Source organism: Vicinamibacterales bacterium, assembly GCA_036496585.1.
In the GTDB taxonomy this organism is placed as follows: domain Bacteria; phylum Acidobacteriota; class Vicinamibacteria; order Vicinamibacterales; family 2-12-FULL-66-21; genus JAICSD01.
In genome coordinates this window covers 57038-114708 of the sequence record DASXLB010000004.1, presented here as the reverse complement: position 1 = coordinate 114708, position 57671 = coordinate 57038, and the positions used below count along the sequence as shown (strand labels likewise).

Annotated in this window: 40 protein-coding genes (2 of these 40 running past the window's edge); 22 read left to right on the top strand and 18 right to left on the bottom strand. The window is 69.3% G+C overall.

Annotation, left to right across the window (positions count from 1 at the left end; translation table 11 throughout):
* The 5 genes from VGI12_01025 to VGI12_01005 form a co-directional block, all read left to right on the top strand.
* Positions 1 to 2052, top strand: partial view of an ABC transporter permease gene (locus VGI12_01025; protein HEY2431224.1) — the 3' portion only. 609 nt of this gene lie to the left of the window's left edge; 2052 of the gene's 2661 nt are visible here — the last part of the coding sequence; its start codon lies off the left edge, out of view; the stop codon is at positions 2050 to 2052.
* A gap of 23 nt (positions 2053 to 2075) precedes the next feature.
* Positions 2076 to 4757 carry a protein kinase gene (locus VGI12_01020; GenBank protein HEY2431223.1) on the top strand — a complete coding sequence of 894 codons (2682 nt, stop codon included), beginning with the start codon at positions 2076 to 2078 and terminating at the stop codon, positions 4755 to 4757.
* Positions 4758 to 4764: 7 nt separating this feature from the next.
* Positions 4765 to 4983, top strand: a complete 219-nt coding sequence (locus VGI12_01015) for a hypothetical protein (GenBank protein ID HEY2431222.1) — start codon at positions 4765 to 4767, stop codon at positions 4981 to 4983.
* Between the two features lie 7 nt (positions 4984 to 4990).
* Positions 4991 to 6658 (top strand): LuxR C-terminal-related transcriptional regulator, encoded by a 1668-nt coding sequence (locus VGI12_01010; GenBank protein ID HEY2431221.1) that lies wholly within the window; start codon positions 4991 to 4993, stop codon positions 6656 to 6658.
* Positions 6659 to 6769: 111 nt separating this feature from the next.
* A complete protein-coding gene (locus VGI12_01005) occupies positions 6770 to 7258 on the top strand; it encodes a cupin domain-containing protein (GenBank protein ID HEY2431220.1) in 489 nt (162 codons plus the stop codon).
* A 158-nt stretch (positions 7259 to 7416) separates the two neighbouring features.
* Here VGI12_01005 and VGI12_01000 read toward each other — a convergent pair whose 3' ends face one another.
* A complete protein-coding gene (locus VGI12_01000; GenBank protein HEY2431219.1) occupies positions 7417 to 8580 on the bottom strand; it encodes a protein kinase in 1164 nt (387 codons plus the stop codon).
* Between the two features lie 86 nt (positions 8581 to 8666).
* Here VGI12_01000 and fdh point away from each other — a divergent pair, with 86 nt between their 5' ends.
* The 3 genes from fdh to nrfD are packed head-to-tail and all read left to right on the top strand — an operon-like array spanning position 8667 to position 13496.
* Positions 8667 to 11864, top strand: a complete 3198-nt coding sequence (gene fdh / locus VGI12_00995) for a formate dehydrogenase (protein HEY2431218.1) — start codon at positions 8667 to 8669, stop codon at positions 11862 to 11864.
* Positions 11839 to 12615 carry a 4Fe-4S dicluster domain-containing protein gene (locus VGI12_00990; protein HEY2431217.1) on the top strand — a complete coding sequence of 259 codons (777 nt, stop codon included), beginning with the start codon at positions 11839 to 11841 and terminating at the stop codon, positions 12613 to 12615. The genes fdh and VGI12_00990 overlap by 26 nt, the downstream gene beginning before the upstream one ends.
* On the top strand, positions 12612 to 13496 hold the full coding sequence (gene nrfD / locus VGI12_00985; GenBank protein ID HEY2431216.1) for an NrfD/PsrC family molybdoenzyme membrane anchor subunit: 885 nt from the start codon (positions 12612 to 12614) through the stop codon (positions 13494 to 13496). Before VGI12_00990 ends, nrfD begins: the two co-directional genes overlap by 4 nt.
* 23 nt (positions 13497 to 13519) lie before the next feature.
* On the opposite strand, the gene VGI12_00980 is transcribed toward nrfD, so the two are convergent.
* Together VGI12_00980 and VGI12_00975 are read right to left on the bottom strand one after the other, a co-directional pair.
* On the bottom strand, positions 13520 to 14518 hold the full coding sequence (locus VGI12_00980; GenBank protein HEY2431215.1) for a TIGR03067 domain-containing protein: 999 nt from the start codon (positions 14516 to 14518) through the stop codon (positions 13520 to 13522).
* 126 nt (positions 14519 to 14644) lie between these two features.
* Complete coding sequence (locus tag VGI12_00975) at positions 14645 to 15217, bottom strand: isoprenylcysteine carboxylmethyltransferase family protein (GenBank protein HEY2431214.1); 573 nt, start codon at positions 15215 to 15217, stop codon at positions 14645 to 14647.
* A 168-nt stretch (positions 15218 to 15385) separates the two neighbouring features.
* Here VGI12_00975 and VGI12_00970 point away from each other — a divergent pair, with 168 nt between their 5' ends.
* The 3 genes from VGI12_00970 (at position 15386) to VGI12_00960 (ending at position 17346) form a co-directional block, all read left to right on the top strand.
* Positions 15386 to 15814: a VOC family protein gene (locus tag VGI12_00970; GenBank protein ID HEY2431213.1), complete on the top strand. Its 429-nt coding sequence runs from the start codon at positions 15386 to 15388 to the stop codon at positions 15812 to 15814.
* 339 nt (positions 15815 to 16153) lie between these two features.
* Entirely contained in the window at positions 16154 to 16897 is a 744-nt protein-coding gene (locus VGI12_00965) for a site-specific DNA-methyltransferase (protein ID HEY2431212.1), read from the top strand.
* The gene (locus tag VGI12_00960; protein HEY2431211.1) at positions 16894 to 17346 is read left to right on the top strand and encodes a PD-(D/E)XK nuclease superfamily protein; all 453 of its coding nucleotides are present in this window, start codon (positions 16894 to 16896) and stop codon (positions 17344 to 17346) included. The genes VGI12_00965 and VGI12_00960 overlap by 4 nt, the downstream gene beginning before the upstream one ends.
* Positions 17347 to 17405: 59 nt before the next feature.
* Here the strand turns inward: VGI12_00960 and VGI12_00955 are convergent, their stop codons facing one another.
* The 3 genes from VGI12_00955 to VGI12_00945 all read right to left on the bottom strand — a co-directional run bounded on the left by VGI12_00955 (position 17406) and on the right by VGI12_00945 (position 21698).
* Positions 17406 to 18458: a hypothetical protein gene (locus VGI12_00955; protein HEY2431210.1), complete on the bottom strand. Its 1053-nt coding sequence runs from the start codon at positions 18456 to 18458 to the stop codon at positions 17406 to 17408.
* A 118-nt stretch (positions 18459 to 18576) separates the two neighbouring features.
* The gene (locus VGI12_00950; protein HEY2431209.1) at positions 18577 to 21027 is read right to left on the bottom strand and encodes a SpoIIE family protein phosphatase; all 2451 of its coding nucleotides are present in this window, start codon (positions 21025 to 21027) and stop codon (positions 18577 to 18579) included.
* Between the two features lie 203 nt (positions 21028 to 21230).
* Positions 21231 to 21698, bottom strand: coding sequence for a ferritin-like domain-containing protein (locus VGI12_00945; protein HEY2431208.1), 468 nt, complete (start codon positions 21696 to 21698; stop codon positions 21231 to 21233).
* A gap of 169 nt (positions 21699 to 21867) precedes the next feature.
* Here VGI12_00945 and VGI12_00940 point away from each other — a divergent pair, with 169 nt between their 5' ends.
* Positions 21868 to 25287: a hypothetical protein gene (locus tag VGI12_00940; GenBank protein HEY2431207.1), complete on the top strand. Its 3420-nt coding sequence runs from the start codon at positions 21868 to 21870 to the stop codon at positions 25285 to 25287.
* Positions 25288 to 25396: 109 nt separating this feature from the next.
* Here VGI12_00940 and VGI12_00935 read toward each other — a convergent pair whose 3' ends face one another.
* The 4 genes from VGI12_00935 to VGI12_00920 form a co-directional block, all read right to left on the bottom strand.
* Positions 25397 to 28210, bottom strand: coding sequence for a vitamin B12-dependent ribonucleotide reductase (locus VGI12_00935; protein ID HEY2431206.1), 2814 nt, complete (start codon positions 28208 to 28210; stop codon positions 25397 to 25399).
* Between the two features lie 288 nt (positions 28211 to 28498).
* Positions 28499 to 29098, bottom strand: a complete 600-nt coding sequence (locus tag VGI12_00930; protein HEY2431205.1) for a hypothetical protein — start codon at positions 29096 to 29098, stop codon at positions 28499 to 28501.
* A 23-nt stretch (positions 29099 to 29121) separates the two neighbouring features.
* Positions 29122 to 30930, bottom strand: a complete 1809-nt coding sequence (locus VGI12_00925; protein ID HEY2431204.1) for an ATP-binding protein — start codon at positions 30928 to 30930, stop codon at positions 29122 to 29124.
* 1 nt (position 30931) lies between these two features.
* On the bottom strand, positions 30932 to 32344 hold the full coding sequence (locus tag VGI12_00920; protein HEY2431203.1) for a sigma-54 dependent transcriptional regulator: 1413 nt from the start codon (positions 32342 to 32344) through the stop codon (positions 30932 to 30934).
* Between the two features lie 152 nt (positions 32345 to 32496).
* Between VGI12_00920 and VGI12_00915 the strand changes: the two genes are divergently transcribed.
* From VGI12_00915 to VGI12_00870, 10 genes are all read left to right on the top strand, one after another.
* Complete coding sequence (locus tag VGI12_00915) at positions 32497 to 33189, top strand: hypothetical protein (protein HEY2431202.1); 693 nt, start codon at positions 32497 to 32499, stop codon at positions 33187 to 33189.
* Between the two features lie 160 nt (positions 33190 to 33349).
* Entirely contained in the window at positions 33350 to 34039 is a 690-nt protein-coding gene (locus VGI12_00910; protein ID HEY2431201.1) for a type II CAAX endopeptidase family protein, read from the top strand.
* A gap of 51 nt (positions 34040 to 34090) precedes the next feature.
* Positions 34091 to 35497: a hypothetical protein gene (locus tag VGI12_00905; protein ID HEY2431200.1), complete on the top strand. Its 1407-nt coding sequence runs from the start codon at positions 34091 to 34093 to the stop codon at positions 35495 to 35497.
* The gene (locus tag VGI12_00900; protein ID HEY2431199.1) at positions 35475 to 36647 is read left to right on the top strand and encodes a glycosyltransferase family 4 protein; all 1173 of its coding nucleotides are present in this window, start codon (positions 35475 to 35477) and stop codon (positions 36645 to 36647) included. The genes VGI12_00905 and VGI12_00900 overlap by 23 nt, the downstream gene beginning before the upstream one ends.
* The gene (locus VGI12_00895) at positions 36644 to 37873 is read left to right on the top strand and encodes a methyltransferase domain-containing protein (GenBank protein HEY2431198.1); all 1230 of its coding nucleotides are present in this window, start codon (positions 36644 to 36646) and stop codon (positions 37871 to 37873) included. Before VGI12_00900 ends, VGI12_00895 begins: the two co-directional genes overlap by 4 nt.
* Positions 37870 to 39027 carry a glycosyltransferase family 4 protein gene (locus tag VGI12_00890; GenBank protein ID HEY2431197.1) on the top strand — a complete coding sequence of 386 codons (1158 nt, stop codon included), beginning with the start codon at positions 37870 to 37872 and terminating at the stop codon, positions 39025 to 39027. Before VGI12_00895 ends, VGI12_00890 begins: the two co-directional genes overlap by 4 nt.
* Positions 39024 to 40274 carry a glycosyltransferase family 4 protein gene (locus VGI12_00885; protein HEY2431196.1) on the top strand — a complete coding sequence of 417 codons (1251 nt, stop codon included), beginning with the start codon at positions 39024 to 39026 and terminating at the stop codon, positions 40272 to 40274. The genes VGI12_00890 and VGI12_00885 overlap by 4 nt, the downstream gene beginning before the upstream one ends.
* Complete coding sequence (locus VGI12_00880; GenBank protein ID HEY2431195.1) at positions 40271 to 41527, top strand: glycosyltransferase family 4 protein; 1257 nt, start codon at positions 40271 to 40273, stop codon at positions 41525 to 41527. Before VGI12_00885 ends, VGI12_00880 begins: the two co-directional genes overlap by 4 nt.
* The gene (locus tag VGI12_00875) at positions 41524 to 43047 is read left to right on the top strand and encodes a phospholipid carrier-dependent glycosyltransferase (protein HEY2431194.1); all 1524 of its coding nucleotides are present in this window, start codon (positions 41524 to 41526) and stop codon (positions 43045 to 43047) included. Before VGI12_00880 ends, VGI12_00875 begins: the two co-directional genes overlap by 4 nt.
* Positions 43044 to 45080, top strand: coding sequence for a glycosyltransferase family 39 protein (locus VGI12_00870; GenBank protein HEY2431193.1), 2037 nt, complete (start codon positions 43044 to 43046; stop codon positions 45078 to 45080). The genes VGI12_00875 and VGI12_00870 overlap by 4 nt, the downstream gene beginning before the upstream one ends.
* On the opposite strand, the gene VGI12_00865 is transcribed toward VGI12_00870, so the two are convergent.
* The 8 genes from VGI12_00865 to VGI12_00830 all read right to left on the bottom strand — a co-directional run.
* A complete protein-coding gene (locus VGI12_00865; GenBank protein ID HEY2431192.1) occupies positions 45031 to 45558 on the bottom strand; it encodes a hypothetical protein in 528 nt (175 codons plus the stop codon). The two genes, VGI12_00870 and VGI12_00865, sit on opposite strands and share 50 nt — an antisense overlap.
* Positions 45558 to 48449: a POTRA domain-containing protein gene (locus tag VGI12_00860; protein ID HEY2431191.1), complete on the bottom strand. Its 2892-nt coding sequence runs from the start codon at positions 48447 to 48449 to the stop codon at positions 45558 to 45560. Before VGI12_00860 ends, VGI12_00865 begins: the two co-directional genes overlap by 1 nt.
* Before the next feature lie 144 nt (positions 48450 to 48593).
* Positions 48594 to 52688, bottom strand: coding sequence for a translocation/assembly module TamB domain-containing protein (locus VGI12_00855; protein HEY2431190.1), 4095 nt, complete (start codon positions 52686 to 52688; stop codon positions 48594 to 48596).
* A gap of 82 nt (positions 52689 to 52770) precedes the next feature.
* A complete protein-coding gene (locus VGI12_00850) occupies positions 52771 to 53286 on the bottom strand; it encodes a biotin/lipoyl-containing protein (protein HEY2431189.1) in 516 nt (171 codons plus the stop codon).
* Positions 53287 to 53298: 12 nt separating this feature from the next.
* The gene (locus tag VGI12_00845) at positions 53299 to 54813 is read right to left on the bottom strand and encodes an acetyl-CoA carboxylase biotin carboxylase subunit (GenBank protein HEY2431188.1); all 1515 of its coding nucleotides are present in this window, start codon (positions 54811 to 54813) and stop codon (positions 53299 to 53301) included.
* Between the two features lie 59 nt (positions 54814 to 54872).
* Positions 54873 to 56420, bottom strand: a complete 1548-nt coding sequence (locus tag VGI12_00840) for a carboxyl transferase domain-containing protein (protein ID HEY2431187.1) — start codon at positions 56418 to 56420, stop codon at positions 54873 to 54875.
* Positions 56421 to 56488: 68 nt separating this feature from the next.
* Positions 56489 to 57148 carry a fructose-6-phosphate aldolase gene (gene fsa, locus VGI12_00835; protein ID HEY2431186.1) on the bottom strand — a complete coding sequence of 220 codons (660 nt, stop codon included), beginning with the start codon at positions 57146 to 57148 and terminating at the stop codon, positions 56489 to 56491.
* Between the two features lie 16 nt (positions 57149 to 57164).
* Positions 57165 to 57671, bottom strand: the 3' end of a protein-coding gene (locus VGI12_00830) for a hypothetical protein (GenBank protein ID HEY2431185.1). The gene runs 768 nt beyond the window's last position; only the last 507 of its 1275 coding nucleotides appear in the window; its start codon lies off the right edge, out of view — the gene reads right to left on this strand; it ends in the stop codon at positions 57165 to 57167.

Genomic DNA, 57671 nt, shown 5'->3' with positions numbered 1-57671 from the left:
GCCGCCCTCGGCGTCGCGCCGGCCTTCGGCCACGACTTCACCCCCGACGACGACCGCCCGGGGGCCGCAAGGGTGGCGATCGTCGCCGATTCGCTCTGGCGGCGCCGATTCGCCGCCGATCCGGCGATCGTCGGCAGCACCGTGCGTCTCGACGACACGCCCTACGTCGTCGCCGGCGTGATGCCGGCGGCGTTCGAGGACGTGCTGGCACCCGCGGCCGAAATCTGGACGCCCCTGCAGTACGACCCGGCGCTGCCGAGCGACGGCCGCGAATGGGGACACCACCTCCGGACGATCGTGCGGCTCGCGGACCGGCAGAGCCTGGCATCGGCCACACTCGACGCCGCCGCGGCGGGACGGGCGATGATCGCGGCGCATCGTCCCGAAACCTACGCCCCTGACACGCAGGTGTCGATCGCCTCGCTGCATGGCACGCTCGTCGCCGGTGTCCGGCCGGTGCTGGTGGCGATGACGGGTGCTGTCCTGCTGGTCTTGATCATCGCCTGCGTCAACGTCACCAACCTGCTCCTCGCCAGGGGAGCGCACCGCCGCGGCGAGTTCGCGCTGCGGGCGGCGCTCGGCGCCGGACGGGCACGACTGGTCCTACACGTGCTGACCGAAAGCGTGCTGCTGGCCGTCCTCTCGGCGGTCGCGGGCGTCGTGTTCGCCGTGTTCGCCGTCCGGGCGCTGGTCACGATCGCGCCGGCCGCGCTGCCACGCGTCGCCGCGATCGCGGTCGACGGCCAGGTCCTCGCCTTTGCGCTCGCGCTGGCAACCATCGCCGGCCTCGCTTTCGGAACGCTGCCGGCGCTCGAAGCCGCCGGCCGCGATCCGCATCGCGACATCCAGGATGCGTCACACCGCAGCGCGGGCGGTCACGGCCGCGTCCGCCGCCTGCTGGTCGTCGCCGAAGTGGCGCTGGCCCTGGTGCTGCTGGTCGGCGCCGGTCTGCTGATGCGCAGCATCGGCGGCCTGCTGTCGATGCCGCTCGGCTTCGAGACCTCCGATCGGCTGTCGCTGCAGCTGCAGCTTGCGGGGCGCCGCTTCAACGAACCGGCGGCGGCGGCGCGCTTTCACCTGCAGGCGCTCGACGCGGTGCGGCGCGTCCCGGGTGTCACCGCCGCGGCGGCGACCTCGCAGCTGCCACTCAGCGGCGACCGCGACGAGTACGGCGCGCGGTTCGACGAAGAGGGCGGACGACCGGCCGACCGCTTCGCGGTCTACCGCTACGCGGTGAGCCCCGGCTACTTCGACACGACCGGCATCCCGATCCTGCGCGGCCGGGGCATAGACGAGCACGATCGCCGCGACGCGCCCGCGGTCGTCGTGATCAGCGCGGCGCTCGCGGCGGCGCGCTTCGGCGGCGACGATCCGATCGGCCGACGGCTGCACGTCGGATCGGCAGGCCCGTTCACGATTGTCGGCGTCGCCGGCAACGTCCGGCAGGCGTCGCTCGCGGCGACCGATGCCGACGCGGTCTACCTGAGCGTCGATCAAACGTGGTACCCCGAGACAACCATGTCCTACGTCGTCCGCGCGATCGGCAACCCGGCGGCGCTCGCCCGTGGCGTGGAGCAGGCCATCTGGACGCTCGACAAGGATCAGCCGATCGTCCGCGTCGCGACACTGTCGGCGCTGGTCGAGGCGTCCGAGGCGCAGCGCCGCTTCGCGCTACGCGTGTTCGGGGGCTTTGCCGCGATCGCGCTCGGGCTCGCGGCGATCGGCATCTACGGCATCCTGGCCGGCGGGGTCAGCGAGCGCAGGCGCGAGATCGGACTGCGCGCGGCGCTCGGCGCGACGCGTCCGCAAATCATCGGGCTCGTGGTCGGGCAGGGCCTCGCGCTGGCGGCGGCAGGCGCGGCGGTCGGCCTGGCGGTCGCGGCATTTGTCAGTCGCGGCCTGTCGACGCTGCTCTTCGGCGTGTCGCGCCTCGATCCGGTCACCTATGGCGCGGTCGTCGCATTGCTGGCGCTCGTCGCGGCGGCGGCCTGCGCGATTCCCGCCTGGCGTGCCGTCCGCATCGATCCCTCGATCGCGCTGCGCGCCGACTAGCACGATAAGATAGCGGCCATTCAATGGCCGATCACACGGGCTATCTGACCGGCATGACGCTGGGGCGCTTCCGTGTCGGGCCGCTGCTCGGGCGCGGCGGCATGGGCGAGGTCTACCGCGCCGAAGACAGCGAGCTCGGCCGCAGCGTCGCGCTGAAGGTCCTGCTCCAGTCGCTGCTCGGCGACGAGGAGCGGCTGTCGCGGTTCATCCAGGAGGCGCGCACCGCCTCGGCGCTCAACCACCCTCATATCGTCGCCGTCTACGACATCGGCCGGCAGGCGCCGACCGGGGCGACCGCCGGCGCGCGCCCGGTGCAGTACGTGGCGATGGAGCTCGTCTCGGGCTCGTCGCTGCGCGACGCCATCGACGGACGCCGGCTCGATCTCAAGCGGACGCTCGACTACCTGGCACAGGCAGCCGATGCGCTGGCCGCGGCGCACGCGGCCGGCATCGTGCACCGGGATCTGAAACCCGAGAACCTGATGATCGCCGAGGGCGGTTACACGAAGGTGCTCGACTTCGGCCTCGCCAAACTGCAGGCGCAGCCGGCCACGCTCGAGGCCGGGACGGCGACGATGGCGGCGGGCACCTCGCCCGGCATGGTCATGGGCACGGTCGGCTACATGTCGCCGGAACAGGCGGAAGGGCGTCCGGTCGATCAGCGTTCCGACATCTTTTCGTTCGGCTGCATTCTCTACGAGACGGCGACGGGGACGCGCGCCTTCTCGGGCACCTCGGCGGTCGACACCCTGCACCGCATCATCCACGAGCAGCCGGAACCGGTCACCGCGCGGATGCCTGGCGCGCCGTCGGAACTGCAGCGGATCATCCGCAAGTGCCTTGCCAAGGATCCTGACGATCGCTACCAGTCGATGAAAGAGGTCGCGATCGACCTGCGCGATCTACGCAGGCAGCTCGACTCGGGCGCGATCGCCGCGCCGGCCGCAGTCGCGCCGGCACACCGATCCATGGCCGCGCCACTGGCCGTCGCGGTGGCGGCGCTGATCATCGCGGGCGGCTCGGCCGCCTACTGGCTGGGCCATCGCGCCGGGCCGGCGCCGGGCGCTCAGGTACAGATGACGCGCGTCACCCAGAGCGGCAACGTCATCGACGCGGCCGTGTCGCCCGACGGCAAGTACTTCGCCTACGTCGAGGCGGTGGAAGGCCGGCAGGGCCTGTGGTACCGGCAGATGAACGGCAGCCGCGCACTCGAGCTCGTGCCGGGCGCCCGCGTCGGGTTCTGGGGGATTGCCTTTTCCAGGGACGGCACGTCGATCTACTACGCACTCAAGTCCAACGAGGCGACGACGGGCGGGCTCTATGTGATCCCGGCCCTCGGCGGCACGCCGCGGCTGCTGCTGAGCGGCATCGACAGCGCCATCAGTCTTTCGCCGGACGGCTCGCATCTGGTCTACCTTCGCAGCGACTATCCGGCGACGGGCTCGAGTGCGGTGATGGTCGCCGCCGCAGACGGCAGCGGCGCGCGAGAGCTGGCGAGCGTCAGGGCGCCGGAGCTGTTCGCGCCGGGATTCTTCGCGGCCCCTTCGTGGTCGCCGGATGGTGCGCGTGTGGCCGCAACGGTGCGCAACGGCAAGACACGCGACGCGCGGCTGGTCACGATCGATGCCGGCTCCGGCGCCGTCACCGACATGCCCGGGCGCTATCGCGACGCCACGTTCACGGAGTGGCTGCCGGACGGCAGCGGCATCGTGTTCATCGCGCAGCGGCTGAACGCCGCGCCCGGCCTGGGCGGACAGGTGATCATTCAGCCGTATCCGTCCGGCGCAATCCAGTGGATCACCCACGACTATTCCGACTACCGCGTCGCGCACGTCACGGCCGACGGCGGATCGATCCTCGCGGTCGGCTTCGACGCGACGGTCGCCATCTGGATCGCGCCGCTCGCCGATCCCGCCGCCGCGCGCAAGCTGCCGAGTGTCATCGCCGACGGCCGCTACGGCATCGCCTGGAGCGCCGACGGGCGCCGCCTCTATTTCGGCGGCGCCGCGCGCGACCACCGCGAAATCTGGTCGATGGCGCCTGACGGTTCGGATCGCCAGCAGTTGCCGGTCGACGGCCAGTCCATCCAGCCAGCCGCCTCCCCCGACGGCACGTTCATCGCGTTCGTCGGCGACCGCGGCGGCGAGGCGGGGATCTGGCGTGCGAAGCCGGCGGGCAATGATGCGCGCCTGCTCACCCAGGTGTCGGATCCGAGTTACCTCACGATGTCGCCGGACGGACGATGGGTGTATTTCACCTCCTCCATGAGCGGCGTGTCGTCGACCTGGCGCGTGGCGGCGACGGGCGGCGCGCCGGCGCTGATTTCGCCGGGGTTGGAACGCGCCGCGGTGTCGCCGGACGGACGGTTGCTCGCCGGGCTCTACGTCGCGTCGCCGACCGCGCCGCTGGCGCTCGGCATCCTTCCCGCGGACGGCGGACCGCCGACGCAGACCTTTCCGGGCTTCGCGCAGGCGACGGCCTCCGGTTCGATCGGCTGGGCAGCCGACGGGCAGAGCGTCCTCTATACCAACGTCGAGCGCCTGAACGTCTGGCGCCAGCGGCTCGCCGGCGGCGCGCCCGAGAAGGTGACCAACTACTCGGACCTGATGATTTTCCGCTTTGTGCTGTCGCGCGACGGACGTCAGCTCGCGCTGGTCCGCGGCACGCAGACGCGCGACGCCGTGCTCATCAGCAACTTCCGCTGAACACGCCATGTCATTCGATCCGGGCATCCTCTTCTTTTCGCTCATCACCAGCGGCGTCGGGTTCGTGCTGTTCATGTACGGCAAAAAAGAGGGACGCACCCCACAGCTGGTATCCGGGATCGTGCTGATGGTGTATCCCTACTTCGTCCCGGATCTGCTCTGGAACGTTGTCGTCTTCGTGGTGGTGTGCGCCGTCACGTGGCTCGCGGTCAAGCAGGGGTGGTGACGGGCGCATGACGATCCTTCAGCCGCGCAACTGCCTCAGCGCCGGCGAGGCGCTGGCGCGCGGCGCGTGGGAAGAGGCGCGCGCGGCATTCCTCGCCGAGCTGGCGCGAGAGGAAACGCCGGAAGCGCACGAAGGCGTCGGGCTCACCGCCTGGTGGCTCGACCTCGGCGCCTCGGTGTTCGAGTCGCGCGAGCGGGCTTATCGGCTCTACCTCGATCGCGGGGACAAGCGATCGGCCGCGCGTGTCGCCGTCTGGCTGGCCTGGGATTACTGGGCGTTCCGCGGCGAAAACGCGGTCGCCAGCGGCTGGCTGCAGCGCGCGCGGCTGCTGCTCGACGAGCATCCCGACACGCCGGAGCGGGCGTGGCTCGAGGTCCGCGAGGGCTCGTTGTGCCTGTTCGAAGACTTCGATCCGGATCGCGCCTACAGGCTGGCCAGCGAGGGCGTGCGAGTCGCGCGGGCCGCCGGGAGCGTCGACCTCGAGATGCTGGGGGGCGCCGTGCAGGGGCTGGCGCTGGTGATGTCGGGCGCGGTCGCGGAGGGACTGCGCCGTCTCGACGGAGTCAACGCCGCCGTCGTCGCCGGCGAGATGGAGGATTTCGTCGCCATCGGTCTGGCGTCGTGCTACATGATCGCCGGCTGCGAACACGTGCGCGATTACGACCGCGCGGTGCAGTGGTGCGGACGGCTGCGGGTGTTCTGCGCGAAATGGCAGTTGCATCCGCTGTCGGCGGTCTGCCGCACGCAGTACGCGTCGGTGTGTCTCTGGCGCGGCACCTGGCTCGAGGCCGAACAGGAGCTGCGCGCGGCGGCCGGTGAGCTCGAAGCCTGCCGGCCGGCGATGGCCTCTGATGCCGTCGTCCGGCTGGCCGAGCTGCGCCGGCGGCAGGGACGGCTCGTCGAGGCGGCGCGCCTGTTCGAGGCGGCCGGCTCGCATCCGCTGGCGCTCATCGGCACGGCCGAGATCGCGCTCGATCGCGGCGACGCGCGGGCCGCCGCCGATCTGGCCGAGCGCTACCTGCGGCGCCTGCCGCCGCAGAACCGCACCGACCGCTCCACCGGCCTCGAATTGATCGTCCGCGCGCTATCGATCGCGGGCGATCTCGACGGGGCGCGAACGGCGCTCGCCGAGCTCTCGTCGATCGCGGCGCTGATGATGACGCGGCCGCTGCGCGCGTTCGCCAGCCGCGCCGCCGGCTGGGCGGCGATGGCTGCGGGCCGCACCGACGAAGCGCGACGCCATCTCGAGGACGCCGTCGATCAATTTCGCCAGAGCGGCGCGCCGTTCGAGCTGGCGCTGGCGCGGCTCGGGCTTGCCCGCGCGCTCGCGCAGAGCCGCCGACCCGGCGAAGCCGCGGCGGAAGCCGAGCGCGCCATCGACCTGCTGACCGAGCTGAAGGCCGAATTCCACATCGGGCTGGCGCGCGCCTTTCTCGACGAACTGCCAGGCCGCGGCTCGCGGCCCGCGCCTCGCGCCTCACACGGCGGCCTCACTGTGCGCGAGATCGACGTGCTGCGCCTCGTCGCCGAGGGACTCAGCAACCAGGCGATTGCGGAGCGGCTCTTCGTCAGCGAGCACACCGTCCATCGCCACGTCGCCAACATCCTGAACAAGTTGAGCGTCTCGTCGCGTGCCGCCGCCGTCGCCCAGGCGGCGCGCCGCGGCGTGTTATAGCGGTCCTGACCCGATCGGGCCATTTGCCGCCGGGGGGCAAAATGACCCGCCCGTGGGACGCCTCCCGCACGCGACGACGCCTATCCTGCTGCCCGAGGAGCAGACACACCTATGAGGAAGTCAATGTCGTGGATCACGGCGGCCGCCATCCTGAGCGGAGGGGCCGCGATCGGGGCGCGCGAAATGCAGCATCCGGCGGTCGCGCAGCTGAAAGACGCACAGTGGGGACCAGCACCCGCGATGCTGCCGCCGGGCGCGCAGATCGCCGTCCTGTCAGGCGACCCGGGCAAGGCGGGACCCTACACCGTCCGTCTGAAGTTCCCGGCCAACTACGTCATCCCGGCGCACTCGCATCCCACGGACGAAAACGTGGCCGTCCTCTCCGGTACGTTCATGCTCGGCATGGGCGACAAGCTGGACAAGAAAGCGGCCGGCAACGCCACGCTGACTGTGGGCGGCTACGCGCTGGCGCCGAGCGGCATGAATCACTACGCCTACACGGGGGCGCAGGCAGCGACGATCCTGCTCTACGGCGTCGGCCCGGTCGAGTTCAAGTACGTGAACCCGTCGGACGACCCGCGCACCAAGAAGACGCAGTAGTCAGGCGCGAGAGGCGCGGCGCGGGTGCCGGGTACAAACCGGCGTCCGCGTCCGCGTCCGCGTCGGTTTCGGTTTCGGTTTCGGTTTCGGCGTCGGCGTCGGCGTCGGCGTCGGCGTCGGAGTCGAGTCTCCGGACTGCGGCAGAAGGCTATCTGGCGCTACCGACGTCCGGCCAGCCGCCAGAACTGCGTCTCGGTCAGCACCGTGATCCGCTGCCCCTTCTCGCGAAGGCGACGGATCTCCATCAGCTTCAGGCCCCCCTCGCGCCCCGCCGCCTGCAGCGGGTTCGGCCGTCCGCGTACGATTACCGTCGTCTGTGATGACGGTCCCGAGTGGACGAGCGCCCCGGCGCGCGCCGCCGCGGCCGCCACGTCCTTGCGCGTCTTGGTGAAAATGCCGGTGAAGGTGACGTGCGCCCCCTTCAGCGAGCGGACGATGCCGGGCCGGAGCGGGGCGGGACGCGTCCGCAGCGCGTCGATCATCTCGTCGGCGCTCTCGTAGCGCTTCCGGCGTTCGCCGATGCAGCGGTGCACGATCTCTTTCAGGTGATCCGTACACCGCAGGCCGCGGACGTCGCCGGTGCGCAGGCGCCGGCTCGCGTCGCCGGCGATCAGCATGCCGAGCAGTTGCCCCACCTGATACACGTCGTCACGCGCCTGCCACTTCGGCGCGGCGCGATCGCGGATCTCGCTCGGCGCCGTCATCCAGTTCATCGTGCGGGCCGTGATGCCGCGCGGGTCGCTCTGCTGCCGGACGATGCCGAAGTCGCCGAGCTTGAGGCGCGGTCCGGCGCAGACGAACACGTTCACCGGCGTCAGGTCGCGGTGCAGCGTCTGGCCGCGGTGCAGCTTGCCGAGTACCGCGAGGATCCCGGCGATCTCACGGCGGACGGCCGTCTCCGACCAGCCGCGGCCGCCGCGGCGCAGGAAGGCGTCGAGGTCGCCGTGCTCGGCGTACTCGAGGACGAGAAAATACCGCGCGCCGCCGTCGGCGCCGAGCAGCGGAAACGCCTCGTGCAGACGGATGGCGCGCTCGTGGCCCTCGAGCACTTGTCCGAAGTAGGCTTCGCGCACCCAGCCGTCGAGCCGCGTGCTCACCTTGAGGCAGACGAGCGCCGGCACGTCGCGCCAGCGGCCGATCCGCCGCGCCAGGTATGCCTGGCCGAATCCTCCCGCGCCGATCAGCCGCTCGACGCGGTACTGCAGGCCCGTTTCCGGGCTCTGCACGATCTCACCGGAGGCAAGAAGGTGATCCGCACGGCCCGGCTGGCATTGAATCCGGCTCGCCGTCCGGGTCGCACGCATCCACGGATTGCCGGTCATCTGGCAGAAATTCTACGGCACATCTGCCGCGGCATTCCTGGCACGGGAATGGGATACATTACGCCGGTCTCGATGGCCGGAAGAACATGACCAACGGCGTGAAGCGGCGGTGGCCGCTGCTCCAGCAGGCGGCGTCAGGGTTCGACGCGGACGGCTCCGAGTCGATGACCGAGCGCACCACGCAGCTGCGGCCGCGCCACGAGGGCGCCGACGTCGCGCGCTCGGTCTGCCCGTACTGCGGCGTCGGCTGCGGCCAGCTCGTGTATCACCGCGGCAACGCGCTCGTCTCGATCGAAGGCGATCCCGATTCGCCGATCTCTGCCGGGCATCTCTGCCCGAAAGGGGCGGCGAGCTACGAGCTGCTGACGCACCCCCACCGTCTCACCAAGATCAAGTACCGTCCGCCGCACGCCACCGCCTGGCAGGAGCTCGATCTCGACACGGCGATGGACATGATCGCCGATCGGGTCTGGGCCTCCCGCGAGCGCGGGTTCGTCGAGGCGCTCGACGGCAAGCCCCTGATGCAGGTGCGGACGATCGCGCATCTCGGAGGCGCCACCCTCGACAACGAAGAGAACTACCTGATCAAGAAGCTCTTCGCCGCCGGACTCGGCATGGTCGCGGTGAGCAACCAGGCCCGGATATGACATAGCTCGACGGTGCCCGGTCTGGGCACCTCGTTCGGTCGCGGCGGGGCCACCACGGCCCTCAGCGACTTGGCCAACGCCGACGCGGTCCTGGTGATGGGATCGTCGATGGCCGAGCAGCATCCGGTTGGCTTCCGGTTCGTGATGCAGGCGCGCGAGCGCGGCGCCACGCTGATCCACGTCGATCCGCGGTTCACCCGGACGTCGGCGATGGCGGACGTGTGGGTGCCGCTGCGCGCCGGCACCGACCTCGTCTTCCTCGGCGCGATGATCAACTACGTGATCGAGCGGGGCCTCGACTTCCGCGAGTACGTACTCAGCTACACGAATGCGGCCACGATCATCCGTGAGGACTTCCGCGACACCGAGGACCTCGGCGGCCTGTTCTCCGGCTGGAACGAGGCGGAGCGCAAGTACGACCCGAGCTCGTGGATGTACCAGGGCGTCGGCCCGCACCAGCACAACCACGAGACGACGTCGACAGGCTACGGTCTCTTCGGACACGCACCCGGCGGACAGCCGCCGCCGCTGGCCGGCGCCGACCGCGACGACACGCTGCAGCACCCGCGCTCGGTCTACCAGTTGCTGAAGCGGCATTTTGCCCGGTATACGCCGGAACTGGTCGAGCAGATCTGCGGCACGCCGCGCCAGACCTTCCTCCGCGTCGCCGAGGCGTATACGCGCGCGTCCGGTCCGGAGAAGACGGGCGCGATCTGCTACGCCGTCGGGTGGACGCAACACTCGACGGGGGTCCAGACGATCCGGTGCGCGGCCATCCTGCAGTTGCTGCTCGGCAACATCGGGCGTCCGGGTGGCGGCATCATGGCGCTGCGCGGGCACGCCTCGATCCAGGGATCGACCGACATCCCGACGCTCTACGACCTGATGCCCGGCTATCTGCCGATGCCCAACTTCGAGTCGGGTGCCCACACACTCGGCGACTACATCCGACAGAACGGCGCCGAAACCGGCTGGTGGGCCAACACCGACAAGTACATCGTCAGCCTGCTGAAGGCGTGGTACGGCGACGCCGCGACGGCCGACAACGAGTACGGCTTCGGGTGGCTGCCGCGGATCACCGGCGACCACTCGCACCAGGGCTACTGGCTGGAGATGGCCGACGGCGGCCTCGAAGGGCTCTTCGTCTTCGGGCAGAATCCGGCGGTGGGAGGGCCGAATTCCCGGCTCGAGCGCCGCGCGCTCGCCAAACTCGACTGGCTCGTGGTGCGCGACCTCGTCGAAATCGAGACGGCGAGCTTCTGGTACGACTCGCCCGAGGTGGAGCGGCAGGAGCTGCGGCCCGCGGACATCAAGACCGAAATCTTCTTGATGCCGGCTGCCGGACACGCGGAGAAAGAAGGCGCGTTCACGAACACGCAGCGGCTGCTCCAGTGGCGCGAGAAGGCGGTCGATCCGCCTGGCGACGCACGGAGCGATGCGTGGTTCGTGTTCCATCTTGGCCGGCGCCTGAAGGAACGTGCTGCTCGCGACCCGCGGCCGCGCCACGCCGGGCTGGCCGCACTCACCTGGACCTATCCGGTCGAAGGGCCGAGTGCCGAGCCCGACATGCACGCGGTGCTGCAGGAGATCAACGGTCGACGCGCCGATGGCACGCTGGTGTCAGGCTTCACCGATCTGAAGAACGACGGCTCGACGTCGTGCGGCTGCTGGATCTACTCCGGCGTCTGCCCCGAACCTGGGCGCAATCGCGCCAACGAGCGCAACTCCCGCGATGCCCTCGGGCACGGCTGGGGCTTCGCGTGGCCGGCCGACCGGCGCATCCTCTACAACCGCGCATCGGCGCGCCCCGATGGAACGCCGTGGAGCGAGCGGAAAAAGCTCGTCTGGTGGGACGCCGCGGCCGGCCGATGGGGCGGCCTCGACGTGCCGGACATCGCCGCGACGAAACGTCCGGACTACGAGCCGCCGGCCGGCGCGAAGGGAGACGATGCGCTGAGCGGCAAGACGGCGTTCCTGATGCATCAGGACGGCCTCGGGTGGCTCTGGGTGCCGACAGGTCTACGGGACGGGCCGCTGCCTGCGTATTACGAGCCGCTCGAGTCGCCGTTCGAGAACGCGGTCTACCCGGGCCGCGCGACCAACCCGCCCGCCGATAAAAAGGAGCGGCCCGACAACCGGTTCGTGCCGATCGGCGATCGGCGATTCCCGCACGTGCTGACCACCTATCGGCTGACCGAGCATCACACCGGCGGCGGCATGAGCCGCTACGTGTCGCATCTCGCGGAACTGCAGCCCGAGTTCTTCGCCGAGATCTCGCCGGAGCTGGCGGCACTGATCGGCGCGGCGCGCGGCGGCTGGCTGACGATCGCCTCGCCGCGGGGCGTCGTCGAGGCGCGGGTGCTGGTGACGGCACGCATACCGCCTTTGCGCGTGCATGGCCGCGCTGTCCATCAGGTCGGCCTGCCGTATCACTGGGGCACGCGCGGCCTCGTCACCGGCGACTCGGCCAACGATCTGATCGCCATTTCCGAGGAGCCGAACGTCCGGATCATGGAGACGAAGGGGCTGGTCTGCCACGTCGCGGCCGGCCGCCGGCCGCGCGGCGCCGCCGCGCTCACCTACCTCGATTCCCTCATGCGTGGAGAGCACCTTGCCGACGACCGCGTTCCTCACTGACTCGACCTTGTGCATCGGCTGCAAGGCGTGCGAGGTCGCCTGCAAGGAGTACAACCTCGTGCCGGCCGACGGCTTCGAGTGGAGCGGCCGTTCCTACGACAACACCATGCACCTCGGGCACTCGACGTGGCGGCACGTCGCGTTCGTCGAGGCCGCGCCGGTGATCGGCTTGGGCGGCAACGCCGGCGAGCACCTGTCGTGGCAGTTCATCTCCGACGTGTGCAAGCACTGCGCGAACGCCGGCTGCCTGGAGGCGTGCCCGACCGGCTCGATCGTCCGGACGGAGTTCGGTTCGGTGTTCGTCCAGCCCGACGTGTGCAACGGCTGCGGCTACTGTGTGGTGGGCTGTCCGTTCGGCGTCATCGATCGGCGCCCGGAGGACGGCCGCGCCTTCAAGTGCACGTTCTGCTACGACCGGCAGAAGGGGGGCGAGCAGCCGGCGTGCGCCAAGGCCTGCCCGACGCAGTCGATCCTCTTCGGCGAGCTGGACGATCTCCGCCGGCGCGCCGACTCGCGCGTCGACGAGCTGCACGCGCGCGGCCTCACCGACGCGACTCTCTACGATCCGCGCGACACCAGCGTCGGCGGCATCCACGCCATGTTCATCGTCCGCGGTGATCCTGAGGCGTACAACCTGCCGGCCAGGCCGGAGGTGCCGACGGTGTACCTGCGCACCGGCTGGCAGTCGGCGGCGGTGGCCGCGCTCGCCGTGGTGGCCGGCGTCGCGTTCGCGTTCACGGGCAAACGATGAGTTCCGACTACTACGACGTCGCGCTGCTGAAACCGCCGGTCTGGACGTGGGAGGTACCGGTCTACTTCTTCGTCGGCGGCGCGGCTGGCGGCGCCGCGGTCATCGGCAACGTCGCCGCATGGAGCGGTCTCGACGGACGGCTCGTCCGCGACGCGCGGTGGATCGCGGCGGTCGGAGGACCGATTTCGGCAGCGCTCCTGACCGCCGACCTCGGACGGCCCGAGCGCTTCCTCAACATGCTTCGGGTGTTCAAGCCCCAGAGCGCGATGTCGGTGGGCTCGTGGACGCTCACGGCGTTCTGCGGGTCGAGCGCCGGCGCTCTCCTCCCGGTACGCGCGATCGCCGTGCCGTCGGGCGCGGCCAGCGCGCTGCTCGGGTGCGGCATGCTCACCTACACCGGGGTCCTCATCGGGGCGACGGCCATCCCCACCTGGCATGCGCACGTGCGCACGCTGCCGATCCACTTCGCGGCCTCGGGCCTCGGGTCGGCCGCGGCGGTTCTGACACTGCTCGGCCACGACGACAAGGCCCTCAACCGGATCGCGATCGGCGCCGCGGCCGCGGAGACGCTGGCGGGCGCCGCCATCGAGCGGGAACGGACCGACGCGACGCGGCCGCTGCGTTCGGGCACGAGCGGAGTGATGGTGCGTGCCGGCGGGGTGCTCTCAGGCCCGGTGCCCCTGATATTGCGCGCCGTCGGACGCTCGCCACGCTGGCGCAAGGCGGCGAGCGCCTCGGCACTGGCGGGATCGCTGCTGACGCGAATGGGTTGGCTCCTCGCCGGGCGTGCGTCGGCGAACCAGAAACCGGCGCCTCGCGGACCTGGCGCTACACCAGCGGGAGCCCCGCCGCCTTCGCAAGATGTTGGAGAGACCGCGTAGCAGCCTCCGCGCCTGACGCAGCATCACCGCCGGCGCCACCGGCTCAGCGTGGCGGTCCTGGCTGGCGCGCCGAACGCCGGCGGCCGCGGGTCGCCCGGGCCGGCCATCAGGATGCGGACCTCGTCGCCGATCCATTCCAGGATGCCGTGCGTCACGGTCCCCTGTTGTTTCCCGGCAAGCGTGAGGTAGTCGACGGCGACGGGCGAGGCGCTCTCGTCGATCCGCACCTTCGCGTGCACCATCGTCTGGCCGCCGAACACCACCTTCACTTCGTTGCCCCTCGCCGTGCGCGATCCGTAGGTGAGCCACTCCGCGGGCATCGGCTTGCCGTCCATCACGAGTTCGACGGGGATCCACTCCCCTTCCAGCCGACGCAACACGGGCGAGGCCGGCACGTCGAAATCGGCCGGGTCGGCGCGCCCGGTGCTCACGGGCGACGCAGCCGGCGGCGTGCCGCCGGTGACGGACGCGGGGCGCGCGGCCGACGCGCGCCGCAGCTGCTCGAGCGCGTGGCCGCTGCCCGGGACGGTCGCAAACGACGCCGGCCGCGTGCCGGCCGCGCCGACGCTCAGGCAGATCGTCAGCCGATCGCCGTCCAGCTGGTAGAGCCCGAGCGAGGTGTTGCCCGCCTCCGGCCCCTCGACGAACGTGATGTCGATGCGCGCCGGCTCCTCGTCGACGTCGATCGTGAAGACCCCGTCGTACGTGGCCTCCGGCGACTCGGTGCGGAACCGATCGCCGTCGATGAGCAGGCGCGCGTGGGCCAGCATCGACGCCGGCATCTGAGAGCCCTCGACGTCGAGCGTTTCGAAGCGCCATTCCCCCTCGAGGCCGCGCAGGTGGTCGACGTAGCGCGACAGCCTGGGCCAGCTCGCGAATCCTGACTCGCGGGCCACGGCGAGTTGCGCGTCGGCAAGGCGCGCCGCGGGATGTCGTTCTCTGAGCGTTGGAAGCAGGACCTTGGCCTGGCGGCGCAAGTGCTCGAGATTCGGGCGGGCGGGAAGACGCTTGTCCTTGTTCACGGACTCCTCCATGCACTGCCTGGGTCCGCGTGCAGGCTGCACGAAGGTCGTGGAATGAACGAGCAGTGTGAAGGTGAGTTGGACTCTTCCCGCGGACCCGGTGGCGCCCTTCGAGCCGCCGGTATGTTAGCGCAGAAACGGTATGAGCATCGGCACGCGGCCGGCGTAGGCGTCGTAGGCCTCGGCGCCGAGCTCCTCGCGCAGAAACCCTTCCTCGAGGCGCGCCTTGACGATCCAGCCAAGCGTCATGATGACCGCACCGGCCCAGCCGGCCGCGGTGCCGCGGAGCGCAGCGGTCGCGATCGACGCCAGGGTGATACCGCTGTAGATCGGATGGCGGACGAGCGCGTACGGACCGGTGTCGACGATGCGATGGTCTGCCTTGCGGCCGACGTTGCTCGACCACAGCCGTCCGAGATGGATCCGCGCCCACCAGGTGAACCCGAAACCGGCGACCGCCGGCGCCACGAGCGCCCACCCGATCGGATCGGGCGTTCGCCAGAGGACGATCTCTGACTGGAATGTGTGGCGGTAGAGACCAAAGAGCAGCAGCGCGCCAGCGGCAGCGAGCAGCCGATAGGGGATCTGCTGGCCGAGCGGCGGCGTGCGGGCGGCGCGATCGCGCCACCACGCCGCAGCCAGCCACGAGAGCCACCACGCCATCCACGCCAGGTTCACGAAGATCAGCGGCGCCGGCATCGAGTCCATTATGCGGCTGTCGTCCCGTGAGCGGACGATGTGCCTGGCGGCCCGGCCAGCCTCGACCTCCGGCCGATGATCTCCGGAGCGAGTGGCTATTGTCGGGCCAGGTCCAGCGGCCCCTCCTATGCTACCCTCCTCGCGTAATTTCGCAGGCATTCAATGGCTATGAAATTTTCTGACGTTACCCCGAATCTCATCGTCACCGACGTCTCGCGGAGCACCGCGTTCTACCGCGACGTGCTGGGGTTTTCGACGGTCACGACCGTGCCCGAAGCGCCGCCCTGGGCGTTTGCCTGGATGCAGCGCGACGGCGTCAGCGTGTTTCTCAACAGCCAGGAGTCGGTGCGCGCGGAGCACGCCGAACTTGGCGGCCGCCCCATCGGCGGCGGCAACACGATCTTCATCGTGCTCGCGGCTGACACCATCGCGGAGGGGGTCGACGCAATGTACGCCGCCGTCAGCGGCCGCGCGCGCGTCGTCATGACGCCGAAGAACCAGTTCTACGGCATGCGCGAGTTCGGTATCGAAGATCCAGATGGCTATGTCATCTTCTTCGCGCAGCAACTAGCGCCGGAGACTTCGTCCAACTCGTAGCCCTACCCCCGGAGCAAATCCGCAATCCGAGCACAGCGACGCGAGCTGCCGCCGGCACGATCCAACAGCGCGAGCGAGCCCCGCGATGCGAGCCCCGCGATGCGGAGCGCAGCGACGCGAGCCTTGCGAGCGAGCCACGCGATGCGAGCCCCTGCGAGCGAGCGCAGCGACGCGAGCCACGCGATCGGAGCGCGCCGACGAAGCGGCGCGCGAGAGCGCGTGCAGGGGAGTCCGAGGGGCGACGCCCCTCGGATAATATTGACCTGGCCTGTCACCCCCGTCTCCGACAATCGCGTTACAATGGCCGCTTCGCTCTCGACTCCGACTCCTGACACCCGCGTGACGTCGCCTCTGTTCGATCTCTCCGTGCTCGACGCCGTCGAGTGGCTGCGCGGTCAGCCGTCCGAATCGATCGACCTGATCGTGACCGATCCGGCCTACGAGTCGCTGGAGAAGCATCGCGCCGTCGGCACGACGACACGGCTGAAGCAGAGCAAGGCGTCGAGCAACAACTGGTTCGCCGTGTTCCCCAACTCGCGCTTCGCGGAGCTGTTCGAGGAAGCCTTCCGCGTGTTGAAGCGCAACACACATCTCTATCTCTATTGCGACGCCGAAACGATGTTCGTCGCCAGGCCCGAGGCGGAGCGGGCAGGGTTCAAGTTCTGGAAGCCGCTCGTGTGGGACAAGAAGACGATCGGCATGGGTTACCACTACCGCGCGCGCTACGAGTTCATCCTCTTCTTCGAGAAGGGCAAGCGGCGCCTGGCCGATCTCGGCATCGCCGACGTCATCGCCGTTCCGCGGATCCATCGCGGCTACCCCGCCGAGAAGCCGCCGGCGGTCTCGGAAGTGCTGGTCACCCAGAGCTCCGCGCCGGGCGAGATCGTCGCCGATCCGTTCATGGGTTCGGGCAGCGTCGGCATTGCGGCGCTACGGCTCGGCCGTCGTTTCGCCGGCACCGACCTCAATCCGGAGGCCGTCCGGCTGACCGCCGACCGCCTCTCGCACTTCGGCAGCGGCCACGCGCCGCAGGGGCTGCCGGAGCCCGAGCCACGGCTGCTCGAGCTCACCGATACGTTGTGACCGGCGCCGACTACGCCAATCTCGTCGGCTCGTACCTGGCAAAGCGGTTCGGCCCGCGCGGGCTGAAGGTCTACCGCGAGGTGCGCGTCGGCAAGTCGATCATCGGCAAGAACCGCTGCATCGACGTGTTCTGTGTCCGTGCCGACGACAGCACGGCGTTCGCGGTCGAATGCAAGTACCAGGAATCGGTCGGCACCGTCGACGAAAAGATTCCCTACGCGCTCGACGATCTCGACGCCCTGCCGATGCAAGGCTGCATCGCCTATGCCGGACGGGGATTCTCCGACGGAGTCCTGCACATGCTCAACGCCTCGCCGCGCGCCGCGTTCTGCCTGCCGATCGAGGGGCAGACGCATTCGTCGATCGACACGCGCGAGCTCGACCATCTCATGGCCGCCCACTTCGGCTGGTGGGACGTGATCGTCGGCCCCAAGGCGCCCATCACATAGGCCGGCTCGCCGGACGTGCAGTCCTCCGGCGACGCGTTGCGCCCCTGCCCGCGGCGCGTTCAGCCGCCGAATCCGTAGCCGACGCCGATCAGGACCCGCCCTGCCCTGCCCGTCGCGAGCGCCTCGTGATCCTCCACCGGATCGCCGATCTGCCTGCCCTGCGACGGCGCGCCGACAAACATTTCAGCCCAGCCGGCCGTGACCGAGATCCCCCTCCATCCATAGCTCGGGCCCACGAAGATCCCGAGCGACGGCGTCAGCACCGCCGCGATGACGATGCCGATGCGTTCGGATCGGCTCGGCTCCGGCCGGCTGCGGTCGTACGGCGCGTGCACCGTGACGCCGGCGAAGGTTGCGCCTCGGCTCAACGGATCGCTCACATACGTGTGGTCCTCGATCTTCGCAGGCGAGGCGCCGGCGGCCTTCCCCGCGAAGACGCCAGCACCAGCGTGCAGGACCAGCCACGTGCGCGGCTGATTATCGAAGGCCGCGGTACCGGTGAGCTGCGTTCCGGCACGGTCGACGAAGTCCGTTTCGGAAATTATTGCCCGTTTGAAAGGCAGGGGCGTGCGGGGCGACACGCTCACGAAGATCGGCGACGTCCGCTCGGGCTGAGCCTGAGGTCCGGCCGCGGGCAGCTTCGGCACGATCGTCGACGCCAGCTTCCCCAACTGGCCCAGGATCGGATTCTGTACCGGCGTCGATGACAGCTGCACGATCACGGTGTCCGACCGCTCGTCGCTGGCGTAGATCCAGGTGGCCGCGTCGACTCCCAGGAGCGTCGTGTGATCGAGCAGGGTGCGCCGCACGGCGTCGTAGAGCAGGTGAACAACGGCCGGTTTGCCGGCGGGCGTCGGCTGCGCCGTGAACAGGAAGACGGCGTATCGGGTCTGCAGGGTGCTGCTGACGTGACAGGTATCGAGCAGCGCGACCACAGTCTGGGTCAGAACGGCAGTTGGCTGCTCGTAATAGGTCCGCCCCACGTCCGCGATGGTCGTCGGCGCGCCGCAGGCCAGAGGAGCCGACAGCGGAACCGGCGTCCGAACGCCGTCGTCGGCGAAGAGGGGCGGCGCGATTGCCAGGACCGCGGCCATGAGCGAGCGCGTGTGCACGGGAAGCTCCGTAGCGGCCCGGCCTGTATGGTGCCGGCGCCTACGGGTATTGGACGGATGCGGCGGCGAAAATCACCGGCTGCCCGATCCGCGGCGGTGCGGCGATCGGATCCGTCGCTCAGCCGACCGTCACCACCATCATCGTGGCGTCGTCGAACAGTTCGCGATGGCCTCGGAAGCTGGAGATCGCCCCTTCGACCTTCGCCAGCACCGCATCGGCGGTGGCGCCGGCCGACTGCGCAACCAGCGATTCCAGCTGCTCGGAGCCGAACATCTCGCCGGCCTCGTTCTCCATCTCGACGCAGCCGTCGGTATAGAAGAAGAGTAGATCGCCGGCGGCGAGCTGGACGTCGCGCGCTTTGTAGCCGCGTCCTGCCAGCATGCCGGCCGGCAGGCCGGTCGACGACATTTTCTCGAGGCGGCCGTCGCCGCGCAGCACGAACTGCGGATTGTGGCCGGCGTTGACGTAGCGCATGCGCCGCGTCACCGGATCGAAGATCGCGATGAACAGGGTGGCGTAGACCGGGCCTGGAGAGCTGGCCTCGATGTCGCGATCGATCGCTTCGGCGATTGCGGAGAGCTCCTGGCCGAGCGCAAAGCGGGTGCGCAGCGACGCCTGGATGTTCGCCATCAGCAGCGCCGCGCCGACGCCCTTGCCGGAGACGTCGCCGACGAGCAGCGCGACGAGCCCCGACTCGAGCTGGAAGTAGTTGAAGAAGTCGCCGCCGACCTCGCGCGCCGGCACCGATACCCCTTTCACCTCCGTGAGGCCGAGGAGCAACGGCCCGCGCGGCAGCATCTCCGACTGGATCAGCCGTCCGAGCTCGAGCTCGCGGCGGATCCGCTCCTGCTCGACGGCGGCGCGCTGGTGCTGTTCGACGTCGGCCGCCATACGGTTGAACGCCTCGGCGAGCCGGCCGATCTCGTCATGCGACTTCACCGGCACGCGCGCCCGGAAGTCCCCCTTCGCGATCCGGCCGACGCCTTCGGTGAGCGACGACAGGTTACGGGTCAGCCGGACCGAGAGCGGAGCGATGCCGACCAGCGCGATCGCGATGAAGAGCAGCCCGAAGCCGGCGTTGCGCGCCGTCGTCCGACGCAGATCATTGAGCAGGTTGCCGACCGGCCGGGCGATGCCGAAGCGCAGTCCCGCGCCTGACTGATCCGGGGCGGTGACGACGATCCAGTTCTCCGTGCGGGTCGTCCCGGTGGTGTCGTGGACGACGTCGAGGCTGGCGAGCCTGGCGCGGTCCGCGTCGGTCGGTGCGTAGAGATGTCCGTCCTTGCCGACGGCAAACGGGATCTCGCCGCTGTCGCGCCGCGTATTCGCGAAGACGGTGGCCAGCAGGTTCGGCAGGTTGATCTCGGCATCGACCTGCTGCACCACCTGCCCGTTCCTTTCCATCTTCACGGCGAGCGAGGTGCCGATCAACGCGCTCTTGCGCGTCATCGGCTTGGCGGCCGGCGCTGAGGGGGCGGAAGGCACCCGCGCGGCAGTTGTGGCGGGCGCCCGAGGGGGCATGGGTGCCGGCAGCGAGGGAGCCGCCGGCACGGCCGCTGGCGGCGGAGCGGGAGGCGTCGGCGACAGGACCCTGCTTGACGGCGCAACGGGCGCCACGGGCAGCGCATTCGCCTCGGCCGCGGCCGTCGCGGCCTCGCGCTGCGCCTCGGCCTTCTTCTGAATCTCGGCGGCGCTGAGCTGAATGCCCTGGACGATCCCCATCAGACGCTGGTTCACTTCGCGGCCGATGCGGGCGCGTTCCTCCGGCGTCATCTGTTCGAACGAGCCGTTAGGCGCCATCTGCCGAAAGAGATCGCGTCGGATCGGCGCGAGGTCGATTTTCAGGTGCGACGGATCCGGAATCGATCCGTCCGGCGTCCCCAGGACCACCGCTTGCGGCACGCCAGGAAGATCGTGCGGCGCCGACGGCAGGCCGGCATCGGGAGGACCGAATCCGCGCCCCCGCCGCCCATCGCCGGATCCCTGCGGACGATCCGGAAACGGCGGACGCTGCACCGTGGTCGTCACGGCGCCCGGCGTGGCGGGCGGCGGCGTTCTCGATGGCAGCGTCGCTCCGGGGCCGGTCGGCGGCGGCCCGGGGAAGCCTCGTCCCCCGCCGCGACCGTTCATTCCGCGCACCTCGACGTTGTTGAGCAGCATCGCCACTTCGCCGAGCTGCGCGGCGACCTGCGCCTCGATCGCGTTCGAATCGGGGACGGCAATCGTCGTCGGCACCGGCGCTGCCGGCGCGGCAGGACTCGCGGGCTTCGCGGCAGGCGAGGCCTTCGCGACTACCCGTCGGGCGGCGGGCTGCGTGGCCCGGCCCGTCGTACCCATCGCGGTCTCGGTGGCCGTGGGCATGTCCATCAGGTGCGCGACGCGCTCGCTGATCTGGTGAGTGACGACCTGCATCCGCTGGGTCAGCTCTCCGGTCAGCATCTCGGTCTCGTGCTGCGCCGCCACCTGCAGCGCGCGTTCGTTGCTGGTATAGGTGTAGAACGTCACTGCCGCCAGCGGCACGACCGAGAGAAAGAAGAATGCGACGATGAGGCGAAGACGCAGGCTCATGCGGATCCTGCTTAGGATACGCCGTAAATCATGGCGTTTCTCTGGCGGCGCTCGAATCGGACGGTGACGGCTGTCTGCCGCGCCGGCCACGCGCAGAAACACGTGGAAGGTCGCGATGCGCGGTCATGCGCGGAGCGAGTCGCGTCGCGACCCGCTCCGCGTCGTGCCACCCGCTGGAATGGTTCACCTCTCGTGCAGACACGTCACGAGGACGTGCCCTTCGAGACGTCGGGTACGTCCTCGCCGAGCGCCGTCGCGAGATCCATCTGGTGCTCCTGTTCCTGGCGGAGGATCTCGCGGATGTCTTCGCCGATGCCGTACTCGCCGAGCGCCTCACACATGCGAACGCGCTCGCGGTAGTGGCGCACGGTGTCGTTCTCGTTGTCGAGATCGAAGCGCAGCATGTCGGTGGCCTTGTCCGACGTTTTCACCGGCTTCGCCTTGGCGGTGATGTCGCCGCCGAGATAGTCGATGTGTTTGGCGATCGTGAGCGCGTGCTTCAGCTCTTCGTGCGCGTGCTTCTCGAGCTCGGCCGCGATGTTCATGTACTCGGCGCCCTTGATCGCCTGCGAGTAGACGACGTAGGCGATGATCGCCTGGTATTCGCGGGAGAGGTCGTCGTTGAGGGCCGTGATCAGTGCGTCGCGCGTCGGCTTCTTCTCATCTGTCATCCGTCCTCCATCAGTCAATCCTTCGATGGTGGCTGACGCGGCGAGCTGTTGGCAAGCTCTTCCATCGCGTCCACTGGTCGAGCTGGTGCAGTTTCCAATCGCGAGAAGGGTCGGCGTTCGCCTGCCAATACCGGTCGCGGCTTGATTAGGGACGGGCTCTGGGACTAACGTGCGCAGCATGATTCTGACGTGGATACGCCGTACGACGTGGCCTCTCGCTCTTATCTGTCTCGCCCTCGCCAGTGTCTTCCCGTGGCACACCGAGGCGGCGGTCTCCCAGGCGCCCAGCGCGCCGATCAGTGCGGATCTCTATTCAGGGTTGCGGTGGCGCAACATCGGTCCGTTCCACGGCGGCCGGATTTCGGCCGTGACGGGCGTGATCGGCGGCCAGCCGGGCACCTTCTACGTCGGCACGCCGCTCGGCGGCGTGTGGAAGACGAGCAGCGCCGGCGTCACGTGGGTGCCGATCGTGGACCAGCTGACGAGCATCGACAGCATCGGCGCAGTCGTCGTCGCGCCGTCCGATCCCAACATCATCTACGTCGGCAGCGGTGACCCGATCGCCGGCGGCAACGGCGACGGCATGTACAAGTCCACCGACGCGGGAAAGACGTGGACGCACATCGGCCTGGAGGCCGCCCGCCGAATCAGCAAGCTCCTGATCGATCCCAGAGATCCGAATCTTGTCGTGGCGGGTGCGGTAGGCGACGGCAACACGGATGAGGCCGGCGGCGTGTATCGCACCACCGACGGGGGCCGCAGCTGGCAGAAGGTGCTGACGCCGACCGGCCCGACCGCGGTGCGCGACCTGGGATACGACTACAGCACGCCGGATCTGATGTTCGCCACCACCCTCGGCACGGGCGGCGCGTTCGGCGGCGGTGGCGGCGGCCGAGCGGCAGCTGCCGCTCCGCCAGTCCCGGCGAAGCTGTTCAAATCAACCGACGAAGGCAAGACGTGGACCGAGGTCACGACCCTGCCGCGTTACAACGGTCGGGTGAGCGTCGCGGTCGCGATGCACACCAACGGCCAGCGCCTCTTCGTCGTCGGCTCTCCCGTCGACAACGGATCCGGGCTCTACCGATCGGACGATGGCGGCGCGACGTGGAAGCACATGGCCGGCAACGACACGCGTGTCGCCAACGGCCAGGGCAACTATCAGTCGGGCGTGTTCCTCGATCCGCAGAATCCCGACATCGTCTACGTGACGAGCATCGCGCTGATGCGTTCCACCGACGGCGGCGTCACCTTCGAGTCGTTCAAGGGCGCGCCCGGCGGCGAGGATTACCACATGATGTGGATCGATCCGACCAACGGGCAGCGGATGCTCCTCGGCGTCGATCAGGGACCGACCGTCACGCTCGACGGCGGCAAGACGTGGAGCCTCTGGTATCCGATTCCGATCGCGCAGATGTACCACGTGTCGACTGACAACCGGTATCCGTACTCGGTCATCGGCGCGCAGCAGGACACCGGCGCGGTGATGACGCGCAGCCGCGGCGACTGGGGACAGGTCAACTTCACGGATTGGTCGCCGGTCCCGTCTTCCGAGTTCGGCACGCTGACGGCCGACCCGCTGCATCCCGAGATCATCTACGGCGTCGGCTACGGGCCCGGCGGCGGCGGCAGCGGCATGGTCAAGATCAACATGGCGACGGCCCAGTGGCAGAACGTGGCGCCCAACTTCGGCGCCGCCGCCCAGAAGTACCGCCAGGTCCGCGATTTCTGGAAGAAGTTCGATCCGTTTGATCAGACGGCGCTCTATGTCGGCTATCAGTGCCTGCTCGTCACACGCGACGGCGCGAAGACGTGGAAGGCTGTCAGCCCGGATCTGACGATCGCCAAAGATCAGAAGCCGGTCGCCTGCGGGGCGCCGCCTCCACCGGCGGCGCCGACGGGCGCCGCGGCTGGCGCTCCCGCGGCTGGCGGCGGACGCGGCGGCGGTCCGGCGATCACGGACTTCGTGCTCTCGACGGCGAAGAAAGGCGCCGTGTGGACAGTCAGCAGCAACGGACAGATCAACACGACCGTCGATGCCGGTCTGCACTGGACCAACGTGAGCAACATCGGCGAGGCCGCCAACGTGACCTTCAACACGATCGACGGCGCCCATCACGACGTCGGCACGGCCTACGTATCCGGCCGTCTCACCGCCGGCCGCGGCGCACCGGAAGGGGTCGACACCAACGTCCCGCTCGTGTGGCGGACGCACGACGCCGGCAAGACGTGGGCGAAGATCGTCGGCGGCCTGCCGAGCGACGAGCGTACCGGCAGCTGGGTCAACGTCGTCCGCGAGGATCCGAAGCAGAAGGGCCTGCTCTTCTGCGGCACCGAGACGACGGTCTACGTGTCGTTCGACGATGGCGATCACTGGCAGTCGCTGCGTCAGAACCTGCCGAGCTCGTCGGTCAGGGATCTGGTCTTCCACACCGACGACCACATGAACGACATCGTCGTGGCCACCTACGGCCGCGGCTTCTGGGTGCTCGACGACATGACGCCGCTCCGCGAAATCGCGGCGAAGAGCGCGGACATCGCCGCGGCTCCGGCGTATCTCTTCAAGCCGGGCGACGCCATCCGCGCCCGTCTCAACGCGAACTGGGATCAGCCGATGACGATCCAGATGCCGCACGTGCCGAATCCGCCCTACGGCGCCATCATTTATTACCACCTGAGCCAGCCGCCGTCCGGTGAGATGACGCTGCAGGTGTTCGACGCGGCGGGCGGCCTGGTGCGGACGATCACGAGCACCCCGCCGCCGGCGATCACGGGAGCGATCTTTCCCAACTACTGGCTGATGACGCCCGCCTCGCGGGCCCTGCCAACTGCCGCCGGCACCAATCGCACCAATTGGGATCTGCAATACGACGATCCGCCGGCGTTCACGCACGATCTCGAGGACGAGATGAACATGGTCGACGGCATGACGACGCCGGGCCCGCATGGCCCGCAAGTACCGCCCGGCACCTACACGCTGAAGCTCACCGTCGACGGCAAGGTCTACACCCAGACCGTCGTCGTCCACAACGATCCGCGCGCCGGCGAGAGCGCCGCGACGCTCGCCGCGCTCAAGTCGCAGCACAAGCTGACGCTGCTTGCATACCAGGCGATGAAGGACAGCTACGCAGCGAACGACGAGGTGAAGGCTGTTCGCGAGCAGGTCGCGGCGCTGGCGAGCCAGGGCGGAGACGCTGGCGCGAAGGCGAAGGAGATCGACACGAAGCTCGCGGCGTTTGGCGGCAGCGTGCCGGCTGGCGGACGCGGTGGCGGCGGCCGCGGCGGCCAGGCGCCCGGCGGGATGCAGTCGTTTGTCTCGCTCAACGCCAGTCTCGGCACGATCGTCAGCATGATGCAGGTCGGCCTCGACATGGCGCCGACGCCGGCGCAGATCGAGACCTGGGAGAGCGACTGCAAGAACTACAACACGACGGTCGCCGCGTGGAAGAAGCTGCAGACCGATGATCTGACGGCGTTCAACGCAGATCTGGCAAAAGCGAACGCCAAGCCGCTGTCGCTGGCGCCGACGAAGGTGTCGCCGGCGGTGTGCACGTTCGCGACGCCGTCAGCGCCGGCGACCGCGAAGCGGTAATGCGAGCTCGCTGACATTCCTCCGATTCGACAGACGGGGACAAAAACAGAAGGCCGGCGTTGAGCCGGCCTTCTGTTTCAAGACGTAAGAAATTCGCGGAGAGACTCGGTCAGGCGCAGCCGCTCGTCGTGCCGCAGTTCGAGCACTTGTAGCAGGCGCCGCTGCGCACCATGATCGACCCGCAGGTCGAGCACGGCGGCGCGTCTTCCTGATTGACGATCGCGGCGAACGACGACCGGGAAGGCGTCGAAGGGCTCGGCAAAGCGACGCTGGCCTTCACGTCGAGCGGCAGCTGCTCCGGCGTCGAGACGACGACCTCGTCGCGGTTGTTCACGCCGGCGCGAAACTGCGCCTCGGGCGACAGGAATTTCGCCGCCATCCAGCGGAAGATGTAGTCGACGATCGACTTGGCGAAGCGGACGTCGGGGTTGCGGGTCATCCCCGACGGCTCGAAGCGGACGTGGCTGAACTTGTCGACCAGGTCCTGGAGCGGCACCCCGTACTGGAGGGCGTAGCTGATCGCCTGGGCGAACGCGTCGGCGAAGCCGCTGATCGTCGACCCTTCCTTCGCCATCACGATGAACAGCTCGCCCGGCATGCCGTCCTCGTAGAGGCCGACGGTGATGTAGCCCTCGTGGCCGGCGATGTCGAACTTGTGGGTGAAGGCGTGCCGCTCGTCCGGCAGCTTGTGACGGCGCGGGCCGGCGTCGACGGCGGCGGCGCCCTGCGCCACGACCCCGGCGTTGAGGATCGCCTGCTTCGAGGTGTTGAGCGGCTGCGTGCGCTTGCTGCCGTCGCGGTAGATCGACACCGCCTTGGCGCCGATGCGCCACGAGTCGATGTAGGCCTGCTGGATGTCGGCGACGGTCGCGTCCTTCGGCACGTTGACGGTCTTGCTGATCGCCCCTGACAGGAACGGCTGGGTCGCCCCCATCATCTTGATGTGGCCCATGTAGTGGATCGATCGCGATCCGCGCATCGGCTTGAAGGCGCAGTCGAACACCGCCAGGTGCGGCTGCTTGATGTGCGGCGCCCCCTCGATGGTCTCGTGCTCGTCGATGTAGTTGATGACGTCGGTGATCTGCGGCTGCGTGTAGCCGAGCTTCTTGAGCGCCATCGGCACGGTGGTGTTGACGATCTTCATCATCCCGCCGCCGACCAGCTTCTTGTACTTGACGAGCGCGATGTCCGGCTCGACGCCGGTGGTGTCGCAGTCCATCATGAAGCCGATTGTCCCGGTCGGCGCCAGCACGGTGGCCTGGGCGTTTCTGAACCCGTGCTGCTCGCCCATCTCGATCACTTCGTCCCAGACGTTTCTGGCCGACTCCATCAGGTCCTTGGGGACGTTGGTCTTGTCGATGTCCTTGAGCGCGGCGCGGTGCTTCCGCATGACGCGCAGCATCGGGTCCCTGTTCTTGTCGTAGCCGGCGAACGTACCGCCGTGGTCGCGCGCGATCCGCGAGCTCTCGGCGTAGGCGGCGCCGTGCATCAGCGCGGTGATCGCCGCCGCGTAGTCGCGGCCGCCGTCGCTGTCATAGGGCACGCCGCGCGACATCAGCAGCGCGCCGAGATTGGCGTAGCCCAGGCCCAGCGGCCGGTAGGCATGCGAGTTCTTCTCGATCGCCGGCGTCGGATACGACGCGTTGTCGACCAGGATCTCCTGCGCCAGGATCATCGTCCGGCAGGCGCGCTCGAACGCCACGGTGTCGAACTCGCCGGCATCCTTGCCGTCGCCCTCCGGCTTGACGAACTTCATCAGGTTGATCGACGAGAGATTGCACGCCGTGTCGTCGAGGAACATGTACTCCGAGCACGGGTTGCTGGCGTTGATGCGCGCCGTGTTCGGGCTGGTGTGCCAGTCGTTGATCGTCGTGTCGAACTGCATGCCGGGGTCGCCGCAGACCCACGTGCCCTCGGCAATCATCCGCATCAGGTCGCGCGCCTTGTAGGTCTCGACCGGCTGGCCGCTGGTCACCGCGCGCGTCGTCCACTCGCCGTCGTCGAGCACCGCGCGCATGAACTCGTCGGTGACCCGCACCGAGTTGTTCGAGTTCTGGAAGAACACCGAACCGTAGGCGACGCCGGTGAACGACCCGTCATAGCCCGCGTCGATGAGCGCCCAGGCCTTCTTCTCCTCCTCGACCTTGCAGTTGATGAACTCGACGATGTCGGGGTGCTCGGCGTTGAGGATGACCATCTTCGCCGCGCGGCGCGTCTTGCCGCCCGACTTGATCACCCCGGCGAACGCGTCGAAGCCCTTCATGAACGACACCGGCCCAGACGCCGTGCCGCCGCCGGCGAGCAATTCCTTCGAGGATCGGATGTTCGACAGGTTGGAGCCGGTGCCCGAGCCGAACTTGAAGAGCATCCCCTCGGTCTTGGCGAGCCCGAGGATCGATTCCATCGTGTCCTGCACGGCATTGATGAAGCAGGCGGAGCACTGCGGCGCCTTCTCGAACCCGACGTTGAACCAGACCGGCGAGTTGAACGCCGCCTTCTGGTAGACCAGCAGGTGCCTCAGGTCGGCCGAAAACGCCTGCAGGTCGTCGTCGCTCGCGAAGTACTGCTGCTGCTCGGCCCAGCGGGTGATCGTATCGACGACGCGACCGATGAGCTGCTTGACGCTGCGCTCGCGCTCGGGCGTCCCGAGCTGGCCGCGGAAATACTTCGAGACCACGATGTTGGTTGCCTGCTGCGACCACGACTTCGGGATCTCGACGTCGCGCTGCTCGAAGACGACTTCCCCTTTTTCCGAGCCGATCACCGCCGCGCGGAGGTCCCACTCGATCTCGTCGAACGGATCGATGCCTTCACGCGAGAAGAAACGCTCGTACTCCAGGCCGGGAATGCTGTCAGGAAGGTGGCTCGAAGGGGTCTGCGCCTCACCGGACGCGCTCCGGCCTGCCTGTTCCGTACGTGCCATGATCATCCTCCGCCAACGCTGGCCTACACCCGTGCCCCACGGGGTGGCCCCGACCGCAAAATGTTTTGGAAACAACCGTCAGACCGGCGCGTGCTGAGGGCTGGGAAACCCCCTCCCCGTTCCGTCGGCTGGCGAGCCAATATGGACCTTGTTTACCTGGCTGTCAAGCCCCGGATCCACTACATATTGTGCCTTTTTGGATCACACAACGCAATAGATGGCGGAATGCACAGTTTGGCGCAGGGTTCTTTCAGGCGACCTATTTTGTAAGGTAAGGCCGCCCCGAGATCACTTCCCGGCAAGCTCCCGAGCCAGGGCTTCCGCCTTCTCGGCGACGCTCTGCGCGAACACGACGTTGCCCGCCTTGAGCGCATCTTCGGCCTGCTGGGCGAACGTCCGCGCGTCTTCGTACGCCTTCTGGCGGGCCTTGTTCAGCCGGCCGTAGTCCACGTTGCTGAGCACGCCGCGGGTGCGATCGATCGTCGCGCGCACGGTGGCCTCGGCGCCGTTGCTCTCTGGGGTCCGGAGCTGGGGTGCCGGAGCGACGGGCGCTGGCGCCGGCAGCGGCGTCTCGGGTGCCGCGCCCTGGTCGGCCGGTTTCGCGGCATCCCCGGGCTTCGCCTCGGGCTTCTCAGCCGCAATCGGCGGCCTCGCCGTGGTCTCGCGGGCGCCACGGGTCGTGCCGCGGGTCGCCGGCGGCACGGCCGGAGCGGGAAGCTCGCCGACCGGTTCGACGATCGGCTCGGGAGGGATCGGGACGACATGTGCGGGGGGCGGCGGCACGTCCAGCGCCGGCGCATCGTCTTTTCCCTTGGCGTTCGCCGAGGCACACGCCGCCGCCATGGCGGCAATCAGGATTGCGGCGGCGGCCGGCAGCAGCGACTTCATCGAATGCGCCTTGTGATCCTAGCCTACGCCTGCGGGAAGATCAGCCTGAATCGGGTGCCGCTGCCAGGCGTCGACTGCACCTCGACCTCGCCATCGTGCAGCTGCACGATGCGGTAGACCATCGACAGGCCGATGCCGCTTCCGCGCTCCTTGGTCGTGAAGTACAAATCGAAGATCTTCTCGAGGTGATCCCGGGGGATGCCGACGCCGGTGTCTTCGACGTCGATCTCGACGCGCCGGCGGGCGACGGCGCGGCAGCCGATGCGCACCGTGCCGCCGTTGGGCATCGCCTGGCAGGCGTTCAGCGCCAGATTGAGGAGCGCCTGCCGCAGCATGGCGGGATCGGCGTTGATCGGCGGCAGGTCCGGCGGGCACTCGTGCCTGATCGTCACCTTGGCCTGCTCCGCCTCGGGCGTGACGGTCGTCACCACCTCGGACACGATGGCGGCGAGGCCGGTCGGCTGCAGCTTCAGTTCGTCCGGGCGCGCGAACCGCAGGAACCCGTTGAGCACCTGATCGAGGCGCTGAATCTCCTTGCCGATGACCTCGACGTGGCGCCCGATATCGGTGGTCCGCTGCGCCGTGCCGGCGGCCAGCCCAGGCGCCGGCGATCCCGAGACGGCGGCCGCCGCGATCGGCAGGCGCGACAGCTTGTTCTTCAGCAGCTCGAGATGAATCGTCATCGCGTTGAGCGGGTTCTTCACCTCGTGCGCCACGCCCGCCATCAGGCGGCCGAGCGCCGCCAGCTTCCGCGAGTAGTTCAGCGTCGAGTGCATCTGCGTCATGAACGCCAGGTTGCGCGCCACCAGCATCGCCCCGAGGAACTTGCCGTGCCCGTCGTCGATCGGATGGGTGATGAGCATCAGTTCGCTCGACTCGTGGGGGTGGGCGGTGGTCGGTCCCTGCGGCTGCCGAGACGCGAGCGTGCGGTCGACCATCGCGCGCACGGCCTGATCCTCCGCGAAGTCGGGCAGCACGCTGTTCATCGCCGGGTTGCAGAACATCAGGCGCCCTTCCGGGCTGAACAGCGCGACCGCGTCTTCGAGGTTCTCGACGATCGATTCGAATTCGGTCGGCTGGGTCAGCGAGCGGGCGCGCGACTCGGAGAGCTGCGCGCGGACCGCGGCGAACGAGCTGCCGAGGTCCTTGAACTCCGCTTCCGGCAGGTCGAGCCGGACGTCGAGCTCGCCGCGGCCCAGCCGGGTGAGGCCGCTCTGGATGACGTGGATCGGCCGCAGCATCCACTGCGCCAGCAGCATCGCGACCAGCGTCGACAGGATGAGCGCGTAGAGCACGCTCTGCAGCGCCAGGCTGAACGCCTTCTGCAGCTCGCTCTTGACGAGCAGCGTCGAGATGCCGATCCGGATGGTGCCGAACTGCTTGTCGCCGAACAGCAGCGGCTGGTCGGCCTCGTAGGTGCTGTCGGAGAAATAGACGGCGCGCAGCAGCCCGAGGGCGTTCTGGTTGAGCACCGTGCGGATGTCATCCTGCGGCGGCAGCGGCTTGCCTTCCTCGGACACGAGGTTGTGCGCGACCGCGATCCCCTGCGTGTTGGTGATCGCCGCATAGGTGACGTTGTGGGAGTAGGCGAAGCTCGAATCGAGCAGCGAGCGGATGCCGCCGTCGTGCTGCAGCGCCGCATACGGATCCGCCGCTCCAGGCACGACCTCGCGGGCCCGCTGGTAGATCGCCTGCTTCAGCAGCTCGCCGCGCGACGCGCTTTCCTGGAGACTGAGCTGGGCCAGCGTCGACAGATGATAGGCCGACAGCGCGGCCACGATGACCACGACCAGCGTCGTGACGCCCGCGACCTGCCGCGACTTGATCGACAACCTACTCTCCCGGCTCCGTTCTCCTCCCCGCTGCCTCGTCGCGCATCCGGTTCAACTTGTTGTGCAGGGTCTTGAGGGAGATGCCGAGGATCTCGGCGGCGCGCGTCTTGTTGTTGCGGGTGTGATCGAGCGTCAGCAGGATCAGCCGCCGCTCCGCCTCGTCGACGGTCGTCCCCGGCGTCAGGGTCATCGTCGGCAGCGTCTCCTCGCCGCGCGTCACCAGCAGCGGCGGCAGGTGGCGGACGCCGATGAAGTCCCCCTCGGCGAGAATCGTGGCGCGTTCGATCACGTTGCGCAACTCGCGGATGTTGCCCGGCCAGGGATACTGCTCGAGGATCTGCATCGATTCGGCGTCGACCGCCTTGACCGCCTTGTTGTTGACGCCGTTGAACTCGTTGAGGAACCGCTGGATGAGCAGCGGCACGTCCTCGCGCCGGTCGCGCAGCGGCGGCAGCTCGATCGCGAACACGTTGAGCCGGTAGTAGAGATCCTCGCGCAGCTTGCCCGTGCGGACGGCCTCGGTCGGATTGGCGTTGGTCGCGGCGATCACCCGCACGTCGACCGACTGCTCCTGGCGGCCGCCGAGCCGCCGGAAGGTCCGCTCCTGCAGCACGCGCAGCAGTTTGACCTGCGTCGCCGGCTGCATCTCGGCGATCTCGTCGAGGAACAGCGTGCCGCGGTGCGCCAGCTCGAAGACGCCGGTACGGCGATCGTGGGCGCCGGTGAACGCCCCCTTTTCGTGGCCGAAGATCTCGCTCTCGAGCAGCGTTTCGGGAATCGCCGCGCAGTTGATCCCCACGAACGGAAACGACGAGCGCGGGCTCAGCTCGTGGATCGTCTGCGCCACCAGCTCCTTGCCCGTGCCCGACTCCCCCCAGATCAGCACCGAGGCCGCGGTCGGCGCGGCCTGCTCGATCGTGCGGTAGACGCTGCGGATCGTCTGGCTGCTGCCGATGATGCGGCCGAAGCTGCCCTGCTCGCGCAGCTGCCGGCGCAGCAGTTTCACCTCGCGCAGCGTTTCCTGGCGCTCGACCGCCTTGGACAGCAGGATGCGCAGCCGGGCCGGATCGACCGGCTTGCTCAGGTAGTCGTAAGCGCCTTCCTTAATCGCCTCGACCGCGGTCTCGACCGTCCCCTGCGCGGTGAGCAGGATGATCGTCAGATCGGACAGCTGATCCTTGAGCAGGCGCAGCAGCTCGAGGCCCCCCATCCGCGGCATGACGAGATCCGACACGATGATCGCCGGCCGGAAGGACGACATCTTCTGAATGGCCTCTTCGCCGTTGGCCGCCTCGTCGGTCTGGTAGCCCCACGCGCCGACGAGCTCGGTGAGGCCGACCCGGGTCGCCGGATCGTCCTCGACAATCAGGACGCGCTCGGCCACGGCAGGGGGCGTTTCTGTCAGTGTCGCCACAATTGTTGAGTGTATCCGGAACGGCAGGAAGACAGCCAGCTGGAACGGGCGCGCCCGAAGCTGGGCCGTAGGCTGGCAGGGGGGTTGCTTCTCAGCCGTACAGGCGCGCGGGGCCGGCACCCAGCCTCACGCGATGAGCCAAGGGAGAGGCCATGAGAATGATGATTGCCGTTACGGGGTTCGCCCTGGCGGTCGCCTGTTCGAATCCGTCGGCGGCCGCCCTGAATCGTTCGGCCGCTTCGTCCCCCGACTCGACCGGACCGGTCGCCACGCCGGCCGACGTATCTGCAGCGCCCGCGCCGCCGGCAGGTGGGAGCCGCGAAATTCTGCTGCCCGCCGGCACGCTCCTGCCGATCAGACTCGAGACGTCAGTGGGCTCCGATATCAGCCGCGTCGAACAGCCGGTGGAGGGCCGTCTTCGACGCGCCCTGATCGTGCACGGCGTGGAAGTGCTGCCCGCAGGAACGATCGTGAAGGGACACGTCACCGCCGTCCGCCGGCCCGGCAAGGTACAGGGGCGGGGTTACGTCGCCATGCGGTTCACCGAGGTCGACACGCGAGGCTCCGGCCTCGAGCACATCACCACCGCGGCGGTCTCGCGCACCGCTCCGACGACGCGGCAGAAGGACGCGGTCGAAATCCTCGGCCCCGCCGCAGCAGGCGCGGTGATCGGACGTCTCGCCGGCGGCAAGGGAGCCGCCGCTACGGGCGCCCTGATCGGCGGAGCCGCCGGCACCGGCTATGTGCTCTCGACGCGCGGCAAGGACGTGCGGGTCGGAAAAGGCACACCGTTGTCGGTGAAGCTGACCCGGAGTGTAGACATCAGAGCCGAGGCAATCAGGTAAGAATCATCGGCCCAGAGACCGGTTCGCAGTCGGCACTCGGCAGTCATCGCTAGCGGTGACTGCCGACTGCCTTCTGCCTGTCTTCCCATACACTGCGTCTGTGATCGAGCTGCCGCCAGCGACAGTGCCACCGGCACTGCCGCCTGCCCCATTGCCGGCCATGGCCCGCGTCGCGGCGGCCTTCGAGGTCTTGCTCTGCTCCGGCCTGCCGACGCAGATCGCGATCATCGCCCTGCTCGGCTCGGCCGGCGTCCATCCGCGGACCGCTGGCGGCACGCTGTCGCCACGGTTCATCTTTTCGCTGACGCTCCTCGACACGGTGCTCGTCGTGTCGCTCGTCGCGCTGTTCCTGCGCTCGAGCGGCGAGTCGTGGCGAGCCCAGCTCTTTGCGTCGCCGTCGCCGCGGCGGGACGTGCTGCTCGGTATCGCACTCGTTCCCGCCTCGTTTGCGATCGTCGCGATCGTCCTCACGATCGTCCAGGTGGTCGCGCCGTCGCTTCGCAACGTGCCGCACAACCCGATGGCGGATCTGGTACGGACGCGGCTGCAGGCCGTGGCCTTCGCGTTCGTCGTGACGATCGCCGGCGGGGTGCGCGAGGAAATCCAGCGCGGCTTCGTGCTGCGGCGTTTCGAGCAGTATCTCGGCGGCGGCACCGTCGGGCTGGTGGCGTTCAGCCTCCTCTTCGGCCTCGGCCATCTCGAGCAGGGACGCGACGTCGCGCTGGCCACCAGCGTCCTCGGCGCCTTCTGGGGAGCCATCTTCCTGCGGCGGCGATCGATTCTCGGCCCGATGATCGGCCACGCCGGCTTCGACCTGGCCCAGATCGCGAACTTCCTGACGATGACCTGAGCGGTGGTGACGTCGCGACCCTGGCGTTCGCCATAGAATGAGCGGATAGCTGTGACCACCCGGCCCATCGCCGCTGGCCCCTCCCGTCGCCAGTGGATCCTGTTCGCCTGCCTGTTCGCGCTGTCTCTTCCCGCGGTCACGCCGCGCATCTATTCCTCGGACGAGATTCAGTACTTCGCGTTCCTGCGGTCGTTCTGGTTCGATCGTGATCTGTCGTTCGAGAACGAGTACCGCTACTTCTACGATCGCGGCGTCGCGCGGTCGGAAGGCTTCCACGAGACCTTCCTCGAGCGGACCACCGACACCGGCCGGCGGATCAACTTCGGCACGATCGGCTGCGCGATCCTGTGGTCGCCGTTCTACGCGGCGGGCCACCTGGCGGCGATCGCCAGCGGAGCGCCGCGCGACGGCTTTTCGGCCCCCTACATCTCCGCCGTCGCCTACGGATCCGCGTTCTATGGGTTCCTGGCGATCGTGCTGGCGGTGCGATGCGCGCAGCGTCTCGGCGTCACGGCGTTCGGCGGCGGTCTAGCGGTCTGGCTGGGCACGCCGCTCCTCTTCTATATGTACGTGGCGCCGCCGTTTTCGCATGCGTGCTCGGGGTTCGCGGTCGCGCTGTTCACCTGGACGTGGCTGCGCGCGCGCGACAGGTGGTCGCCGGCCGGGATGGCGGCGCTCGGCGCCGTTGGCGCGCTCATGGCGATGACCCGCGAGCAGGACGTGTTCTTCATCGCCGGCCCTGCGCTCGACTGGCTGCTGTCGCAGCGCGCGGATCGCGGTCACGGCCGACGATCCGTACTGGCAGTGCTCGCCGCGGCGGGATGCTTTCTGGCCCTCTACACGCCGCAGCTCGTCGCCTACAAGATCCTGAACGGCCACTTCGGACCGCACGCCTCGGTCGCCAACAAGATGAAGTGGTACGCGCCGCACGCGCTGCAGGTGCTGGGATCGCCCGAGCACGGCTTCTTCGTCTGGACGCCGCTGGCGGCGGTCGCGCTGCTCGGGTTGTTCGCGGCGCCCGTCAGCCTCACAGGCGACCGCGTGAGCGGCGCGCGAACGCTGGCCAGGCGGCACGCCGTGCCGCTGGCGCTCGGCACCATGGCGCTCCTCCAGATTTATATCGGCGGCAGCGTCGACTCGTGGACCGTGGCGGGAGGCTTCGGGCAGCGCCGCTTCGTCGCGCTGACCACCGTGATGGTCATCGGCCTGTCGTGGCTCCGCGCCGCGGCGGCCGGCCGGGCGCGCTGGACCGTGGACGCCGCGATCGTCGTCGCGGTCTACTGGAATCTGGCGTTGACGGCGGAGTTCGCCACCGGGTTGATGGATCGGCAGCGCCTCGAGCCGGCGCGCAACGCCTACGACGCCTTCGTGACCCTCCCGCGCATGGCGCCGACACTCGCCTCGCGCTATCTGTTCGATCGACAGTCGTTCTATCGTGCGCATCCTCTATCTCGCTGACATCCGGTTCCCGCTGGATAGGGCCAACGGCATCCAGTCGATGGCGACCTGTCACGCGCTCGCGGCGCGGGGCCACGACGTCTCGCTGGCGGTCCGCCCGGACACGGCACGCCCGCCTCGCGATCCCTTCGCCTTCTACGGCCTGCCGCGTCTGGCGTCGCTGCACGTCGAGACCGCCGCGATCGCCGGACCGCCGGCCGCGCGGCGCGCCGGCTACGTCGCGTTCGCCTTCGGCCGCGCCCTCGGCCGGGTCCGTCAGGATGTGATCGTCACGCGCGATCTCGGCATCGCCTCGCTGCTGCTGCGGGCGCCGCGCCTGGTTCGCGCCCCGGTCGTCTACGAAGCGCACGGCTTGGCCGCCGAAGAGGCGGAAGCGCGTCCGAAGATGCTCGCCGGCGCCGCGCCGGCAGCGCCCACCAAGCTCCGTCGGCTCGCGGCGCGCGACGCGACCGTGTGGCGGTCGGCCGACGCCTACGTGACGATCACGGCAGGACTGCGGCAGGCACTCGAGGAGCGGTTCGGCCCGCGTCCGCGGGTCGCGGTCGTGCCCGACGGCGTCCGCGCCGTCCGCGCCCCGTCCGCGCGAGCGTCGGACGCGCCATTCACGATCGGCTACGCAGGCCATCTCTATCCGTGGAAAGGGGTCGAAACGGTCGTCGAGTGCGTCGCCGCCATTGCCGACGCGCACGGCCTGATCGTCGGCGGCCATCCGCAGGAACCGGATCTCGCGCGCGTCACGGCGTTCGCCGAGCAGATCTTCTGTTCGCAGCGGATCACGTTCACGGGGATGCTTCCCCCCGCCGAGGTGGCGGACCGCCTCCTGGACGCCGACGTGCTGCTGCTGCCCAATCCTCCGTCGGCGCTCTCCACCCGGTTCACATCGCCGCTGAAACTCTTCGAGTACATGGCCGCGGGCCGGCCGATCGTCGCGAGCGACCTGCCGGCCATCCGCGAGGTGCTGACCGACGGGCACAACGCGCTGCTCGCCGAAGCCGGCAATCCTCAGGCCTATGTCGCGGCCGTGCGGCGGATCAAGGACGATCCCGCGCTTGGCGCGCGTCTGGCGGCGCAGGCGAGGGAAGACGTCGCCCGCTACACGTGGGACGCGCGCGCCGCGAGGCTCGAGGCGCTGTTCGGGGAGCTGCGGTGATCTCCCGCGATCTGCTCGACCGCGTCCGCTGCCCGGCGTGCCGCGGCCCTCTCGATGGAGACGCGCTGCAGCTCGTCTGCAGGTCGTGCGGCACGCGCTATCCCGGCACGTCGCAGGACTTCCTGGATCTCCGTCCGCGCGAACGCTTCGAAGAGCAGACCAAGTACCTGGACGAGGCGCTGCACGCCGACGCGCGCTACCAGCGGGTGTCGCCGCCGTTCCTCGGATCGAAGATCCGCAACGACATGCTCCGTGCGTTTCTCGCGCCGGCGCCGGGCGACCGGCTCGTCGACCTCGGGTGCGGCAGCGGCCGGGCGCTGCTGTGGAACCGCGACTGGGGGGCGCGCGCGGTCGGCGTCGACATCGCGCCGTTCTTCGCCGACGAGGCGAGGCAGACGATCGACCTGATGCTCGGCGACCTGCGCCGCCTGCCGTTCGCCGACGCGACGTTCCAGAAGGCCTTTTCGCTCGACGTGCTCGAGCACCTCTCTCCGGAGGCGCTGCGCGGCATGCTCGCCGAGGCGGCGCGCGTCCTGGCGCCGGGCGGAACGCTCTTCGTCTACACGCACGTGCGCCGCAACGCGCGCATCGCGATCGGGCTGCGATGGATCAACCGGCTGGCGGAGCGCCTCGATCGCGCCGGCCTGATCGATCTGCGCCAGGAACACCTGCGCAAGTCGGATCACCTGAACCCGCTCGCCGACATCCCGGAGCTGCGCCGCGTCGCCGCGGCCTGCGGGTTTCGCATCGCGCGGATCCGCTACTACACGCCGATCGTCGGCGGCTTCGTCGAGAACGTGCTGATGCGGCTCGCGGAGAAGCGACTCGCGGACGGTGCCAAGGGTGCTAACGGTGCTAAGGGTGCCAAGGGTGCGGGTGCGAAGGGTGCTAACGGTGCGAAGGGTGCGGGTGCGGAGGGTGCTAGCGGTGCGAAGGGTGCGGGTGCTAAGGGTGCTACGGCTGCGGAGGGTGCCAGCGGCGCGAAGGGTGCGGGTGCTACGGGTGCGGAGGGTGCGCTGGTATCGGACGAAGAAGCGCTGAAAGCGGCGCGAGCGGAAGGCAAGCGGCGCGTCGCGGAGAGCGGGGCGACACGCGCGGTGCTGCACCTGCTCACGGCGGCGATGAAGCTGGACCTGCTGCTCTTCGGTCGCATCGAGTCGGGACCGTTCTTCGCGCTGCTCGAGCGGGTACCGCCGGCTTCGACGGATCCGGCGGGGGACGCGTGAGGATCCTCTACTCCGCCATCGATCAGACGGTTCCCGGCACGAAAGGGGGATCGGTGCACGTGGCCGCGGTGGCGGAGGGCCTGGCGGCGCTCGGGCACGAAGTGACGGCGCTGGTGACGCCAGGCCCGACGCAGCCGGCCGGCACGAAAGTGCGGTGGATCGCGTTGCCGCCGCCGCTCGGGTCGCCGCACCTGCGGCTGTGGCGATCGCACGCCATCGGCACGCTGGCGCGCGGCTTCGAGCCCGACGTGGTCATCGAGCGGTACCACAACTTCGGCGGCGAAGCGATCCGTCTGGCGCGCAGCCTCGGGGCGACAGCGGTGCTCGAGATCAACTCGCCGGTCGTCGACCATCCCGGCTCGCGCAAGGCGCTCGCCGATCGGCTGCTCCTGGTCGAACCGATGCGGCGCTGGCGCGAGCACATCTGCCGGCTCGCCGACGTCATCGTCACCCCCAACGCCGCGACGGTGCCCGCGGCGATCGCCGAGGGCAGACTGACCCTCCTCGAGTGGGGCGCCGACACCACCCGCTTCCGCCCCGGGCTGGACGCGCCGCCGCCCTTCCGCCGGCCGGACGTCGGCACGCTCGCGATCTTCGCGGGCGCGTTCCGCAGCTGGCACGGGGCCGTGCACCTCGTCCGCGCGGTCAAGGCGGTGCGCGCGAGCGGGCGGCGCGACCTCGGCGCCGTGCTGGTCGGCGATGGCCCGGAGCTGGCCGCGGCGCGGGCCGAAGCGGCCGGTGTCGACGGCATCCTCTTCACCGGTGCGCTGCCCCACGACCTCATGCCGGCGGCGCTGGCCGCGGCCGACATCGGCGTGGCGCCGTTCGAGATCTCGGCGCACCCGCCGCTCGCGATCGGGTTCTACTGGTCGCCGCTGAAGCTGTTCGAGTACATGGCGGCCGGCCTGCCGGTGGCCGCGCCGGCCGTCGACCGGATTCCCCAGCTGGTCGCCCACGAGCGCGAAGGGCTGTTGTACGATCCGGCCGATGCCGGTGCGCTCGCGAACGCGCTCCTGCGGTTGACGGATCCCGCGCTGCGGACCACGCTCGGCGCCGCCGCCCGGGATCGTGCGGCGCTCTCGTACAGCTGGGACGCGCATTGCCGCGGCCTCGTCGCCGCGATCGAGCTCAGGCGCGGCGTGACCCACCCGTGAAAATCCTCATCGTCACCGACGCGTTCCCGCCGGTGTGCGGCGGCAGCGGCTGGAGCACCTACGAGCTGGCGCGCGGCCTGCGCGCGCGCGGGCACGCCATCGCCGTCGTGCAGCCGGTGCCGGGAACGCCCGCCGGCGTCGTCAGCACGACCTACGACGGCTTGACGGTCCGACGCGTCGGCGCCCCCGCGCCCGACGTCCCGTACCTGCGCAACTACTACAAGAGCGAACGGCTGACGCGCTCGCTGACCCGTTATCTCGGCACGCTGCTCGATTCGGAACGGTTCGACATCGTGCACGCGCAGCATGTGATGACCACGGTGGCGTCGATCGACGCGGCACACGCGGCAGGTGTACCGGCCGTCGCGACCGTCCGCGACTACTGGCCGGTGTGCTACTGGTCCGACCTGCTGCTCACGCGCAGCGGCCTCGAGCTGTGTCCGGCCTGCACGACCGCGAACATGCGACGCTGCATCCAGCCGCGGGCTGGCGCCTGGTGGCCGCTGGCGGTGCCGATGATCCCGTACATGCGCGCGAATCTGGCCTCGAAGCGGAACGGACTGACGCGCGCCGACGCGGTGATTGCGGTCAGCACGCGCATCGCCGCCGATCTGCGCGCGCGCGCGCCGGAACTCGCCGGCACGCGGATGGAGGTGATTCCCAACCCCGTGGACGTGGCGGCGCTGCGCGCAATGGCGGCGGATGGGGGACGCCAGATGGAACCCTATGCGCTCTATCTCGGCAAGATTGCGCCGAACAAGGGGACGAGCGTCCTCGTCGACGTCATCACGCGCGCCGAGCTGCCCTGGAAGCTGATCGTTGCGGGCGACGGACCGGAACGCGCCGAGCTCGAGCGCGCGGCACGCGCGTCGGGACGCCGCGTCGAGTTTACAGGCTGGATCGACAAGGACGCCGCGGCGCGGCTGCTCGGCGGTGCGTCGCTGCTGATCTTTCCTTCGCGCGGCCCCGAGTCGCTCAGCCGGGTGCTGATCGAGGCAGGCGCGCTCGGTGTCCCGATCGCCGCCATGGACACCGGGGGCACCCGCGACATCGTCGAGCCTGGCGTGACAGGACTCCTGTCCGCCGCGCCGGAGGGGCTTGCCGACGATGTCCGCCGGCTGGCTGGCGATCCTGCGCTGCGACGCGGCGTGGGCGACGCGGCGCGGCGGAAGGTCGAGCGGGAATTCGACGCGCCCGCCGTGATCGCACGGATCGAGTCGCTCTACGCGGAGCTGGCCGCGCGATGAAGGTGGCGCTGCTGTCGCGCGCGGTGTTCCCGCTGCACGGCGTCGGCGGTCTCGAGCGCCACGTCTACGACCTGGCGCGCGCGCTCGCCGATCGTGGTGTCGGCGTCACGTTGATCACGCCACCGGCCGGCGATGCTCCGGCGGCGGGAGGCGTGATTCATCCGGACGTGCGCCTCCGCTCCGTGCCGTACCACACGTTCCCGCTCGCGGGACGACGAGGCACGACCGTGCTCGATCGGATTACGGCGTACCCGCTTTGGGGGCTGCGCGCCGGACGGCTGGCGCTCGATCTCGTGGCGTCCGGCGACGCCGACGTGGTCCATGGCTTTGGCGCGAGCGTGCTCGGCTATGCCGGCGTGCGCAGCCACGCCATCTCGGGCCGGCGATCGTCCGCGACCGCCCCGCTGGTGATGAACCCGCAGGGACTCGAGGAATTCGGTGCCACCGATCCTGGACGGGCGCCGTTGAAGGTGACGGCGTATCTGCCGCTGCGCCGCGCGGTGCTGCGGTGCGCACGCGCCGCCGACGCGGTGATCGCGACCGACCGCGCGCTCGAGCCCGTGCTCCTCCGCCACCTGGGCATCCCTCGTGAGAAGATGCGTACCATTCCGAATGCCCTGGATCTCCGGCAGATCGATGCCGACACGAACCCGGCGCTGCTGGCGGCGCTGCGGTCGACCCACCACATCGAAACCGGCGATCGCATCCTGCTCAGCGTCGGACGGCTCGAGGAGAGCAAGGGTTTCCACGTCCTGCTGCAGGCGCTCGCGGCAGCGCGCGGCCACGGGTCGCTCGACGCAGACTGGCGATGGGTCGTGGTTGGCGATGGGCCGTATCGGCCGGCGCTCGAGAGCCTGGCGCGGGAGTTGGGGCTCGGACCGAAGGTGTTGTTCGCCGGCCGCGTGCCCGACGCCGAGATGCACGCGTGGCACGAGCTGTCGACGCTGTTCCTGCATCCCACGCTGTACGAGGGCAGCTCGCTCGTGACGCTCGAAGCCATGGCGCACCGCCGCGCGGTGGTCGCGTCGGCGGCTGGGGGAATTCCCGACAAGGTCCGCCCCGGCGAGAACGGGTGGCTCGTCGCGCCCGGCGATCCGTCGGCGCTGGCGGCCGCGATCAGCGGCGCGCTGTCGGACCAGGCGCGGCTGGCGCGCTACGGGCTCGCCGGGCGGCAGATTGTCGAGCGTGAGTTCTCCTGGACGGCGGCCGGCGATGCGACGGTCGCGCTCTACCGGGAGCTGCTGGCGCGGTGATCGGCGACGCTCGTCGACGGGCGCAGTTGGGGCTGGCGCTGGTCCTCCTGGCGGCGGGACTTCTCCGATTCTGGTCGCTGTCCCAGGGCATCGGGTTCAACCTGGGCCCGGACGAGCCGGAAGTGATGGAGCGCGCCGTGCGGATGATGAAGACCGGCGATCTGCATCCGCACTTCTTCGACTATCCCGCGCTCTACATGTACGTCCAGATGGCGGTGTCGACCGCGCGGTTCATGGTCGGCGCGATCCAGGGCCGGTGGTCGTCGCTGGCGCAGGCGCCGGTCGAGGACTTCTATCTCTGGGCACGAGCGGCCACGGCCCTGCTCGGAACCGCTACCGTCTGGGTGCTCTATCGGGCCGGCCAGCGGTGGGGCGAGCCGACGGCTCTGCTGGCCGCGGCGCTCGTCGCGGTGATGCCGCTGCACGTGCGCGAATCGCACTACGTGCTGACCGACGTGCCGGTCACGTTCGTGGTCACGGTCACGTTTCTCCTGACGCTGCGCGCCCACGAGCGGGCGTCGGCCGGCAGCTTCGCGCTGGCCGGCGCCGCCGCCGGCTTCGCCGCGGCGCTCAAGTACAACGGTGTCTTCGCGGTGATCATGCCGCTCGCGGGGTGCGCCCTGACGTGGCGGCTCAGGCCGCGGCGCGCCGTCGCGGCGCTGGCAGTGACGGCAGCCATGCTGGCGGCGTTCTTCGTGGCGGCGCCGTATACCTTGATCGACTTGCCCGGCTTCCTCAACCAGTTCGCGCGGCTGTCGTCCGAATACCGGAAGCCGCCGACGATTGCGGAGCCGATCTGGCTGGTCTACCTGAAACACCTGCGCATCGCCCTCGGCTGGCCGGGCATGGTGTTCGTCGGCGGCGGTCTGGCGCTGGCCGCCTGGCGGGCTCTCCGCGATCGGGATCGGCTGCGATGGATCCTGCCGCTGCTCTTCGCGGTCCTCTATTTTCGTTTCGTGGCGCAGCAGACCATCGTCTTCGCGCGCTATCTGCTGCCGGTCGTGCCGTTCCTGTCGCTGCTCGCCGCCGCATTCATCGTCACGGTGGCGGGCGCGCTGCGGCGCGCCGGCCTGAGGCCGCCGGTCCGGGTGGCCCTCGTCGTCGCGCTGATCGCGCTGGCGATCGCACGGCCCGCCACTACGGCAGTCGGCTACGACGTCGACGCCGCGAAGGTGTCGACACAGGGGCTCGCCTACGAGTGGATCCGCCGCGAGCTTCCCAACGGCAGCGGGATTCGCCTCGAGGGCTCCGTCACACTGCGGCTGCCGGCGGCCTATCGCGCGAGCTACGCGAAGCAGCTCTGGACCGATCCGCCCGGGTCGTATGCGGCGCAGAACGTCGACTATCTCGTGGCCTCGTCGCAGTGCTACGGGCCGTTCCTCGCGGATCCGGCCGGCTACCGCGTCGAGTACGGTGCGTATCAGCGGCTGTTCGCCGAGACCGACGAGATCGCGCGATTCGTGCCGTCGCCCGATCATCCCGGGCCCGAGCTGCGGATCCTGAAAGTGAGACGCTCGTGAGCGGTGCGGCCGTCAGGCGGATCGCGTGGGCCGTCGGGCTCGTCGCCGCCGTCGAGCTCGCGGGCCGCGAGATCGCCCGCCGCTCGCTGCTGCACCTGGTGATCGGCGGCGGCGCGTCGATCGGCGCGCTGGTCGTCGTGGCGCTCATCGCCTGCGCGATCGCGATTGCGGCCGCGCGCGGCCGTTCCGCCGCGGGGCCGATCCTGACCGTGTGCTTCGCGCTGGGGATTGCCCTGCAGCTGCAGCTCGGCGCCCGCCTGCAGAGCGACGGCTTCTACTACTTCGCCTATCTGCGATCGATCGCCTTTGACCACGACGTCAACTTCCTGAACGACTACCGGCTGCTCGGCCTCGGCGACAAGCCGTATCTCTTCAAGCCGACGCGCACCGGCCACGCCGAATCGGCGTGGACGATCGGGCCGGCGATCGTATGGTCGCCGTTCTTCGCCGTCGGCCACCTCGTGGCGGTCCGCCTGCGTGCGTCGGGCGCGGACGTCGCGGCCGACGGCACCTCGTACCCGTATCGGCAGGCGGTGTGCGTCGCCAGCCTCGCCTACGGGCTGCTCGGCTGCTGGTTCGTCTACCGTCTCGTCCTGCGCTTCTTTGCCGCGCGTGTCGCGGCGTCGGCCGCGGCCCTCGCCGTCATTGGCACGTTCATGCTCTGGTATCTCGTCAAGGAACCGAGCATGACCCATGCGGCGTCGATGGCGGCCGCGGCCGGTTTCACCTGGCTGTGGGCGTCGACGCAGCACCATCGGAGCCTGCGGCAGTGGATGGCGCTTGGACTCGTGATCGGCTTCGCCGCGCTGATCCGCTGGCAGAACATCCTGCTGGCGCTGCTGCCGGGCATCGACGCCGCCGTGGCTGTGGTCGGCGCCCTCCGCCGCAAGGACAACGGCATGGTGCGGATGACGCTCGCCGGCGGCGCCGCGTTCCTCGTCTGCGCCTGTCTCGCATTCCTGCCGCAGGCGATCGCCTGGCACGCGATCTACGGCACGTGGATCGCGCGGTCGCCGATCGGGCCGCAGATCCGGTGGTTCGATCCCCATCTTGCCGACATTCTGTGGTCGGCGCGCAATGGCCTCTTCAGTACGACACCGCTCGCGTACCTGGGAGCGTTCGGGCTGCTCGCCTTCGCCGCAGCGCGTCCGTCGGTGGGACTTCCGGCCGTGGCCACCGTGGTCGTGATGGTCTATTTCAACGCCTGCATCCAGGACTGGTGGGGATCGGACGGCTTTGGCGGCCGCCGTTTCGACGGCATCGTGCCGCTGCTCGCGATCGGCCTCGCGGCATGCCTCGAGTACGGGGCGGCGCTAGTGCGCCGCCACGCGGCGGCCGCCGTGACACTCGCGCTCGCATGCCTCGCGGTGTGGAACGTGGCCCTCGCGGGCGCGGCGCAGGGCGGCGCGTTCAGGCTCGGCCAGACGCTTCCCTTCGATCGCGTCTGGGGGGCGCAGGCGCAGGTCGTCCACCGATGGTTCGGCAACCCATTCACCTATCCGGCCAGCCTGCTGTTCGCGCTGCGCAACGGCGTCGGGCCGGGAGACTACGATCTGCTGTCGACCAACCGCTTCCTGTCGGATCCGTTGCAGCCGTACGGACGCGTCGACGTCGGCGCCGACGGCGATGACTGGCTCCTCGGCGACGGCTGGTTCGCGCCCGAGCGGGACGGCGCGGCCACCTACCGCTGGGCGTCGACGCCGGCGATGCTGCGCCTGCCCCTCGACCACGCCGCACCGCTGCGCGTCCAGACGCGGCTGCATGCGTTTGTTTATCCCGGCGCGCCGGCACAGACGCTGACCATCGTCGTCAACGCCCACGCCTGCGGCCCGCTGGCGGTGCCCGCGCAGTGGGAGACCGTCGAGTGCCTGATCGATCGATCGGCCTGGCGAGCCGGCGTCAACGATCTGTCGCTGCAGTTCGGATACGCGCAGCGGCCGGCCGACGCCGGCCTCGGCGGCGACCAGCGGGCGCTGGCCGCCGCTATCGACTGGATTCGCGTGTCGATTGCGGCGGATGGTACAGGACGGTGATCTGCGCGCGCCGCCGCAGGTCGGCGGCCCACGCGGCGATCGCGCGCGTACGCTCGGCAGGATCGATGATCGCGCCGAACCGCTGGTTGACGTAGGTATCCATTCGCAGCGAATCGCGCACGAAGCGCCGCAGCTGGTCGGCGGTCGTGCCGGTCACCGCCAGCGCCTTGGCGAAGGCTGCCTCCGAGCCGGCGCGCTCCCGGAACCGGTCGACGCGGGCCGTGACCTCTGCCGGATCCGGCTCGGGCGGCTGAAACCGGTCCACCTCGGTCAGCATCAGCGTGCGATCGATCAGCCGGTCGAGCGCGTATCCGCGCGGGTCGGCGGTCCCCGGCGGCACGTCGACGAGCTGGAACTGACGCGCCGCCGCCACTTCGGAGAGCGTGATCGGCTGGGCGCCGACGACCGCCATGATCCGGTCGATGACGTCGGCCGCCGCCGGCGGCGCGAGCAGGAGCGCGACGAGGATCGCCACCATCAGAAGGCGTGCCCCATCGAGAAGTGAATCTGATAGCGCTTCTCGAGCGTCGACGTCTCGCCGACGAATCGCCGGTCCATCGGAAACCCGATGTCGATGCGGATCGGCCCGATCGGCGAGCGGTAGCGGCCGCCGAACCCGAGCGACGTGCGCAGGTCGGTCAGGTTCAGATCGGCGACATTCGAGAAGACGTTACCGGCGTCGACGAAGACGACCGCCCCGAACGGACCTTTCACCGGCATGCGCAACTCCCCATTGAGGATGATCTCGGCGTCGCCGCCGAGCGGGAACCCTTCCGTGGTCAGGGTTGGGGGCGTGCCGACGGAATCGCGCGCGAAGCCGCGGATCGTCGAGTCGCCGCCGGCGAAGAAGCGTTCGCTGGCGGGCAGATCGCGCACGAGCTGGCCTTCGACGAATTCCTGTTTCGGCCTGGCCGCGCCGAGGCGCGCGCCGCCGGCGAAGACCAGGTTCGGATGCCCGAGACTCTGATACACGAAGCCCTGCAGGAACACCTTGACGAACGTGACCTCGGATCCGATCGCCTGGGCGGCGAGCGTGCCGTCGGCGCTCAGCAGCGTGCCGTGCTGCGGCGCGATCAGATCGTCGCGCGTGTCGCGCGAGATCGCACCGGCGAACGACGACAGCCGCACCTGTGAGAAGACGCGGTCGACGGCCAGCAGGTCCTCCTTGTCGAGAAACACGTCGAAGGTCCGGGTCGTCGTGAACGCATACTGGCCGCTGACCCGCACCTTGTCGGACAGGCGGCGGCTGAGGTCGGCGTTCACGCCCTTGCGGATGAAGTTGAAACCCGTCCGCACCCCCTGCTCGATCGCGGCGGTGCCGGTGAGATCGCCGTAGGCGTGGAACGCGCGCGGCTCGCGGTAGGTGCCGACGACCCGGTACTCGGAAAAGCCGAAAGCGCTGTGGTCGGTGGGATCGGTGCTCGGGCGCAGGCCGAAACGGGTATAGAGGTTCGCCGAGCGGTTCTTGCCGCCGATGTTGCGCCGCCCGACCTCGAAAAAGCCGCGCGGCGCGAAGTCGTAGACCTGCGTCGGATTGCCGTTCACATCCTCGCGCAGCGAGCGCTCCACCTGGAGACCGCCGCCGTAGTCGATGGTCGTCTGCTGCGCCTCCTCGACAGACACGATCACGTCGCTCCGGCCGGGCTCGCCGTGGCTGACCGAGTTGATCTGGATGCGGCGGAACAGGCCGAGCGCCGCCAGGTTGCGCCGGGTTTCCGAGAGCGCCTGCGCGCCGAGCGGTTGCCCCTCGGCTATCCGCAGCTCGCGGCGGATCACGTTCTGATCCGTCCTGACGTTGCCGGTGATGAAGATGTGCTCGACGCGTGTCTGCGGGCCTTCCCGCACCTGGAACACGATGTCGGCGCGGGCGCCGGTGCCGTCGGCGACGGACGTCGGGGGGGGGACGCTGACGTCGGCGGTCAGGAACCCGAGATTCTGGTACTGCGCGGTCATCTCGTCGCGCGCCTGCGCGACTCTCGACGCGTCGTAGGGCTGGCCGCTGCGCAGCGCCGGCTTGTCGAGCAGGTCCTTGACCGCGAGCGTTTCGTTGCCGTGGACGGTGACCGTTCCGACGTGTACCAGCGGCCCTTCCTTGACGACGATCGCCGGCTGCACGAGGCTGGCGCCGACCTGGTTCGGCTGCGATAGCACCTCGACGCCCGCGTAGCCGCGACTGAGATACTCCTGCTTGATCGCCCCTTCGATCGCGCCGAGCTCGCTGTTGACGAACGGCGCTCCCGGCGGAAGCCGCTTCAGGATCGAGGTCAGGACCTCGGGGGGCAGCGCCAGCACGCCGTTGACCTGCACGCCGCCGGGCGCGACACTGAACAACGGCCCGCGCTCGACGTGAAAGATGATCGCGAGCGTGTCTCCCTCCTGCCGGCGATCGGGGGCCGGGACGTCCGCCTTCCAGTATCCGAGCTGCTGCAGGTACGCGGTGATGCGGTGCGCCGCGTCTTCGAGAATGTCCTGGTCGACCGATCCTTCGCTTTCGATCGGCACGAGCTCGGCGCGCTTGCCGGCCGGCAGCGGGTCGCCGGTGAACTGGACCGACACCAGCGGGCCCGGCCGCACGTCGATGGTGAGGTCGACCCGCGTCTGGTCGGCGTTGCGACGAGCCTCGAGCTGACGGGCGTCGGCTTCGTAGTAGCCGCGGCGGCGCATCCACGTGACATAGTCCGCCAGGCGTGTCCGCAGGTCGCCCGACTGGTAGGGCTCGCCCGGCGCGATGCGCAGGCGCTGCTCCACGCGCGCCGCCGCCTCGAGCGGCGTGCCGGTCACTTTTGCCGTCTCGATCAGCGCCCGCGGTCCCGGGCTGACGTCGAAGACCATCGTCGCTTGCTCCGGCTGGTGCTCGAGAACCGGCGGCGCCGCCTTCACCACGCCGGTCATGTAGCCGGAGTCACGATACAGGTCCTGGAGGGCGGCGGCGACGTCGTCGGCGCGGGTGAGCGGCGGCGTCGCGCCGAAACGCTCGGTCATCCGATCGCGCAGCAGCCCCTCGGCCAGCCCGAGATCGCCGCGAAACTCGACCCTGGTGACGACGTGAATCGGATCGAGCGCGATGGTGATCGCCACGCCGCCCGCCGCGCCGTCCGCTTCGACCTGCACGTCGTCGAAACGTCCGAGCGTGTAGAGGTGGGTCATCGTCTCGCGGACGTCCTGCATGTCCAGCGGCCGATCGAGCTTCACCTGCACCGCGTCGAACAGCGACGGATCCGTCGACGGGCGGCCTTCGACGGCGATGGCGATCGAGACCACCTGCCTGCCCACGTACGACGTCGCCGGCGGCTCCTGCGCGAGGAGCGCCCCGCTCGACGCCCAGAGCGTCGACGCCAGCGCGATCACCCCTCGCAGCACCCTCAGCACCGCGCACCCTTAGCACCGCGCACCCTTAGCACCACAGCACCCTTAGCACCGCGCACCCTTAGCACCGCGCACCCTTAGCACCGTGGCACCCTTAGCACCTGGCACCCTTAGCACCCTTAGCACCCCTAGCACCCTTGGCACCTTCTAGAACACCCTCCGTACGCGGAAGTCGATCGCAAACGTATACGCGCCCGTCTGCGTCAACACCCAGCCCAGCCGATCCGACTGGTCGTACTCCAGCACGATCACCTGATCGCCGTTGGTGGTCGTGCTGAGCGCCTTTGAATACGTCAGGTAGGCGCGGTTGGAGATCCGCTTGCCGAGGATCAGGCGCGCCGTCGGCGTCAGCGGATCGGCCGACGAGCCGAGCCCGGGCATGATCTGCACCGTGTCGATGCCGAGCGACTGCTCGACGGCGCGGCCGAGCGGCGCGGTCAGCGTATTGGTGAACATGCGGACGAACATCGAGCGCAGCAGCTGCTCCTCGGTCTGGGCCGTGGCCTGCGCGCTCAGGCTGCGCAGCTCAGGGTTGCTCAGGTCGCCGGTCGGCTGGCCGAACACCAGCGCGATGACATCCACCGTCGGCAGCGGCGGATCGGAGTTGACCGACAGATTCAGGCGCTTGTCGAGCGACCCCGACACGCCGAGCGTCACCCGATAGGCGTCGGTGGCGCTGATCGTGCTGCCAATCGACTGCGACGTCGAGCGGATCCGCGCCTCGGCCTCGATGTCGAAGAACGGCTTGATGCCGGTCGGATCTTCGAAGTCGATCGTGCCCCGGGTGATCCGGTAGCGGTTGCCTTCGAAGATGATCTCGCCGCGCTCGATGTCGGCGCGGCCGAACAGGACCGGCTTGTCGTAGGTGCCGTTGAGCGTCAGGTCGGCGCGCGAGGCGATGCGCGCGACATTGTTCTCGAGCCGCAGCGTTCCGGGCGCCAGCACGTGCACGTCGTAGCGTACCGGCAGCGCCGCGGCCGCCGACACCGGCTGCGGCAGCGGCGTGGTGCCGCCGATCATCGAGAAGATGTCGACGTTCGGCTCGAAGCGTTTGGTGTAGACGCCGTCCAGGATCGTCACGTTGCCGCCGACCACCAGCTGCGTCAGATCGCCGCGCAGCGTCAGGTCGGCGTCGACGGTCGAGCGGAAGCCCTCTGGATAGCGCAGATGCATCTGGTCGCCGGCCGCCGTCAGATCGACGGCGCCGAGACGAAAGCCGTTGAGTCCGATGCGCCCCCCGAACGTCACCCGTCCGCCGCCAATCTGGCCGGAGGCGTCGACGATGCGGATGCCCTGCGCGTCGAAGACCAGCCGGCCGTTGAAGTCCTGCAGGCTCTGCGGCAGCGCCGAATAGAGAAGCCGTCCGCCCGAGATGGTCGCGTCGCCTGAGAACTCCGGATGGTCCAGACCGCCCCGCACCTGCGCGTGCAGCGCCGCGGTTCCCGACGTGCGCAGCGACGGGTAGAACGCCTGCAGGATCCCGAGGCTGGCGTCGCCGGATGCCTCGAGCGCGATGCGCTGCTGATGCAGGTCGATGCTGCCGCTCAGATCCAGCGCCGTCCCTTCGCCAGTGAGCTTGAACCGGCGCACCTCGACCACGTGCTGATCGAGGGCCAGCTGGATCGGCCCGTCGTTCGTCGCCGGATAATCGAACAGCTTGAGCTGGAGCCGATCGACCGTCGTCTCGACGACGAGGTGATCGATGTCCGACAGCTCGCCGCGCGCGCGGATCACGCCGTCGGCGATGATCGTGTTGAAGGGTGAGAACCCCGCCGCCAGCCGGAGGTACGGATCGAGCGAGGTATCCGAGAAGCGCAGCGTCAGATCGACGTCGCGCTCAGGGTTCAACGCCAGCTGCCCCTGGCCGGTGACCGAGAGCCGCCGCGATTGGGCGTTGAGCTCGGTCAGCGTCACCATGTCGTTGCGCAGTGAGAGCGTGCCCGAGACGAGCCCGACCCCCTCGTCCTTGACGAAGAGGTCGGCGATCGTCGCTTTCACGTCGTAGCGCGGACTGCCGAACGAGCCGGCGCCGGTGGCGGTGAAGTCGAGGATTCCCGACAGCGGCGTCTTCGGGAACGCGAGCATGTCGAGCGACTCGACCGGAATCTTCACGCCGTTGGCGTCGAACGAATAGGTGCCGTCCCAGCCGATCCACGCCGCGCCCGTCATCGCGCCGCTCGCCTTCCGTATCTGGAAGGACTCCATGCGGACGCCATTGCCTTCGAACGCCAGGTTGGAGGTCGCCGACTCGAACGATTCGCCGTAACCGCGGCCGCCGTCGACCTGCAGCCGGCCGCTGCCGAACGGGGTCTGGTAGTGGCCGTGGATACGGAACGTCCCCGACGTCGAACCGTCGACTGGCCAGTCGTCGAGTTCGAAGGCGTGACGCAGGTCGACGAGCGGCCATCCGCGCATCTGCACGTCGGCGTTGATCTCCTCGCCGTTGTCCTGGCGCGGATAGCCGAGGGAGAAGCGGCCGCTCGTGTCGATCCGCGCGTCCCCCTTCGTGATCACGCCGTGGCTGATATCGACGTAGCTGTTCTCGATCACGAGATCGGAGACGAGGTGGCCCCAGACCGTGTCCCACGCGCGCAGGCGGTCGCCGGCGAAGTGTCCTTCGATGCGCGGCCGCCGGAACGCCCCCAGCATCGTGCCGTCGAATTCGCCGCGGCCGCCGATGTCGATCGTGCCGGTCGGCGAGCCGAACGCGGTCATGATGCCGGCGAGCAGGCGATCGCTCTCGAGCCAGTCCAGGCTGGTGACGTGAAAGGGCATCGTCGATCGGTCCGCCCAGGCGGTCTGCCCCGAGAACTCGACGTAGGTCTTCTCGGTCGCCGCCCAGCTGCCAGGGGCGACCGTGATCCACTGCGGCGTCAGCGTGTAGCCGATCGATCCCGCCACCGGCAGGTAGCCGAGCGGGTGCTGCGGATTGAACGGTCCGTACTCCGGCGGGAGGGGATCGACGGTCGCGATGCGGTCGGGACTGAGCGCGCGGGTCATCGGCCGCGCCGCCCCCGACATGGTCGCGACGATCTGGCCGCTGCCGTGCTTTTCCGCGAAGCGCCCGAGCGGCCATTCCAGGCGATTGCGGCCGGCCGCGCGTCCCTCGAGGCGGATCCCCTGGAGCTGGAGGAAGTCCGTGATGACGTGCAGATCGACGTCGGCGTAGGTGGCGTCCCACACGGCCTGCGCCGGCCGCGCCTCGCCGATCGGCTCCATCAGGTAGTCGAACTTGGCGCGCCCGCCGTAGAGACCGGTCGTGACGTCGGTGACACGGAAGGCGTGGTTGTCCCAGAGGAGCGACCCGTGCACGTTGCCAAAGCGCCACGCGTTGACGCCGGCCTCGGCGCTCGTGAAGCTGCCCTTCAGCTCGCGCCCGGTGCCGTCGGGCTGCTTGAAGAAGCGGAAGGTGCCCGCGAACTGCCCCGCGCCCGTCACGCTGAAGTTCATGTCCTTGAAGAACACGGCCTTCCAGGTCGGAAAGTCGACATTGGCCTTGACGTTGTAGAGCATGTCGGGCCAGTTGCGCAGATCGACGTAGCCGGTCACTGCCGTGGACGCGCCACGGCTCTGGATGTCGGCCGATTCGAGCTGCACCTTGCCGTCCTCGATCCGGAACCGCGTCTCGAAATCGGCAGGGAACTCCTCGTAGTTCTGGATCTTGACCGAGCCCTTGCTGAACTGCGCGGTGCCGCGGTAGGTGTCCACCCCCTTGAACACGCTGACCGAAAGATTCGGACAGACGACCCGCCACGGCGTGCCGTGATCGTCGTAGGTAAAGCGCCCGTTGCGCGCGATCACCAGCTTCGTGGTGGTCGTGAACTTGAAGCGCGGCTCGCCGGTTCGGGGCGGACGCTTCGGCCCGGTCACTCTCGGGAAACTGTGCTTGCCCCCGGGAAACTGCTCGACGAGCATGTCCCAATCCGACATCTCGACCGTGTCGACGATCAGCTCGTGCGTGAAGATGGTCCACCACGGCAGGTAGACCGTGATCCGCCTCGCCGTCAGGAACGGGTGATCGCCGGGCTTCAACCCGTCGATCACCAGATCGCGCACCTCGAACGATCCGCTCGCGAGATGGATCCCGAGATAGCCCATGTGCATCGGGCGATCCAGCCAGTCGGAGCCGGCCTTCTCCGCGCGTTTCTTGAGCGACGGCCCCAGGTCGATCGTCAAGGACGTCATCAGGCCGGCGACGACGATCGCGAGGATCAGGCCGAGGGCGCGAATCAGTCGGCGCATCCACCGTCGCGGCCTGGTCCGTGGCGCGGCGGGCGTCCCTCCCTCCCGCGCGGGCGGCGGCGCCGGTGGATCGATCATCTGGTCAGTCAATGACGAGCAGCACGCGGCCGGCTTCGACCGAAGTCCCAGCCACGACCGCCACTTCCTTGACGTGGCCGCTCTTGGGCGAGCGCAGCTCGTTCTCCATCTTCATCGCCTCGACGACCACGAGCGGCTGGCGGGCCTCGACCGCATCGCCGGGCGAGACCAGCACGCGCACGACGCGCCCGGGCATCGGCGCGGTGACGCGCTGTTCTCCGTGTGTGGCGGCGTCCGAGTCGGCCGCGCCGCGGCCGGTCCGCCGGGCGTTGACCGCCAGCGAGGCGATGCGGCCCTGCAGGTACGCGAGCTGTTCTCCCGGCGTCGGGCCGGGCGCCACCGCCACCCGCGCCGAGCGGCTCGACGCGTCGGGGAACAGCAGCGACACGCCATATGCGCCGACCCGCTGCGCGTCGACCAGCGCCACCTCCCCATCGACGGTGACCCGGAAACGGCTGTCGCCGGCGCGCTCGATCGAGACGGAACGGCTTCGTCCGTTGACTTCGATCTCGAACGTCATGGCCGCTCGGAGCTACGCACGCTGGGCATCCAGCCTGCCGGCGGCTCGCCACGCCCCACCCGGGCGCCCCGGCACGGCGCGCGCCGTCCCGCCGGTTCGCCACATCGCATCGAGCGCGGCGGCGATGGCGACGAGCCGTTCGTCGTCGTCGTCGAACGCACTGAACGACTCGCCGTGCCGCGCCGCCAGCAGGCGATCGAGGTAGGTCGTGTCGAAGCGCGCCGCCATGAAGTCGGGCTGCCGCATGAGCCACACGAAGAACGGGATGGTCGTCCGGATCCCGAGCACCTCGTACTCCTCGAGCGCCCGCGCCATGCGCGCGATCGCCTCGGGGCGCGAACCGCCCCAGGCGACCAGCTTGGCGATCATCGAGTCGTAGAACACCGGCACCGTGAACCCCGCCAGCACGCCGCCGTCGTCGCGGATGCCAGGACCGCTCGCCGGCGCGATCGCGCGGACGAGTCCCGGCGAGGGCAGAAAGCCCTGGTCGGGATCCTCGGCATAGATCCGGCACTCGATGGCGTGGCCGTGCGGCGTCAGCGCGCGTTCCGGATCGATGGCCAGCCGTTCGCCGCGCGCGATCCGGATCTGCCAGTGCACGAGGTCGAGGCTGGTCACCATTTCCGTGACCGGATGCTCGACCTGCAGCCGCGTGTTCATCTCCAGGAAATAGAACGTGCCATCCTCGTCGAGCAGGAATTCGATCGTCCCGGCGTTGGTATAGCCGGCGGCGGCCGCCACCGACGCGGCGGCGTCGGCCAGGCGGCGGCGCAGCCGCGCGTCGACGACGGTCGACGGAGATTCCTCGACCACTTTCTGATGCCGCCGCTGGATCGAGCACTCGCGCTCGACAAACGGCAGCACGGTGCCATAGTGGTCGGCCAGAAGCTGGATCTCGATGTGCCGCGGCGTCCGCACCCGCCGTTCGAAATACACGGCGGAGTCACCGAAGGCCGAGCCCGCTTCGGAGCGCGCCGTCCGGACTGCGTTGACCAGCGCCTCTGGGGATTCGACGACGCGCATGCCCTTGCCGCCGCCGCCGGCCACCGCTTTCACCACCAGCGGATAGCCAATGCCGTCGCCGTGACGCTGCAGATCGTGATCGCTCACGTCCGCCGCAAGCGGCGCCTCGGTCCCGGGCACGACCGCGACGCCTGCGCGAATCGCGATCTCGCGCGCCCCGGTCTTGCTCCCCATCATGCGGATCGCCTCGGCGGACGGGCCGATGAAGGTCAGGCCCGCGTCGCGGCAGGCCGCCGCGAATCCGGCATTCTCCGCCAGGAACCCGTAGCCGGGATGCACCGCGTCGGCACCGGTGGCGCGCGCGGCGTCGATCAGCCGCTCGATGCGGAGGTAGCTGTCGACGGCGGGGCTGGGGCCGATGTGCACCGCCTGGCCGGCGTCGCGGACGTGCCGCGCGCCCCGGTCGCAGTCGGAATACACCGCCACCGTCGGCAGGCCGAGCTCGCGGCAGGCCCGAATGACCCGCACGGCAATTTCGCCGCGGTTGGCGACGAGCACTTTCACGCCGTCAATTGTAATCGGCTTCCCGGGGCCGTTCTCCCCGGCCCTCGACGTACCAGGCGCTAGAGCGGAATGTTGCCGTGTTTCTTGGGAGGATTGCGGTCGCGTTTGGTTTCGAGAGCCGCGAGCGCGGCGATCAGCTTGGCCCGCGTCTGGCGAGGGTAGATCACTTCGTCGATGAAGCCGCGCGCCGCGGCCACGTAGGGGTTCGCGAACTTCTCCCTGAACTCGGCGACACGCTCGGCGCGCGCCGCCGCCGGGTCGTCGGCCTTCTCGAGCTCGCGCTTGTAGAGGATGTTGATGGCGGCGTCGGGTCCCATGACCGCGATCTCGGCGGTCGGCCACGCGAAGTTCACGTCGGTGCGGATGTGCTTGCTCGACATCACGCAGTAGGCGCCGCCGTAGGCCTTGCGCGTGATCACCGTCACCTTCGGCACGGTCGCCTCGGCAAAGGCGTAGAGCAGCTTGGCGCCGTGACGGATGATCCCGCCGTACTCCTGCACGGTGCCGGGAAGGAAGCCCGGCACGTCTTCGAACGTGACCAGCGGAATGTTGAACGCGTCGCAGAAGCGCACGAACCGCGCCCCCTTGACCGAGGCGTCGATGTCGAGCGTGCCGGCGAGGAACGCCGGTTGGTTGGCGACGATGCCGGCGGTGCGGCCGCCGAGCCGCGCGAAGCCGACGACGAGGTTCTTGGCGAAGTGACGGTGCACTTCGAGGAACGCGCCCTCGTCGGCCACCGCGTGAATGAGGTCGAGGATGTCGTAAGGCTGGTTCGGCGATGCCGGCACCAGGCGGTCCAGCGCCGCGTCTTCGCGGTCGATCGGATCGGCGCTGTCGAGCCGCGGCGGGTCGTCGACGTTGTTCCCAGGCAGGTACGAGAGCAGCTCGCGGATGAGCCGCAGGCAGGCCCGATCATCCGGGACCGCGAAATGGGCGACGCCGCTCGTCTGGTTGTGGGTCATCGCACCGCCGAGCTGATCCTTCGTCACCTCCTCGTGGGTCACCGTGCGGATCACGTCGGGGCCGGTGACGAACATGTAGCTCGTGTCCTCGACCATGATGGTGAAGTCGGTGATCGCCGGCGAGTAGACGGCGCCGCCGGCGCACGGCCCCAGAATCGCCGAGATCTGCGGGATGACGCCCGATGCCAGAGTGTTCCGCAGGAAGATGTCGGCGTAGCCGCCGAGCGACAGCACCCCTTCCTGGATGCGCGCGCCGCCGGAATCGTTCAAGCCGACGATCGGCGCCCCCATCTTCATCGCGAGGTCCATGATCTTCACGATCTTGGCGGCGTTGGTCTCCGAGAGCGAACCGCCGAAGACGGTGAAGTCCTGCGCGAAGGCGTAGACCAGGCGGCCGTCGACGCGTCCCGAACCGGCGACGACGCCGTCGCCGGGAATCTGGGTGCCGGGGTCGTCCATGCCGAAGTCGCGGCAGCGATGCGTGACCAGCTTGTCGCTCTCGTCGAACGTCCCCGGATCGAAGAGCAGGTCGATGCGCTCGCGCGCGGTCAGCTTGCCGCCGTCGTGCTGCTTCTTCAGGCGCGCCTCGCCGCCGCCCAGCTCAGCGCGGCGTTCGAGATCTTCGAGATGCGTGATCGGATCCATTTTTCATTCGGGGGTGTCGCTCCCCGAAGCCCCCCTACAGGCGCTCTCGCGCGCACGTCGGCGTCACGCTATCGCTGCGCCGTTGCACCGTAGGCCTTGTCCCAGTCCGCCAGGAACTTCTTCAGGCCGCTGTCGGTCAGCGGATGGTTGAAGAGCGCGTCGATCACCGCCGGCGGGCAGGTGCAGATGTCGGCCCCCATGCGCGCCGCCTCGACAATGTGCATCGGACCGCGTGTGCTGGCGACGAGCACCTCGGTCTTGAAGTCGTAGTTGTTGTAGATCTCGACGATGTCGCGGATCAGCTCCATCCCCGGTGTCCCGATGTCGTCGAGGCGGCCGACGAACGGGCTGATGTAGGTGGCGCCGACCTTCGCGGCGAGCAGGGCCTGTCCCGGCGTGAAGCACAAGGTCACGTTCACCTTGAGACCTTCGCTCGACAGCTGCTTGCAGGCCTTGATGCCGTCGCGCGTCAGCGGCACCTTGACGACGATGTGCGGATCGATCTTCGACAGATCGCGCCCCTGCCGGATCATCGCCTCGGCCTCGGTCTCGACGACCTCGGCGCTGGTCGGTCCCTGCACGATCTGGCAGATCTTCTTCAGGTTGTCTCGGTAGTCGCCGGGTTCCTTGGCGAGCAGCGAGGGGTTGGTGGTGATGCCGTCGATGATGCCGAGCGGCACCAGCCTCTGGATGTCCTGCAGGTTGCCCGTATCGATGAAGATCTTCATGACTGTCCCCCTCCGTTCATCGCGCCGCTTCTTCCACCCGGTTCGACGGCGCGCTGCGATTGCCGGCACGGTCGACGGCGATCACCTGGTACGCGTAGCGGACGCCGGCGCTGGCGCTGCGATCCGTATAGCGCGTCTCCTTGATCGGCTCGGCCGTGAGCGGCTGCAGTGTGGCACCGGGGGCCTCGCCGCGCAAGACGACATAGCCGGCCAGATCGGACTCGCCGTTGGCGTCCCAGATCAGATTGATCGAGCCGGTGCTCGCCACCGCGGCCAGCCCTTTCGGCGCGGCCGGCGGAAACGTGTCTTTCGGCGTGATGCAGATCGGACGGCTTGGATCGCTCTCGATCACCGCCGTGCCGACCGGCGCGAGGCTGCGCACCACGAAGCACTGCTCCTTGCCGGGCTCGGCGCCGGCACGGGTGAACGCCGTGTCGCTCAGCGGCGCCGGGTTGAGCGGCACCGGCGCCACCCGCTGCCCGGCGGCCGGCTGGGGCGCCGTCGCGTCGGCGCGCGCAGCATA

What these genes read in the sequence shown, in the direction of transcription:
- VGI12_01020 (HEY2431223.1), top strand. Translation starts at nt 2,076, where the DNA reads ATGGCCGATCACACGGGCTATCTGACCGGCATGACGCTGGGGCGCTTC.
- VGI12_01015 (HEY2431222.1), top strand. Translation starts at nt 4,765, where the DNA reads ATGTCATTCGATCCGGGCATCCTCTTCTTTTCGCTCATCACCAGCGGC.
- VGI12_01010 (HEY2431221.1), top strand. Translation starts at nt 4,991, where the DNA reads ATGACGATCCTTCAGCCGCGCAACTGCCTCAGCGCCGGCGAGGCGCTG.
- VGI12_01005 (HEY2431220.1), top strand. Translation starts at nt 6,770, where the DNA reads ATGAGGAAGTCAATGTCGTGGATCACGGCGGCCGCCATCCTGAGCGGA.
- VGI12_01000 (HEY2431219.1), bottom strand. Translation starts at nt 8,580, where the DNA reads ATGACCGGCAATCCGTGGATGCGTGCGACCCGGACGGCGAGCCGGATT.
- nrfD (HEY2431216.1), top strand. Translation starts at nt 12,612, where the DNA reads ATGAGTTCCGACTACTACGACGTCGCGCTGCTGAAACCGCCGGTCTGG.
- VGI12_00975 (HEY2431214.1), bottom strand. Translation starts at nt 15,217, where the DNA reads ATGCCGGCGCCGCTGATCTTCGTGAACCTGGCGTGGATGGCGTGGTGG.
- VGI12_00970 (HEY2431213.1), top strand. Translation starts at nt 15,386, where the DNA reads ATGAAATTTTCTGACGTTACCCCGAATCTCATCGTCACCGACGTCTCG.
- VGI12_00950 (HEY2431209.1), bottom strand. Translation starts at nt 21,027, where the DNA reads ATGAGCCTGCGTCTTCGCCTCATCGTCGCATTCTTCTTTCTCTCGGTC.
- VGI12_00945 (HEY2431208.1), bottom strand. Translation starts at nt 21,698, where the DNA reads ATGACAGATGAGAAGAAGCCGACGCGCGACGCACTGATCACGGCCCTC.
- VGI12_00935 (HEY2431206.1), bottom strand. Translation starts at nt 28,210, where the DNA reads ATGGCACGTACGGAACAGGCAGGCCGGAGCGCGTCCGGTGAGGCGCAG.
- VGI12_00930 (HEY2431205.1), bottom strand. Translation starts at nt 29,098, where the DNA reads ATGAAGTCGCTGCTGCCGGCCGCCGCCGCAATCCTGATTGCCGCCATG.
- VGI12_00915 (HEY2431202.1), top strand. Translation starts at nt 32,497, where the DNA reads ATGAGAATGATGATTGCCGTTACGGGGTTCGCCCTGGCGGTCGCCTGT.
- VGI12_00910 (HEY2431201.1), top strand. Translation starts at nt 33,350, where the DNA reads ATGGCCCGCGTCGCGGCGGCCTTCGAGGTCTTGCTCTGCTCCGGCCTG.
- VGI12_00880 (HEY2431195.1), top strand. Translation starts at nt 40,271, where the DNA reads ATGAAGGTGGCGCTGCTGTCGCGCGCGGTGTTCCCGCTGCACGGCGTC.
- VGI12_00865 (HEY2431192.1), bottom strand. Translation starts at nt 45,558, where the DNA reads ATGGTGGCGATCCTCGTCGCGCTCCTGCTCGCGCCGCCGGCGGCGGCC.
- VGI12_00855 (HEY2431190.1), bottom strand. Translation starts at nt 52,688, where the DNA reads ATGCGCCGACTGATTCGCGCCCTCGGCCTGATCCTCGCGATCGTCGTC.
- VGI12_00850 (HEY2431189.1), bottom strand. Translation starts at nt 53,286, where the DNA reads ATGACGTTCGAGATCGAAGTCAACGGACGAAGCCGTTCCGTCTCGATC.
- VGI12_00840 (HEY2431187.1), bottom strand. Translation starts at nt 56,420, where the DNA reads ATGGATCCGATCACGCATCTCGAAGATCTCGAACGCCGCGCTGAGCTG.
- fsa (HEY2431186.1), bottom strand. Translation starts at nt 57,148, where the DNA reads ATGAAGATCTTCATCGATACGGGCAACCTGCAGGACATCCAGAGGCTG.